Origin of the sequence: Pseudoalteromonas sp. MMG013 (genome assembly GCF_018100885.1) — a bacterium.
In the GTDB taxonomy this organism is placed as follows: Bacteria; Pseudomonadota; Gammaproteobacteria; order Enterobacterales; family Alteromonadaceae; genus Pseudoalteromonas; species Pseudoalteromonas aurantia.
The window spans coordinates 173014-230684 of sequence record NZ_JAGJEE010000006.1 but is presented as its reverse complement, the minus strand read 5'-3'; the positions used below and the strand labels follow the sequence as shown (position 1 = coordinate 230684).

At 40.3% G+C, this 57671-nt stretch carries 52 protein-coding genes and 5 tRNA genes (2 of these 57 only partly in view); 18 read left to right on the top strand and 39 right to left on the bottom strand.

All coding sequences use genetic code 11. From position 1 onward, the window contains the following. Nucleotides 1–547, bottom strand: partial view of a 23S rRNA (uracil(1939)-C(5))-methyltransferase RlmD gene (gene rlmD / locus J8L98_RS08940; RefSeq protein WP_210996130.1) — the 5' end (the start) only. The gene continues 767 nt to the left of window position 1, outside the view; only the first 547 of its 1314 coding nucleotides appear in the window; the start codon lies at nt 545–547; the stop codon falls past the left edge of the window. Between the two features lie 82 nt (nt 548–629). On the opposite strand from rlmD, the gene barA reads away from it, so the two are divergent. Together barA and J8L98_RS08930 are read left to right on the top strand one after the other, a co-directional pair. Beyond that, on the top strand, nt 630–3404 hold the full coding sequence (barA, locus tag J8L98_RS08935; RefSeq protein ID WP_210996129.1) for a two-component sensor histidine kinase BarA: 2775 nt from the start codon (nt 630–632) through the stop codon (nt 3402–3404). Between the two features lie 168 nt (nt 3405–3572). After that, nucleotides 3573–4409, top strand: a complete 837-nt coding sequence (locus J8L98_RS08930) for a mechanosensitive ion channel domain-containing protein (RefSeq protein WP_210996128.1) — start codon at nt 3573–3575, stop codon at nt 4407–4409. 374 nt (nt 4410–4783) lie between these two features. Here the strand turns inward: J8L98_RS08930 and J8L98_RS08925 are convergent, their stop codons facing one another. The 12 genes from J8L98_RS08925 to J8L98_RS08870 form a co-directional block, all read right to left on the bottom strand. Further along, nucleotides 4784–5332 carry a YkvA family protein gene (locus tag J8L98_RS08925; protein WP_192506779.1) on the bottom strand — a complete coding sequence of 183 codons (549 nt, stop codon included), beginning with the start codon at nt 5330–5332 and terminating at the stop codon, nt 4784–4786. A 173-nt stretch (nt 5333–5505) separates the two neighbouring features. Beyond that, nucleotides 5506–7416 carry a SurA N-terminal domain-containing protein gene (locus J8L98_RS08920; protein ID WP_210996127.1) on the bottom strand — a complete coding sequence of 637 codons (1911 nt, stop codon included), beginning with the start codon at nt 7414–7416 and terminating at the stop codon, nt 5506–5508. Between the two features lie 167 nt (nt 7417–7583). After that, entirely contained in the window at nt 7584–7856 is a 273-nt protein-coding gene (gene hupB, locus J8L98_RS08915; protein WP_010371157.1) for a nucleoid-associated protein HU-beta, read from the bottom strand. 212 nt (nt 7857–8068) lie between these two features. Beyond that, nucleotides 8069–10426, bottom strand: a complete 2358-nt coding sequence (gene lon / locus J8L98_RS08910) for an endopeptidase La (protein WP_192506777.1) — start codon at nt 10424–10426, stop codon at nt 8069–8071. A 121-nt stretch (nt 10427–10547) separates the two neighbouring features. Next, nucleotides 10548–11837 carry an ATP-dependent protease ATP-binding subunit ClpX gene (clpX, locus tag J8L98_RS08905; RefSeq protein ID WP_192506776.1) on the bottom strand — a complete coding sequence of 430 codons (1290 nt, stop codon included), beginning with the start codon at nt 11835–11837 and terminating at the stop codon, nt 10548–10550. A 121-nt stretch (nt 11838–11958) separates the two neighbouring features. Beyond that, nucleotides 11959–12576 (bottom strand): ATP-dependent Clp endopeptidase proteolytic subunit ClpP, encoded by a 618-nt coding sequence (clpP, locus tag J8L98_RS08900; protein ID WP_192506775.1) that lies wholly within the window; start codon nt 12574–12576, stop codon nt 11959–11961. 152 nt (nt 12577–12728) lie between these two features. After that, nucleotides 12729–14033: a trigger factor gene (tig, locus tag J8L98_RS08895; protein ID WP_192506774.1), complete on the bottom strand. Its 1305-nt coding sequence runs from the start codon at nt 14031–14033 to the stop codon at nt 12729–12731. Nucleotides 14034–14306: 273 nt separating this feature from the next. Then, nucleotides 14307–14383, bottom strand: a tRNA-Pro gene (locus tag J8L98_RS08890). A 30-nt stretch (nt 14384–14413) separates the two neighbouring features. Next, nucleotides 14414–14490 (bottom strand) — tRNA-Pro (locus J8L98_RS08885). Nucleotides 14491–14511: 21 nt separating this feature from the next. Next, nucleotides 14512–14587: transfer RNA gene (locus J8L98_RS08880), tRNA-His, on the bottom strand. Between the two features lie 29 nt (nt 14588–14616). After that, nucleotides 14617–14693 (bottom strand) — tRNA-Arg (locus J8L98_RS08875). Nucleotides 14694–14745: 52 nt separating this feature from the next. Further along, a tRNA-Pro gene (locus tag J8L98_RS08870) sits at nt 14746–14822 on the bottom strand. Nucleotides 14823–15164: 342 nt separating this feature from the next. On the opposite strand from J8L98_RS08870, the gene folD reads away from it, so the two are divergent. Continuing rightward, nucleotides 15165–16019: a bifunctional methylenetetrahydrofolate dehydrogenase/methenyltetrahydrofolate cyclohydrolase FolD gene (gene folD, locus J8L98_RS08865; RefSeq protein WP_192506773.1), complete on the top strand. Its 855-nt coding sequence runs from the start codon at nt 15165–15167 to the stop codon at nt 16017–16019. Between the two features lie 166 nt (nt 16020–16185). Here the strand turns inward: folD and J8L98_RS08860 are convergent, their stop codons facing one another. The 3 genes from J8L98_RS08860 to prmB all read right to left on the bottom strand — a co-directional run bounded on the left by J8L98_RS08860 (nt 16186) and on the right by prmB (nt 18787). Next, the gene (locus J8L98_RS08860) at nt 16186–16626 is read right to left on the bottom strand and encodes a hypothetical protein (protein ID WP_210996126.1); all 441 of its coding nucleotides are present in this window, start codon (nt 16624–16626) and stop codon (nt 16186–16188) included. Between the two features lie 71 nt (nt 16627–16697). After that, nucleotides 16698–17798, bottom strand: a complete 1101-nt coding sequence (gene aroC, locus J8L98_RS08855) for a chorismate synthase (RefSeq protein WP_210996125.1) — start codon at nt 17796–17798, stop codon at nt 16698–16700. 53 nt (nt 17799–17851) lie between these two features. Next, nucleotides 17852–18787, bottom strand: coding sequence for a 50S ribosomal protein L3 N(5)-glutamine methyltransferase (prmB, locus tag J8L98_RS08850; protein WP_192506770.1), 936 nt, complete (start codon nt 18785–18787; stop codon nt 17852–17854). 94 nt (nt 18788–18881) lie between these two features. On the opposite strand from prmB, the gene smrB reads away from it, so the two are divergent. The 3 genes from smrB to J8L98_RS08835 all read left to right on the top strand — a co-directional run bounded on the left by smrB (nt 18882) and on the right by J8L98_RS08835 (nt 20792). Next, on the top strand, nt 18882–19433 hold the full coding sequence (gene smrB, locus J8L98_RS08845) for an endonuclease SmrB (RefSeq protein WP_210996124.1): 552 nt from the start codon (nt 18882–18884) through the stop codon (nt 19431–19433). Between the two features lie 123 nt (nt 19434–19556). Continuing rightward, nucleotides 19557–20357 (top strand): response regulator, encoded by an 801-nt coding sequence (locus tag J8L98_RS08840; RefSeq protein WP_192506768.1) that lies wholly within the window; start codon nt 19557–19559, stop codon nt 20355–20357. A 183-nt stretch (nt 20358–20540) separates the two neighbouring features. Next, on the top strand, nt 20541–20792 hold the full coding sequence (locus J8L98_RS08835; protein ID WP_210996123.1) for a hypothetical protein: 252 nt from the start codon (nt 20541–20543) through the stop codon (nt 20790–20792). Nucleotides 20793–20983: 191 nt separating this feature from the next. On the opposite strand, the gene J8L98_RS08830 is transcribed toward J8L98_RS08835, so the two are convergent. Beyond that, a complete protein-coding gene (locus tag J8L98_RS08830; protein ID WP_010362234.1) occupies nt 20984–21589 on the bottom strand; it encodes a peroxiredoxin C in 606 nt (201 codons plus the stop codon). A gap of 267 nt (nt 21590–21856) precedes the next feature. Further along, nucleotides 21857–22570: a fatty acid metabolism transcriptional regulator FadR gene (fadR, locus tag J8L98_RS08825; RefSeq protein WP_192506766.1), complete on the bottom strand. Its 714-nt coding sequence runs from the start codon at nt 22568–22570 to the stop codon at nt 21857–21859. Between the two features lie 181 nt (nt 22571–22751). Between fadR and dsbB the strand changes: the two genes are divergently transcribed. Further along, nucleotides 22752–23273 (top strand): disulfide bond formation protein DsbB, encoded by a 522-nt coding sequence (gene dsbB / locus J8L98_RS08820; protein ID WP_210996122.1) that lies wholly within the window; start codon nt 22752–22754, stop codon nt 23271–23273. Beyond that, complete coding sequence (locus J8L98_RS08815) at nt 23273–23587, top strand: DUF6170 family protein (protein WP_210996121.1); 315 nt, start codon at nt 23273–23275, stop codon at nt 23585–23587. The genes dsbB and J8L98_RS08815 overlap by 1 nt, the downstream gene beginning before the upstream one ends. Before the next feature lie 23 nt (nt 23588–23610). Here J8L98_RS08815 and J8L98_RS08810 read toward each other — a convergent pair whose 3' ends face one another. Then, the gene (locus J8L98_RS08810) at nt 23611–23922 is read right to left on the bottom strand and encodes a ComEA family DNA-binding protein (protein WP_210996120.1); all 312 of its coding nucleotides are present in this window, start codon (nt 23920–23922) and stop codon (nt 23611–23613) included. Between the two features lie 279 nt (nt 23923–24201). Between J8L98_RS08810 and J8L98_RS08805 the strand changes: the two genes are divergently transcribed. Next, nucleotides 24202–24507, top strand: coding sequence for a YebG family protein (locus J8L98_RS08805; RefSeq protein ID WP_192506762.1), 306 nt, complete (start codon nt 24202–24204; stop codon nt 24505–24507). Nucleotides 24508–24550: 43 nt separating this feature from the next. On the opposite strand, the gene J8L98_RS08800 is transcribed toward J8L98_RS08805, so the two are convergent. The 4 genes from J8L98_RS08800 to J8L98_RS08785 all read right to left on the bottom strand — a co-directional run bounded on the left by J8L98_RS08800 (nt 24551) and on the right by J8L98_RS08785 (nt 28699). Next, complete coding sequence (locus J8L98_RS08800) at nt 24551–25741, bottom strand: amino acid aminotransferase (RefSeq protein WP_210996119.1); 1191 nt, start codon at nt 25739–25741, stop codon at nt 24551–24553. Nucleotides 25742–25870: 129 nt separating this feature from the next. Next, the gene (locus J8L98_RS08795) at nt 25871–26533 is read right to left on the bottom strand and encodes a GAF domain-containing protein (RefSeq protein WP_210996118.1); all 663 of its coding nucleotides are present in this window, start codon (nt 26531–26533) and stop codon (nt 25871–25873) included. Between the two features lie 190 nt (nt 26534–26723). Beyond that, the gene (locus J8L98_RS08790) at nt 26724–28370 is read right to left on the bottom strand and encodes a fused response regulator/phosphatase (protein ID WP_210996117.1); all 1647 of its coding nucleotides are present in this window, start codon (nt 28368–28370) and stop codon (nt 26724–26726) included. Nucleotides 28371–28393: 23 nt separating this feature from the next. Next, nucleotides 28394–28699 (bottom strand): STAS domain-containing protein, encoded by a 306-nt coding sequence (locus tag J8L98_RS08785; RefSeq protein WP_192506758.1) that lies wholly within the window; start codon nt 28697–28699, stop codon nt 28394–28396. Between the two features lie 214 nt (nt 28700–28913). Between J8L98_RS08785 and J8L98_RS08780 the strand changes: the two genes are divergently transcribed. Further along, on the top strand, nt 28914–29243 hold the full coding sequence (locus J8L98_RS08780) for a stress response translation initiation inhibitor YciH (RefSeq protein WP_210996116.1): 330 nt from the start codon (nt 28914–28916) through the stop codon (nt 29241–29243). On the opposite strand, the gene J8L98_RS08775 is transcribed toward J8L98_RS08780, so the two are convergent. Then, nucleotides 29240–32224, bottom strand: coding sequence for an EAL domain-containing protein (locus J8L98_RS08775; RefSeq protein ID WP_210996115.1), 2985 nt, complete (start codon nt 32222–32224; stop codon nt 29240–29242). The two genes, J8L98_RS08780 and J8L98_RS08775, sit on opposite strands and share 4 nt — an antisense overlap. A 345-nt stretch (nt 32225–32569) precedes the next feature. Here J8L98_RS08775 and J8L98_RS08770 point away from each other — a divergent pair, with 345 nt between their 5' ends. Next, nucleotides 32570–33724, top strand: coding sequence for a chorismate mutase (locus J8L98_RS08770; RefSeq protein ID WP_210996114.1), 1155 nt, complete (start codon nt 32570–32572; stop codon nt 33722–33724). A 49-nt stretch (nt 33725–33773) separates the two neighbouring features. On the opposite strand, the gene tyrA is transcribed toward J8L98_RS08770, so the two are convergent. The 6 genes from tyrA to ffh all read right to left on the bottom strand — a co-directional run bounded on the left by tyrA (nt 33774) and on the right by ffh (nt 38658). After that, nucleotides 33774–34907 (bottom strand): bifunctional chorismate mutase/prephenate dehydrogenase, encoded by a 1134-nt coding sequence (tyrA, locus tag J8L98_RS08765; RefSeq protein ID WP_210996113.1) that lies wholly within the window; start codon nt 34905–34907, stop codon nt 33774–33776. Nucleotides 34908–35072: 165 nt separating this feature from the next. Further along, nucleotides 35073–35432, bottom strand: coding sequence for a 50S ribosomal protein L19 (gene rplS, locus J8L98_RS08760; protein ID WP_010362248.1), 360 nt, complete (start codon nt 35430–35432; stop codon nt 35073–35075). 33 nt (nt 35433–35465) lie between these two features. After that, nucleotides 35466–36233, bottom strand: a complete 768-nt coding sequence (trmD, locus tag J8L98_RS08755; RefSeq protein ID WP_192506753.1) for a tRNA (guanosine(37)-N1)-methyltransferase TrmD — start codon at nt 36231–36233, stop codon at nt 35466–35468. After that, nucleotides 36234–36767, bottom strand: coding sequence for a ribosome maturation factor RimM (rimM, locus tag J8L98_RS08750; RefSeq protein ID WP_192506752.1), 534 nt, complete (start codon nt 36765–36767; stop codon nt 36234–36236). Between the two features lie 17 nt (nt 36768–36784). Continuing rightward, entirely contained in the window at nt 36785–37033 is a 249-nt protein-coding gene (gene rpsP, locus J8L98_RS08745) for a 30S ribosomal protein S16 (protein ID WP_138589647.1), read from the bottom strand. A gap of 245 nt (nt 37034–37278) precedes the next feature. After that, on the bottom strand, nt 37279–38658 hold the full coding sequence (gene ffh / locus J8L98_RS08740) for a signal recognition particle protein (protein ID WP_210996112.1): 1380 nt from the start codon (nt 38656–38658) through the stop codon (nt 37279–37281). Nucleotides 38659–38823: 165 nt separating this feature from the next. Between ffh and ccsA the strand changes: the two genes are divergently transcribed. Together ccsA and J8L98_RS08730 are read left to right on the top strand one after the other, a co-directional pair. Continuing rightward, on the top strand, nt 38824–39630 hold the full coding sequence (ccsA, locus tag J8L98_RS08735) for a cytochrome c biogenesis protein CcsA (protein WP_210996111.1): 807 nt from the start codon (nt 38824–38826) through the stop codon (nt 39628–39630). A gap of 61 nt (nt 39631–39691) precedes the next feature. After that, a complete protein-coding gene (locus J8L98_RS08730; protein ID WP_210996110.1) occupies nt 39692–40966 on the top strand; it encodes a CNNM domain-containing protein in 1275 nt (424 codons plus the stop codon). Between the two features lie 66 nt (nt 40967–41032). Here the strand turns inward: J8L98_RS08730 and J8L98_RS08725 are convergent, their stop codons facing one another. Further along, complete coding sequence (locus J8L98_RS08725) at nt 41033–41641, bottom strand: transglycosylase SLT domain-containing protein (protein WP_192506748.1); 609 nt, start codon at nt 41639–41641, stop codon at nt 41033–41035. Between the two features lie 962 nt (nt 41642–42603). Between J8L98_RS08725 and J8L98_RS08715 the strand changes: the two genes are divergently transcribed. Beyond that, complete coding sequence (locus J8L98_RS08715) at nt 42604–42972, top strand: hypothetical protein (RefSeq protein ID WP_210996109.1); 369 nt, start codon at nt 42604–42606, stop codon at nt 42970–42972. A 178-nt stretch (nt 42973–43150) separates the two neighbouring features. Here the strand turns inward: J8L98_RS08715 and gshA are convergent, their stop codons facing one another. Beyond that, on the bottom strand, nt 43151–44728 hold the full coding sequence (gene gshA / locus J8L98_RS08710) for a glutamate--cysteine ligase (protein WP_210996108.1): 1578 nt from the start codon (nt 44726–44728) through the stop codon (nt 43151–43153). A 60-nt stretch (nt 44729–44788) separates the two neighbouring features. Next, nucleotides 44789–45730 (bottom strand): NADP-dependent oxidoreductase, encoded by a 942-nt coding sequence (locus J8L98_RS08705; RefSeq protein WP_210996107.1) that lies wholly within the window; start codon nt 45728–45730, stop codon nt 44789–44791. A gap of 79 nt (nt 45731–45809) precedes the next feature. Between J8L98_RS08705 and J8L98_RS08700 the strand changes: the two genes are divergently transcribed. Beyond that, nucleotides 45810–47357 carry a PAS domain-containing methyl-accepting chemotaxis protein gene (locus J8L98_RS08700; protein WP_192506738.1) on the top strand — a complete coding sequence of 516 codons (1548 nt, stop codon included), beginning with the start codon at nt 45810–45812 and terminating at the stop codon, nt 47355–47357. 86 nt (nt 47358–47443) lie between these two features. Here the strand turns inward: J8L98_RS08700 and clpB are convergent, their stop codons facing one another. The 3 genes from clpB to rluD form a co-directional block, all read right to left on the bottom strand. After that, nucleotides 47444–50017 carry an ATP-dependent chaperone ClpB gene (gene clpB / locus J8L98_RS08695; RefSeq protein ID WP_210996106.1) on the bottom strand — a complete coding sequence of 858 codons (2574 nt, stop codon included), beginning with the start codon at nt 50015–50017 and terminating at the stop codon, nt 47444–47446. An 89-nt stretch (nt 50018–50106) separates the two neighbouring features. Further along, a complete protein-coding gene (gene pgeF / locus J8L98_RS08690) occupies nt 50107–50832 on the bottom strand; it encodes a peptidoglycan editing factor PgeF (protein ID WP_210996105.1) in 726 nt (241 codons plus the stop codon). An 8-nt stretch (nt 50833–50840) separates the two neighbouring features. Then, nucleotides 50841–51818 carry a 23S rRNA pseudouridine(1911/1915/1917) synthase RluD gene (gene rluD, locus J8L98_RS08685; protein ID WP_192506735.1) on the bottom strand — a complete coding sequence of 326 codons (978 nt, stop codon included), beginning with the start codon at nt 51816–51818 and terminating at the stop codon, nt 50841–50843. Nucleotides 51819–51941: 123 nt separating this feature from the next. Here rluD and J8L98_RS08680 point away from each other — a divergent pair, with 123 nt between their 5' ends. Then, nucleotides 51942–52700, top strand: coding sequence for an outer membrane protein assembly factor BamD (locus J8L98_RS08680; protein ID WP_210996104.1), 759 nt, complete (start codon nt 51942–51944; stop codon nt 52698–52700). A 64-nt stretch (nt 52701–52764) separates the two neighbouring features. On the opposite strand, the gene glnB is transcribed toward J8L98_RS08680, so the two are convergent. Then, nucleotides 52765–53103 (bottom strand): nitrogen regulatory protein P-II, encoded by a 339-nt coding sequence (gene glnB, locus J8L98_RS08675; RefSeq protein ID WP_010362263.1) that lies wholly within the window; start codon nt 53101–53103, stop codon nt 52765–52767. 146 nt (nt 53104–53249) lie between these two features. Between glnB and J8L98_RS08670 the strand changes: the two genes are divergently transcribed. Together J8L98_RS08670 and J8L98_RS08665 are read left to right on the top strand one after the other, a co-directional pair. After that, a complete protein-coding gene (locus J8L98_RS08670; RefSeq protein ID WP_210996103.1) occupies nt 53250–53786 on the top strand; it encodes a GspH/FimT family pseudopilin in 537 nt (178 codons plus the stop codon). A gap of 100 nt (nt 53787–53886) precedes the next feature. Next, nucleotides 53887–54414, top strand: a complete 528-nt coding sequence (locus tag J8L98_RS08665) for a GspH/FimT family pseudopilin (RefSeq protein ID WP_210996151.1) — start codon at nt 53887–53889, stop codon at nt 54412–54414. Nucleotides 54415–54419: 5 nt separating this feature from the next. On the opposite strand, the gene J8L98_RS08660 is transcribed toward J8L98_RS08665, so the two are convergent. Next, nucleotides 54420–54842: a type IV pilin protein gene (locus J8L98_RS08660; protein WP_210996102.1), complete on the bottom strand. Its 423-nt coding sequence runs from the start codon at nt 54840–54842 to the stop codon at nt 54420–54422. After that, on the bottom strand, nt 54829–57671 hold the 3' portion of the coding sequence (locus J8L98_RS08655; RefSeq protein ID WP_210996101.1) for a PilC/PilY family type IV pilus protein. 232 nt of this gene lie beyond the right edge of the window; only the last 2843 of its 3075 coding nucleotides appear in the window; its start codon lies off the right edge, out of view — the gene reads right to left on this strand; its stop codon occupies nt 54829–54831. Before J8L98_RS08655 ends, J8L98_RS08660 begins: the two co-directional genes overlap by 14 nt.

Below are 57671 nucleotides of genomic sequence, written 5' to 3'. Positions count from 1 at the left end.
AGTCTTCAAAGATATTATCAAAATGGCCGGTTAGAACCTGACAGTTTTTTACTTCAACGATTTTTTTACTCTTAAAACCACGAAAGCCTAATTTCAGAAGCTTATTCCCTTTATCATAGAAACACGCAATACGTGCGCTGCGTCTGTAATACTTAGGTTTACTTTCAATCGCGGGTTGCCAACATTCTACATCATACTGTGCAAATTTTTGAAAAAGCTTATCAACCGCTTGTTGTTTATGAAAAAGCTGTGAAGAAAGTGCCAAGTGTTGTGTCTGACATCCTCCACATATGTCATTATCGCGGCAGAACGGCGTGACACGTTCATTGCTCGGCTCAATTACTTGGAGTGTTTTAGCTTCAATTAATTTAGACTTATCCTGCAAAACTTGCGCTTTTACTCGTTCATTTACCAAGGCTCCCTCGACAAAACACACTTTGCCTTTATGATTAGCAACACCACGACCTTGGTGGTCTAGCGAATGTATTTTTACTTCAATAGCTTGCTTATCTACTGTCCGCTTTTTTGGACGAAAAATCTGTGCCATAACATTGCCCCTTAAACATTGCTTATCAGCGCTGAAATCGATAACCTAAAGTCAAAATAATTACTGTGACTAACTGCCTCAGATGACCAAATTTAGCCTGCGTGATAGCATTCTTATTCTGACTTTAATTCCCACGGTACTGATCGGCTTAATCTTAGGAGGCTATTTTACCGTAAATCGCTATGTTGAGCTTGAACAAATTCTCAATCAACAAGGTAGCAGTATTTCAGAACCTCTCGCGATTGCGACAGAGCACAGTATTGTTTCTCAAGATCGCATAAACTTACATCGCGTTTTAAGCACGGCACATAACAAACATGCGCCTTTAGTTAAAAGTATCTCCGTATTCGATCAAGACAATCAATTGTTGCTGACGAGCAATTTTCATGAAAAATTTAATAAATTGTATTATTTAGGGGACGCAAGTCAGCTACATCAAACGGAAATGGTAAAACTCGCTGATACCTTCGTCTTTTACACACCTATAAAACACTATGCCAAGCACACTAATGATTGGGGCGAAGCTCACCCTGACACGCTTGCTATTTTGGCAGTAGAGATCAGTCAAGACCAAGCATTAATCTCTCAGCAACATGCTCTTATTTTAAGCAGTAGCATTATACTCATTGCTATCTTGCTCAGTGCATTACTGTCATTACGAGTCAGCCGAATGTTCACTATGCCACTTTCAAGGTTACTGTTAGCAACGGATAAACTTGTTGAAGGTAAACGTGATATCGGTATACAAGGTCACATGCAAGGTGAATTTGAACTACTTAGACAAGGCTTGAACACAATAAATAATAAAATGACAGGTCAACGTGACGAAATGCAAAAACACATTGATCAGGCCACCAGTGATTATCGTGAAACATTAGAACAATATGAAACACAAAATATCCAGTTAAATATTGCCAAGAAAGAGGCTCAAGATGCCAACCGCGTAAAATCTGACTTTTTAGCAAAAATGAGCCATGAGTTGCGCACGCCTCTCAACGGTGTCATCGGTTTTACCCGACAGTTATATAAAACTCCCCTTAATAAACACCAAAAAGACTACTTAGATACCATTGAATTATCTGCAAATAGTCTACTGACTATTATCAGTGATATCTTAGACTTCTCAAAACTCGAAGCGGGTGCTATGGATTTGGAAAACATTCAATTTCAGCTACGTGATGCTGTCAATGAAGTGATGACCCTACTTGCGCCGAGTGCACATGATAAACAACTAGAGTTATCTATTTCGATAAATAGACAAGTACCCGATAACTTGGTAGGTGATCCAACTAGATTAAAACAAATCCTAATTAATTTGATCAGTAATGCCATCAAGTTTACCGAGCAAGGTTCCGTGAAGGTCGATATTAGTCATCGGTTGCTTAACGAAACGCACGCATCTCTTTTAGTGTCGGTCAGTGATACCGGTGTGGGCATTGCGATGGATAAACAAGATGCCTTATTTACTCCATTTGGGCAAGCTGACTCTAGTATCACTCGAAAGTTTGGCGGAACGGGCTTAGGGCTTATCATAACCAAACACATCGTTGAAGCGATGAAAGGTAGGATCACGCTCAACTCAGCATCTGGAAGCGGCACATGCTTTACATTCAACTCTGTTTTTGAATTACCCAATCGCCTCTATAACGACGATTTACCTTGCGGTTCACTCCATAATAAGAGGGTGCTGTACTTTGAACCACAAGAACATACCCATTATTCTGTTGTAGCACAACTTCATGAATGGGAAATGCAAGTTACTGCCTGCCAAACTGAAGATGAATTTTTAGCAGCTCTGACACAGGATTTTAATTTTGATGTTTGTCTCATTGGCAACATGGCAAGCGTTGAGCATATGCAAACCGTAAAGGGCTATATTAGTAAAGCCCGAGAATCTGCCGATTACCTATACCTCATGCTCAATACTATATCGCATAATATGCGTGAATCCCTTATCGGCAGTGGCGCCGATGCTTGCTTGAGTAAACCACTCAATCACAGAAAACTATGCGAAATTCTCGCCGCCCCCTATCGCCTTGATCATCCTAGTATTGGGATTGAAGAAAACCGAGAGCAGATACTGCCCTTGAAAGCGCTTATCGCGGATGATAATGATGCCAACTTAAAGCTGCTTTCTACCTTACTCTCTGAGCAAATTGAAGCCATCGATACGGCGCACAATGGCTCTCAAGCCGTTAGCCTATGTAAAATGCATAAATACGATTTAGTTTTTATGGATATACAAATGCCGATAATGGACGGTATCACTGCGTGTAAAACGATTAAGGAAGCATCACTCAATGAAGAAACCCCCATTATTGCAGTAACTGCCCATGCCCTCCCAGGTGAAAAAAACCAACTATTAAAAGACGGGTTCAGTGGCTATCTGACCAAACCTATTGATGAAGATATGCTTAAACAAACCATTTGTGACTATGGCCAAACGACACCATCGTCTGTACCCAGAAACAAGTCTCAACTCACAGTAAGTCGCCCTCCTTTTATCAGTGAATTGCTGGATTGGCCGTTGGCATTGCAACATGCGGGAGGAAAACCGGATTTGGCAATTGAAATGTTAAATATGCTACTAAACAGTATTACTGAAACAAAAACAAATATTCACCAAGCACAAGAGCAAAACGATAGTGAACAGCTATTAAGTGTGATTCATAAATTCCACGGAGCATGCTGTTATACAGGTGTACCTAAACTTAAAAAATTAGCAGAAGCTTTAGAAACAGGTTTGAAAAAGCAAGTAGCAGTTAGTGACATTGAGCCTGAGCTTTTTGAACTACTAGATGAATTGGATAACTTAGAACGCGACTCACAAATTGCCACCAATACCTCCGACATGTAACGCGCACTAACTTTACATTATTTAAGTCTATAGTGCTGATAAGAAACTTATCAGCACTAAGTGTCTGCTCCTCTTCAAAGCATTCTTCCATAACAACAACGAACAAAAATTAATAACTCAGCTACAATTATTAGTGCTTTCTAACTATAAACACAAAGAGAAACCTATATGATGGACTTTTCCCAAATAGATGTCGAACACCTTCTAAACACCGTTATTGAAATGGCAATTTTGTATGCCCCAAAAATCATGTTAGCAATATTAACACTCATTATTGGCCTCTGGGTCATCTCGCTGATTGGCAAAGGCGTTGACTTCTTGCTACAAAAGAAAGAATTTAACGTATCTTTACGTAAATGGTTATGCAGTATGGCTACAGTACTCTTAAAAGCCTGCTTGTTCATTTCTGTTATCTCTATGATCGGCGTACAAACAACCTCTTTCATTGCTATTTTAGGTGCTGCGGGGTTAGCAATAGGCTTAGCCTTACAAGGTAGTTTGTCTAATTTTGCAGGAGGTGTGCTCATTCTAATTTTCAAGCCTTTTCAAGTCGGTGACTATATCGTGGCTCAAGGGGAAGAAGGCGTTGTTGAGGCTATCGATGTATTTTGTACATTTTTAACCACATTAGATAACCGTCGTGTAATTTTGCCTAACGGCCCTTTAGCAAGTGAGAAAATTAAAAACATCACCCATGAGTCAATTAGACGTGTTGACCTCAGTGTTGGCATAAGTTACTCAGCATCGGTTGATGATGCAGAGAAAGCTCTCACAAATATGGCGTTAGAAAATAATTCAGTACTCAAAACCCCAGAGCCTTTTGTCGGTGTCACAGGGTATGGAGACAGTTCTATTGATTTAACCCTAAGAGTATGGTGCAAAACAGAGGACTATTGGGATGTATATTTTGATATTAATCGAGCGATAAAACCAGCATTAGATCAAGCTGACATTGCGATTCCATTTCCACAAAGAGATGTGCATATTATTGATAAGTCATCTTAGAAAGCGACCATTGTTTGTAGCCGTTGGTGCTCACTAGCGGCTTTACAAGCTATAATTGAAACTGACTTAAACCAGAAAAACTCTCACCTTTTTAAGTCAATTACTTCGAATACTCTCCACTGATGTGTCATACAAGGTTGGCTTTTCACCTCACTCATCAATATTTGACCCTATTAATATGAAATCCGTACGCTAATAAACAAGAGACTTACTGAGTAATTTATATGAAGAAGGTAATTTGAGCGCACATAACACTGCAAAGACTATTTGCATAGGGTTAGCTCAGCCAACCTCGGGAGCGACTGTTAGCAGTGATCCACGATCAATAAATGTAGCCTGGTCGTTAGAACTCGACCAAACTACATGTGATAAACTTACATAATGCGAGATAATAATCGCGGCTTTGCAGATTTCCGGTTGCGTCGCATCGTCGCACGCAGTTGCGAGCGAGTACCTTCAAGCCAGCTTTCTCTATCTACTTTTGCTTCGTCGCCTCGACGCGCTTCTTCTGTTGCCCTAAAGCTACAAAATTCTCTGTAAGCTCTGAGATCCAGCGATAAATCTTGTAACACTAATTCAATCATTATTGCGTCATCAATATAACCTAAACCTGGAATGTGATCTGGCACTACGTCTTCAGGTTCACTGAAATATGCCAAAGATAGAATAATGGCTTTCTTCTCTTCTTCTGGTACTTGCCATTCAACGTCTTGCACTGCATCAATCAACAATGCCAGTGATGTCATTCGAGTTCGAACAAATTCTGGTAACTCAGCTTGCTCCATTTCTAATATGAGTTTTCTGGCTTTACTAATTATTTCTTCTTCATTGGTATGATTGCTCTTAGCAATAACATTTTGCATCATTGTTTTAAAATGCGCTAAGTCTGCATCTGATAATTCGAAATTAATTTCTATTGGCATAATATTCCCCAGAGTCCTTTATCTTCTATAATATTTAACAACATATGACGTTACTTAAACTATGCCATTAAACAATACAATATGAAATCATAGCAAAGCATTATCTCCTCCTAGTAGTCATAAAAAAGGGCATCAAATCGATGCCCTTTTTAAAATAGTTGACCCTAGCCCAGTTAATTTTGCTCTGATACCTGAATTTGTGGACGTGTCACATCCGCTTTAGCTTCAAGTGCGTTAACAAACGCTAAGTAATTTTTGTTAATCTGAGTATTTGTGATGCTTTGCTTCTGTTGTTCATCAATTTCCACTGAAAGCTCAACCTCGTTAACCTTTTTCAATTGTACTAAAGCCGCATCGCCATTATTCAAGGCAACAACAGCCATTTCAACCTTTTCATCCGCCGGATGAGGAAGTTTAAATACCTCTGTCACAATGGCGGGTGCAACCGAGTAAGTTTGACGTGCTAAGGCGGTTTCTGAGTTCAATTCAACGCCTTCTTCCGTAGCAATATCAGATAATAGCTTACCGCCTTGCAATGCACTGAATAAAGTTTTAGCTCGCTCATTGATCAGCTCTGATGCTTTTTCGTTAACAAGCGTTGTTTCGATTTCCGCTTTAACCCCATCAAACGGTTTTGTTGCAGCAGCGGCATAATCTAACACTCGAACAACAATAATATGCTCTGCACCAATTTCCAAGACTTCCGAGTTCACTCGATCTTCTAGTAGCTCTGGAGTAAATAGCGTACGTGTTACTGCTGGTGTATTTAATGGTGCTGGTAGTACTGAGCGATTAATCAACGCCGTTGATTTAAGCTCAACACCCGCAGCCAACGCCGCATCTTCAAGTGAGTCAGACATTTCAAACGCCAACTCAGCAATTTCAGTTTGCTTTTGATAAAATGCATCAACTTTTGCGTTCTTTTCTAACTCAGCTCGTAAGTCTGCCTTAACGTCATCGAACGGTTGAATTTCTTCACGCTCAATATCCGTCAATTGAATAATATGATAACCAAATTCTGATGTTACAACTTCTGAGATATCACCAACATTTTCTAGTGCAAATGCTGCAGTTTCAAACTCAGGATCCATCATATCACGTTCGATCCAATCCAAATCACCGCCTAACTCTGCGCTGACAATGTCATCTGACTGCTTACTTGCTAATTCAGAAAACTCTGTGCCTGAGCGTAACTGTGACAACAAGTCTTGTGCTTTAGTATTGGCCGTCGCATCATTTTCACTATTATCGATTAATATATGTGAAACACGACGTTTTTCGGGCTCTAAGTATTGTGTTTTACTTTCTTCATAATACGCAAGCACATCTGCATCAGTAATGGCCGTTTCAGGCTCAACATTATCGGCCTTAAGCTCTAAATATTGTACTGAAACTTGTTCTGCTGATTGATATTTATCTTGATTTAACTCGTAGTAATTCGATACTGCATCTTCATCAATTGATACTTGGTCTTTAACTTTGTCTTTACTTAAGACAATATAATCAAGTGCGCGCGTTTGTTGCTGTAGAGCAACCGTACTTTTTAGCTCATTTGATAAAACAAACTCAGTACCTGCAACTGCCGAAACCAATTGAGAGCGAGTCATTTCTTCCCGTAAATATTCACGAAAAGTATCTGGTTGGAAGTTCATTTGACGTATTACTTGTAAATAGCGCTCATTACTAAACTCACCACCCAATTGGAAGTAAGGCATTTCAACAATGGCTTGCTTCACTTGTTCATCACTCACTCGTAGGCCAAGCTCAATGGCGAGTTGATTTTGTAATTCTTGTTGAACCAGTCTATCAACTACCCCTTTACGAATTTGTGCCATATAAGTCGGATCTGACGAAATTTGTGCAAAGTATTCTCCAAACTGCTGCTCTAATCGAGCCCGTTCATTTTGGTATGCCCTTGCAAAATCTGTTTGACTAATTTTTATTCCATTGACTTCTGCAACAGGTTGCTCTGTGGTTTGACCTAGGTAACCACCGATCCCTGCTAGAGCAAAAGACAAGATTACTGCACCAAGAATAATTTTGGCTACTGGGCCTTGAGAGCCCTCTCTGATCTTTTCAAGCATTTGTTCTTTCTCTTATCTAAGCCAAAGCACATACGCGCTTTAGAAGTTTCTTGCTAATGTAAAAAAAGCGTATCTTATCAGATACGCTTTTTTTCTTGAAGCAACACACGGCTTTGAAATGCAAATAGTGTGAAACAGTGTAAAACCGCGCTAAAAATCCAGGTGGATTAGTTTACTGCATCTTTTAACGCTTTACCCGCTTTGAAAGAAGGGATATTAGCCGCTGCAATTTGAATCGTCTCACCAGTTTGCGGATTACGACCAGAGCGTGCTGCACGTTCACGCACGGAAAAAGTACCAAAACCAACCAGTGCTACAGAATCACCATCTTTTAACGCACCAGTTACAGATTCAATGAACGAATCTAGCGCACGACCTGCGGCCGCTTTAGAAATATCAGCATCAGCTGCGATTTGATCGATTAATTGAGATTTATTCACAATATCATCCTCTTACATTGTTATTATCAAAAGCGAGAGCTTGTTTTGATAACTACCACTTTTATTATTCATACTAGAGACATCACAGCGACTCTCTAATGCGTAATCTTGCTCAAGCCTAGGCTACATAAGGGCTAGGCTTGAACCAGTGCCTAAGTTAACATACCTTTTAGATTTGAAAACCCTTTTGCAGCACTTTTTTCGATTTTTTCTTATTTTTTTGAGTTTTCAACAGAAAAACTCTCAACTGGGTTAGCTAACGCAAGTGACAATACATCATCAATCCAAGTTACTGGGTGGATTTCTAAGCCTTCTCTCACATTCTCTGGAATTTCTTTTAAGTCACGCTCATTAATCTTTGGAATAATAACCGTCTTAATTCCCCCCCGATGTGCTGCAAGTAACTTCTCTTTCAAGCCTCCGATCGGCAGTACTTCTCCACGTAAGGTAATTTCACCGGTCATGGCCACATCTGAGCGCACAGGGTTACCCGTTAAGCTAGAGACCAAAGAAGTTACCATTGCAATGCCTGCACTTGGCCCATCTTTTGGTGTAGCGCCTTCAGGTACGTGCACATGTACATCCCGTTTTTCATGAAAATCTGCATTTATCCGTAACTTGTCAGCCCTATTACGTACAACCGTCATCGCGGCCTGAATAGACTCTTGCATCACATCACCCAAAGAGCCAGTAAATGTCAATTTACCTTTACCTGGAACTGCCGCACATTCTATTGTAAGTAAATCACCACCTACCTCAGTCCATGCTAAACCAGTTACCTGACCGATACGATCACCATCTTCAGCTTTGCCATAATCAAAACGTTGTACACCTAGAAATGACTCTAAGTTATCTTGGTTGATGATTACTTTTTGCGTGTCTTTATTGAGTAAAATCTCTTTCACGGCTTTGCGGCACAGTTTAGAAATTTCACGCTCCAGATTACGTACACCTGCTTCACGAGTGTAATAGCGGATAATTCCAATAATAGCACTATCTTCTATTTCAACTTCGTTCGCTTTTAAACCGTTACGTTTAACTTGCTTTGGAATTAAATGCTGAATGGAGATATTCAGTTTTTCATCTTCTGTATACCCTGATAGCCTTATTACTTCCATTCTGTCTAATAATGGCCCTGGAATGTTAAAACTGTTTGACGTAGCGACAAACATAACATCAGATAAATCGTAATCGACTTCTAAGTAGTGATCAGCAAAATTACTATTTTGTTCAGGGTCTAAAACTTCTAACAATGCAGATGCCGGATCTCCACGCATATCTGATGACATTTTATCAATCTCATCAAGTAAAAACAGCGGATTCTTAACCCCTACTTTGCTCATGCTTTGAATCAGCTTACCTGGCATAGAACCAATATATGTTCTTCTATGGCCTCGAATTTCAGCTTCATCTCTAACACCACCTAGAGCCATTCTCACATACTTACGTCCCGTAGAACGCGCAATAGACTGTCCTAAACTGGTTTTACCGACGCCTGGAGGACCAACCAAACACAATATTGGACCTTTAAGTTTATTAATTCGCTGCTGAACGGCAAGATACTCAATAATACGTTCTTTGACTTTTTCTAAGCCATAATGGTCAGCATCCAGAATTTTTTGCGCACCCGCTAAATCTTTTTTCACTTTGGAACGCTTTTTCCACGGCACATTGATCATCGTATCAATATATGAACGTACTACCGTTGCTTCAGCCGACATTGGCGACATCATTTTCAACTTATTAAGTTCAGATGTGGCTTTTTCTTCTGCTTCAGCAGGCATTTGCGCTTCACTGATACGTTTTTTCAGTGCTTCAAATTCATCCGGTACATCATCCAGTTCGCCCAGCTCTTTTTGAATGGCTTTCATTTGCTCGTTCAAATAGTACTCGCGTTGTGACTTTTCCATTTGCTTTTTGACACGAGAGCGAATTTTCTTTTCAACTTGCAATAAATCTATTTCGCCTTCCATCAAGGCCATTAAATACTCTAATCGCCCAGTGACACTGTCTAACTCTAATACTTTTTGTTTTTCAGGCACCTTAATTGGCATGTGCGCAGCCATTGTATCCGCTAAGCGAGCAGCTTCGTCAATACCTGATACAGATGTCAGTACTTCGGGTGGTATTTTTTTATTGAGTTTTACATACCCTTCAAATTGACTCACTGCGCTGCGAATAAAGATATCTTGTTCTTGTTCATCTATATCTTGAGACTCAACAAACTGTGCTTCAGCCAGAAAATATTCATCAGAAATTATAAACTTATCAATCTTCGCGCGCTGCGTACCTTCAACAAGTACTTTTACGGTACCATCCGGTAACTTAAGTAGTTGCAGTACGGTGGCAATCGTACCTACATCATAAATTTCGTCTGTACTTGGATCATCAACAGACGCATCTTTTTGCGCGACTAAAAATATTTGTTTATCATTTTCCATTGCCGCTTCTAAGCATTTTATCGACTTTTCTCGGCCAACAAACAATGGGATCACCATATGTGGATATACAACGACATCTCGTAGCGCCAACACAGGGATTTCGACTCGATCCGTTCTCTCAAGCGTCATTTGATTCTCTTCGCAATTCGTTATTTTAATAATATAGATAGCTATATGGGGATAGTTACCATAAAGTTCAATATGTTGATAAAAAAAGGAGCCATAGGCTCCTTTTTATTCAACAGTGGTATTACTCTGAGACAGCTTTGTCTTGACCACTATTTTCGTAAATCAAAATTGGATCCGATTCACCCTTTATCACTGTTTCATCAACAACAACTTTGCTTACATTATCAACGGAAGGTAATTCATACATTGTATTTAGCAAGACGCCTTCAACAATAGAACGTAAACCTCGAGCACCAGTCTTACGCTCCATTGCTTTGTGGGCAATTGCTTTAAGCGCATCTTCTCGGAACTCTAACTCTACATCTTCCATTTGGAACAACGTAGCAAACTGCTTAGTCAATGCATTTTTAGGCTCATTCAATATTTGAATTAAAGCATCTTCATCAAGCTCTGTCAGTGTCGCAACAACAGGAAGACGACCAATAAATTCAGGAATTAGACCGTACTTTACCAAGTCCTCTGGTTCAACATCTTTAAATGTTTCACTCAGAGAGCGCGAAGAGTCTGCTGATTTAACTTCTGCACCAAAACCGATACCCGCATTTTTATGGCTGCGCTGCTCAATAACCTTATCTAAGCCAGCGAAAGCACCACCGCAGATAAATAGAATTTTAGACGTATCAACCTGCAGAAATTCCTGCTGCGGATGTTTTCGACCACCTTGCGGTGGAACTGAAGCTACGGTTCCTTCTATTAATTTAAGCAATGCTTGCTGAACACCTTCACCAGAAACATCTCTTGTAATAGATGGATTATCTGATTTTCTCGATATTTTATCGATTTCATCAATATAGACAATGCCGCGCTGCGCTTTTTCTACATCATAATCACATTTCTGTAAAAGCTTTTGAATGATGTTTTCAACATCTTCACCAACATAGCCCGCTTCGGTCAATGTTGTTGCATCAGCCATTGTGAATGGCACGTCAAGCAATCGAGCGAGTGTTTCAGCTAGTAACGTCTTACCACTTCCCGTTGGACCTATTAAAAGAATATTACTTTTACTCAGCTCAACATCAGATTTATTGTTAAGCCCCTGGTTCTTTAATCTCTTGTAATGGTTATATACAGCAACAGACAATACTTTTTTAGCATGCTCTTGCCCAATAACATAATCATCCAAATGATTTCGGATCTCTTTGGGAACTGGTAATTTGTCTGCTGCGTCATGTTTAGGCGCAATATCTTTTATTTCTTCGCGAATAATGTCGTTACACAGATCAACGCATTCGTCACAAATATAAACAGAAGGCCCCGCAATTAACTTACGAACTTCATGTTGGCTCTTACCGCAAAATGAGCAATATAAGAGTTTGTTACTTTTGTCGCCGTCTGTTGGAGTGTCGGACATTCAGCTACCTCATTTTCTCTTCGTTATCCTATTAGATAACCATCTACAATGACTTCACTATACCAAATATTTTCCAACTTGGCATAGTTAGGCGTGCGATAACATCGCACTCCCTACTTCTTTATTTAATTTCTCGGCGAGTATGGACTGCATCTATAAGCCCATAATCTAACGCTTCATGCGCACTCATAAAGTTATCACGATCTGTATCACCCGCTAATACTTCATAAGGTTGGCCTGTATGCTCCGCCATTAATCTGTTTAATTTTTCTTTAATAGACAGAATTTCTTTAGCATGAATTTCAAAATCAGAAGCTTGACCTTGAAAGCCACCTAATGGTTGGTGGATCATAACGCGAGAATTAGGCAAGCAGTAACGTTTACCTTTGGCACCACCAGACAGTAAAAATGCCCCCATACTCGCAGCTTGACCAACACAGACAGTGCTTACGTCAGGCTTGATAAAATTCATCGTGTCATAAATTGACATTCCTGCGGTCACTGAACCGCCGGGTGAATTAATATACAGGAAAATATCTTTGTCTGGACTTTCTGATTCCAAGAATAATAGCTGGGCCACAATCAAATTAGCCATTTGATCTTCGACTTGTCCTGTCAGGAAAATAATCCGTTCTTTTAACAATCGCGAAAAAATATCAAAAGAGCGCTCACCTTTAGCTGTTTGCTCAACAACCATTGGTACTAATGCACTGAAAGGATCGATCATACCGTCGTTCATATTTTTCATTCCTTATGCGCAGCGATAATTTGGATAGTGCTGCGAATTAGTTAATCTTGGTAGCCTAAAACGAAAAAGGCTCGGACATACTGCTATCTTGCAGAACGTCACGAGCCATTAAATCGTTAGCTTAGCGTTAAGTCAATGACTTATTACGCACCTTGCTGAGGATTCATGATGTCATCAAACGCTTTTTCAACGTCAGTAACAGAAGCAGCAGCTAAAATAGACTCAACTGCTTGCTCTTCCATTGCTACGTTACGCATTTGCTGCATCATTTGATCGTTACCTTTATAATAGGCAACAACTTCTGTTGGATCTTCGTATGCAGAAGCAACCGTTGCAATTAACTCTTCAACTTTTGCATCATCTACTTGGATCTCATTCGCTTTAATAACTTCACCTAGTAATAGGCCAGTTTTAACGCGTGTTACAGCTTGCTCGTGGAACAATTCAGCAGGTAACTCAGGCATATTTTGTGCGTTACCACCAAAACGTTGTGCCGCTTGCTGACGCAGTGCATCAATTTCTTGATCAACAAGTGCTTTAGGAACGTCTGTTTCGTTATGCTCAAGTAACCCTTTGATCGCTTGATCTTTCACATTTGCTTTTACAGCTTGAGAAAGTTCACGAGACATGTTTTTCTTAACTTCTTCTTTAAGTGCATCAACACCCCCTTCAGCAACACCAAACTTCACTGAAAATTCATCATTAAGCTCTGGAAGCTCTTGAACTTCAACTTTCTTAATAGTGATAGTGAACTGTGCAGGCTTACCTTTCAGGTTTTCTGCATGGTACTCTTCAGGGAACGTTACATCAGCGATAACTTCTTCACCGGCTTTTTTACCAATGATGTTGTCTTCGAAACCAGGGATCATACGACCTTGCCCTAGTTCTAGTGGGAAATCATCTGCTTTTCCACCTTCAAACACTTCACCATCTACAGTGCCAACAAAATCAACCGTTACACGGTCATTCTCACCCGCAGCAGCATCACTTTCAGCCCAATCTGCGTGTTGCTTACGAAGCGTTTCTAGCATATTAGCTAAATCTGCATCAGTAACATCAACAACTGGCTTTTCTACAGTAATTTTATCTAAGTCTTTAATTGCTACTTCTGGGTATACTTCAAAAGTTGCATCAAACTCTAAATCTTTACCTGCTTCTAACGCTTTAGGTGCAAATGTTGGTGCACCTGCAGGATTGATTTTTTCAGCTACGATAGCATCGATATAATTACGTTGCATGATATCACCAGCTACTTCTTGACGCACAGCGGCACCAAAACGTTTAGTGATCACTGACACTGGCACTTTACCAGGACGGAAACCGTCGATACGCTGAGTTTTTGACAGTTGTTGTAAGCGTTTTTTAACTTCAGTCTCAACGTTCTCTGCAGGAACGGTGATAGTCAGACGGCGCTCAAGGCCTTGAGTCGTCTCAACAGAAACTTGCATGATTTACCTCAATCTTCAATTTTGGGCGACAACGCGCCTTCCTTACAAACAAGTAATGCACCATGTCAAATTTGAGCTCTTTACGAAACTTCACTAAAGAACTAATTACATGAGCTATTCTTGCTGCCTGCCCTTACTGGGCGCTATGTTTAATAATAGACGCGGCATTATAACCTATAAAACTTGATAGTCGAGTAATGAAAAGAAATTAATAGGGAATAAAGATTCAAGTGGTTAAAATATGATTAATTATGGAATTTATAGTGGGAGAGATGGTCGGCGATGCAGGATTTGAACCTGCGACCCCTTGGACCCAAACCAAGTGCGCTACCAAACTGCGCTAATCGCCGACAAAATATATTATAGATAATCTAGAAAAGTGGTCGGCGATGCAGGATTTGAACCTGCGACCCCTTGGACCCAAACCAAGTGCGCTACCAAACTGCGCTAATCGCCGACTTAATATTTTCAATGTAGATGGGGCGACTGATGGGGCTCGAACCCACGACAACCGGAATCACAATCCAGGGCTCTACCAACTGAGCTACAGCCGCCACTACATAGAGTCTTACAAATTTTAAAATGGCGCACCCGGAAGGATTCGAACCTTCGACCAACGCCTTAGAAGGGCGTTGCTCTATCCAGCTGAGCTACGGGCGCATCGTCAGAACTTCGTTCTTCCTTACTTTAACTTCATAAAATGAAAGTAAAGTGGTCGGCGATGCAGGATTTGAACCTGCGACCCCTTGGACCCAAACCAAGTGCGCTACCAAACTGCGCTAATCGCCGTTACCATTTTTGTTGTTTCGGAGTCTCCTCGTTGACAACGGGGTGCATAATAGTGATTTGACCGTGGTAGGTCAAACACTTTTTAAAAAAAACATTCCAACTGCTTACTTTTACCCCAAAAAGTATATTTTTTAGATCAGTTTGCTGAAATTTATACAGTTTTCGTGCTATTAGCTCTAACTACGGCATATTTAACTCGCTTTGTTTTGATTGTTCCTTGGCCCAGTCATGGTTTTTGTGAGAAAATAGCGCCAATGCTTCACTAATGTGTAGTGGCAATTATAGAGCAACCCCTTTACGCTCTTTATCGTTCAAGTTTTTAACTCCTAATAAAGGTCAACCATGACGGCAAACATCATTGATGGTAAGGCTATAGCCAAACAAGTTCGTAGCACCGTAGCGAAACGTGTAGAACAAAGAATAGAGCAAGGCCTTCGGGCACCAGGACTTGCTGTTGTTCTAGTAGGACAAGATCCAGCGAGTCAAGTGTATGTTGGCTCTAAACGTAAAGCCTGTGACGAAGTCGGCTTTGTGTCTAAATCTTTCGATCTCCCTGGCGATACCAGCGAAGCACAACTATTAGAGCTTGTCGATTCATTGAACAATGACCCCGAAGTAGATGGGATATTAGTTCAACTTCCTTTACCAGAAAATCTAGATGCCGAAAAAGTACTAGAACGTATTCACCCCCATAAAGATGTTGATGGATTCCATCCATATAATATAGGTCGATTAGCACAGCGTATGCCAGCTCTACGCCCTTGCACACCAAAAGGTATTATTACATTACTTGAATCTACAGGTGTTCATTATAGGGGAATGCATGCGGTTGTAGTTGGCGCATCAAACATCGTAGGCCGACCAATGTCATTAGAGTTGTTATTGGCCGGTTGCACTACCACCGTTTGTCATAAATTTACGCAAGATTTAGAAGCTCACGTGCGTCGTGCAGACTTACTTGTCGTTGCTGTAGGTAAACCTGAATTTATTCCTGGGGATTGGATTAAAGAAGGGGCAATGGTTATTGATGTAGGTATCAACCGATTAGAATCGGGTAAACTCGTTGGCGATGTGCAGTATGACATTGCAGAACAACAAGCTAGCTTTATTACACCAGTTCCAGGTGGCGTTGGACCCATGACGGTTGCAAGTTTGATTGAGAATACACTTGAAGCATGTGAAAAGTACCATAGCTAACACTGCTTAATGTGCCTCGTACATATTTGATAAAGCCGCAATAAAACAGCGGCTTTTTTATTATAGAAGGCGTATCCAGAAGTTACTTTATTTGCATAATTCTTAACGTAGTTAAAGTACTATTAAGTCAAGTAGCAAGATCGGTATTTTAATAGAGTTAATATAATTAACGCGCAGAGTCATTATCTTTTTTCTTTGAGTACTGTTGTTTTGACTCTAAACCATCTTCTTCCTTAGCCCCTTTTTGATATTCCTGTGCTATCTCTTTTTCAATCAATTCTCTTTGTTGTTGGTACTCTTTCTGTGAAATACTGCCGCTGGCAAGCAACTTATCAAGTTCATCAAGCTTTGAACGCAGCTCATCAATCTTTTCTTTACTCACACCCATACGCCCTAATAATAGCGCCTCTTTCATCTGTCCTAAAAATGATTCATCTTTTGTGTATACAGATACATTTTTATTTTGAAATGACTTCGTCGTTTCTGAAGGCGTATAAGATGCCATCTCTTTGGCAAACTCTTGCCGCTCCAGTTCATGCATTTTTTCGCGCTGTGGGGCTGGTTTAACTTGGAGGCTTGATTCTGTGGTACTTCTGAATAATAACATGCTGATCTCCTTATTTACCTATAAAGAAACCAGCAAGTAACACGCCACAATCACACTGGCGCTATAAGTTCTCAGTCTACTTGGCCTTTAATTGGACCATGGGCCAAATTAACACTCGGGTTTTGTCCTCGCTGACGTAATAGGTGATCCATTAAAGTAATGGCCATCATTGCTTCAGCAATGGGTATAGCCCGAATGCCAACGCAAGGATCATGTCTACCTTTAGTAATGATTTCGACAGCTTCGTTAGATATATTAATACTTTGACCAGGTATCGTAATACTAGACGTAGGCTTTAAAGCAATTGACGCGACAATATCTTGCCCAGTGGAAATACCAGCAAGCACACCTCCAGCATGATTACTTGCAAAACCATCAGGGGTTAGTTCATCACGGTGCTCAGAGCCTTTTTGGGTAATGCAATCAAAACCATCACCAATCTCAACACCTTTAACAGCATTAATACTCATCAATGAGTGCGCCAACTCAGCATCTAATCGGTCAAAAACAGGCTCGCCCAACCCAACAGGCACATTTTTAGCAACCACAGTAACTTTCGCACCTATCGAGTCCCCTTGTTTTTTAAGGTCACGCATATATTCATCTAATGCGTCGAGTTTACTTGAGTCAGGAAAGAAAAATGGGTTTTGTTCCACTTGTGACCAATCAAACTGCTCAGCACTGATAGGCCCTAATTGAGATAAACACGCATTAATTTCGATGCCATGAACCTGCTTCAAATACTTTTTAGCAATGCCGCCAGCAGCTACCCTAATCGCAGTTTCCCGTGCTGAGGAACGACCACCACCTCTATAATCACGATGACCATACTTATGCCAATATGTGTAATCGCCATGACCAGGTCGAAATGTTTCAGCAATTTTGCCATAATCTTTCGAACGCTGATCAGTGTTTTCAATTAACAAACCAATACTGGTCCCTGTTGTTTTTCCTTCGAAAACGCCAGACAAAATCTTTATTTCATCCCCTTCCCTACGTTGTGTTGTGTAGCGACTTTGCCCTGGTTTACGCCTATCTAAATCAAGTTGCATGTCCGCTTCACAAAGCTCTAGCCCCGCGGGAACACCATCCACGACACCACCCAAAGCAAGGCCATGGCTTTCGCCAAACGTACTCACTTTGAATAATTGTCCTATACTATTACCTGCCATTACCCTTCCTCATTCCAATGACAACGACGAGTGCTTGTAACTCAATACGCACACTAGTTATTAAAGTACTCGACTAACTGCTGTTTCGAGATCATAAATACTCCAAGGCCACCGCGCTCAAATTCGAGCCATGTAAATGGCGCTTCAGGGTATAAAGCATCCATATGTACCATAGAATTACCCACCTCGACAAATAATAAGCCATCATCTGTTAAGTGTTCTGCGGCTTCCAATAATATGGTGCGAGTTACATCTAAGCCATCGTCACCAGAAGACAGGCCCAGCTCTGGTTCATGATGAAACTCATCTGGTAAATCTTCCATATCTTCTGCATCGACATAGGGCGGATTAGCCACAATTAAGTCATACTTTTGATTTGGTACGCCGCTAAATACATCAGACTGAATACCATAAACTCTGTCATGGAGCATATGTTCACAAATATTAATATCTGCAACCTCTAGTGCATCATAAGATATATCGACTGCATCCACTTGCGCATTCTCAAACTTATTCGCCAATGCTATGGCGATACATGCTGACCCAGTGCACATATCCAAAATCCGTGTCACTGGCTGCGACTCGGGTAACCAAGGTGCAAAACGCGCGTCAATCAATTCTGCAAATGGTGAGCGTGGAATAAGTACCCGCTCATCAACATAAAAGGGTAAGCCCGCAAACCAAGCTTGGTTTGTCAAATATGGAACAGGAGTGCGATCATCTATACGCGCAAATATATAGCTCATTAAACGTACTTTTTCAGTTCGCGTTAATTTAGCTTGCATTAGCTCTGTTGGCGCATCTAAAGGAAGGTTTAAGATTGGTAATACTAGGCTAACAGCCTCATCCCAAGCATTGTCAGTACCATGGCCAAAGAATAAGCCATGGCTTACAAATTGGCTCGTCGTCCAGCGTAACCAATCTTGAATTGTCAACAATTCATTATATGCTTCTTCAGCAATCTTTTCAGTGATCTGCAACTCACTCATAACCATATCTCAATATAACTGTATTTTATACGCGCTATTGTAACGGTTTTTCAGCTAGGTTTTTACGCTTTTTTTATTTAGAATGCGCTAAAAGATGATGTTAGATATAAATCCCATGACTGATGAAGATGATTTTAGTTTGTTCCGAAACTCAATTACCGGTGCACGAGAGTTTAAACAAGATACGGTGCGCTTTAAAAAAACCGTGAAGCCGCAAACTGGTGAATTACTTAGCGAGCAAACAAAACAACACCAATCTGAATTTTATTTTTCAGATGAATATATTCCAGATATAGATACTCATGGTACGGTTAACTACGTTCGACCCGGTGCGGATAAGTACTTAGCTAAGCAATTGCGCCGAGGAGACTTTGCGCCTGAACTAATGCTTGACTTGCACGGTTTAAATAAAGATCGCGCCAAAGATGAGCTAGCTGCGTTAATTCATGCTTGCAAAAAACAACATTATTACTGTGCTTGCATCGTCCACGGTATTGGTGAACGAGTATTAAAACATAAAGTCCCGCAATACCTTGTGCAACACCCTGATGTACTTGCAATACATCAAGCGCCTTTAGAATATGGTGGTAAAGGTGCCGTGCTTATTTTGGTCGACTTACCGCAATCTGATGAGTTTCGACGTTAGAAATAAAGAATTATCTGTAAAATGACTGTAAATTTTCTAGCTGGGGTATTACTAATACGTTATATTGTATTCTTATTGATGTAGTACTTACTTAGAATGAAGTAAGCGATATATAGGGTCACAATGAACGAATTACTCAGTGCTGATTTAGCCATTTTACTTATAGAACCTTCTGCCACACAAAGAAAAATCATTGCAAAAGAACTGCAAGAAGAAGGTATCTCAAATATTGATTTCGCCGACTCACTGGCTAGTGCCAAAGAAATGCTGACAACGAGTATTCCTGACCTTGTCATATCTAGTATGTACTTTAGTGATGGTACAGCACAAGAATTACAAGCGTATATCAATACAGAGCTCAGCGAACACGGTATACCATTTATGTTAGTTTCAAGTGAGACGCGTAAAGCTGAACTTGAGGTATTCAAGCAATCAGGTGTCATTGCCATTTTACCCAAACCATTTAACAAAGTGCACTTAGGCCGCGCTATTAACGCTACGTTAGACATTTTAGCGCCACAAGAACTTGAGCTCGACTTATACGATGTACATGATTTGCGTATTTTAATTGTTGATGACTCAAGACTTGCGCGTAATCATATTCGCAGAGTCTTAACTAATCTTGGTGCACAGCGATTCTGGGAAGCCGAAGATGGCGCACATGCATTAGAAGTGCTGCAGTCAAACATGTTTGACTTAATTGTCACTGATTACAATATGCCGTCTGTAAATGGCCAAGAGTTAACTGAAACTATCCGCAACAGTGATGAACACGCGCATATCCCTGTTTTAATGGTGACCTCCGAGGCAAATGATACGCACTTAGCGAACATTGCACAGTCTGGTGTCAACGCCCTGTGCGACAAACCATTTGAACCTGATACAGTGAAAAAACTGATTTATCAGCTACTTGATCAAGATTAACCAATATATCGTCAATTTAACCATTTGACTGGTTTTTTTCACAAACCAGTCAATCTAACTCTTTATTGGAAAAACAAAAAACACTTAATAATCAATGAAATAAAAATAAGCATCAGTATGGCACAACCTTTGTAATAGTTACTACGTCTAACTAATTAATCATACATATAAAGGAACAAGGCTATGAATACTTTCACTAAACTAACTGCTGCTGCACTATTTCTTAGTACGAGTATATCTGCTCAAGCTAACTCAATTACACTCGATTTATACAGCGAAGTTTCGGAGCAAATCACCAGTATTATTTCAACTCAAATAGAAGAAGCGAAATCTGCTACTTTGCGTTCTGTGACAGACGCATTAAATTCTGAATTAAAAAAGCAAAACAACAACTTAAATACAGCACAAATTAACAAGGAAGAAGACAATGACTAATCAAGTACTTTTTGTCAGCTTACTTGCATTGCCAGTTGTGAGCTTATTTTTAGGATATTTAGGGTTTGAATTATTAAAACTTATAAACCAGCGATTGTCTGCAGTAATATAAAAATGAGTCAATGTATATAAGGTACGGGTATGTTATATAAAAAAACCCGCCAAGCGGCGGGTTATCAAACTAGAGCAAATTATAGCGCGCTTTCGTTTTCAGATAAGAACTTAGCAACACCTTCTGGACTCGCATCCATACCAGCTTTACCTTCAGTCCAACCAGCTGGACATACTTCACCGTGCTCACTATGGAATGCTAATGCATCAACCATACGCAGCATTTCATCAATGTTACGACCTAGTGGAAGGTCATTAACGACTTGGTGACGTACGCTACCTGTTTCATCGATAAGGAATGAACCACGAAATGCTACACCCGCTTCTGGGTGCTCAACATCATACGCTTGACAAATTTCATGTTTAACATCTGCAACTAGTGCATATTTAACTGGACCAATACCACCTTCGTTTACTGGTGTATTACGCCATGCATTGTGTGAAAACTGTGAATCAATAGAAACACCAATTACTTCAACACCACGTTTCTGGAACTCTTCAAAACGCTTATCAAATGCAATTAGCTCTGAAGGGCATACGAAAGTGAAATCTAGTGGGTAAAAGAAAATAACCGCTTTTTTACCTTTAATAGTCTCATGCAAATTATAGCTATCTACAATCTCACCGTTACCTAATACTGCTGCTGCTGTAAAGTCTGGTGCCTGACGGCCTACTAATACACCCATTGTATTCTCCAAATAGTTAGGTTTATATTCAATCTCATCGTACAACTTAGCACGACATCATTAATACTTAATGACTTCTATATTGAGGCTACAAAAAATAATACAACCCCAATAAAAAATTTGCATAAGTGTATGCGTCTGAGGAAGAAATTGATAATCGATTTTAACGATGAGAGTAATCTGTTTTTTGGATGGTATAGTTAGGCGAAAACGTTTTGTAATTGAGTACAAAAAAGCCTCGCTATGCGAGGCTTTTCTAATTGACTTTTAGTCCATAATATTCGCTGGCATTTCGCCTCGCAGTTGCGACCATATTTCACCACTTTGGTGACCATACTTACGCATCAATGATATCGCACCGTCATGATCTTTATGCTGTGCCAAAACAGTTAAATCTTTATAAAACTGCCTTGCTAATTCACGTGTACGTGGATCTGAAAAGTAATGCCCACCAATTTTTGAGTATAAGCCTTTAAACCCATTAAGAACTAACACGTAAATTCGATTATTTCCTGCAGCAGCCAACTGATGATGGACACGATAATCATATTCAGCAAATGCATCTGCTGTATCTTCTAGTTCATCACTTTTTGATAAAATCTCAACAACTTGCTCTGGATTCACTTTTATTGCAGCTCGAGTGTAGATCGCGCTAATATTTGTACGAGCTGATAACAGTTGATCAGTTAGTTCAGGCATTTTATCTTCATCAAGTCGCGCTAACGTCTCAAGAATATTCAAACCTGAAGTTTCCCAGAAATTATTTACTCGAGTAGGCTTGCCATGCTGAATAGTTAACCAACCGTCTCGAGCCAAACGCTGGAGTACCTCACGCAACGTGGTTCTAGTAACACCAATTAATTCTGATAATTCACGCTCAGCAGGCAAGATAGAACCCGGTGGAAATTCACCGTTCCAAATTGATTCGACAATATATTCCTCAGCAAATCCTGCTGGGCTTTTGGCTTTGAAAATTCTCATCTAACACCACTTCGTTAAATATGCGACTGCATCATTTCGTTAAGCCACTGATTGTACCAGATGATTGACAACTAACAAGCAAAGATCTCTATACCAGCCTATTGATATGCGTTTTATCTAACATATAGTTGCAGTACACTCCAGTGATGGCACATAATACGCAAAAATAATAGGAATGATTATGAATTGGATAACTTCACTGTCTCACTCTCGACCCGCATGGGTACTGCTGGCTGTCAGTGCATTTGTATTTGAAGCCATAGCGTTATTTTTTCAATATCAGATGGAACTAGCTCCCTGTATTATGTGTATCTACCAGCGTACAGCAATGCTTGGATTATTATTTGCTGGGTTGGTTGGCGCAATAAATCCAAGTAATACAATTTTTAAGATTGTCGGGTTTTCAGGTTGGGGCCTGGCCAGTATTTGGGGCTGGCTAATTGCAAGAGAACACACCAATATGCAAACAACCACTGACCCATTCGCATTTACATGTGATATTGTGCCAAACTTTCCAGAGTTTTTACCATTACATGAATGGCTTCCTTCATTTTTTGCTGCAACCGGTGATTGCGGCAATATTGATTGGCAATTTATGAATATGAGCATGCCTAATTGGATGGAAGTAATTTTTGCGTTTTACAGTGTTTGCTTTATCACGGCCTTTGCTGCATATTTATTTTGTTCAAAAAGGCAATCATAATGTTCGTTTGGAAACTCAGTCAAATAGTAAGTTTAGCAACTTTCAAAACTCGAGAAAGACAACAAATATTAGCATTAGCTATCGATGCGCTACCCCCAATGCAAAAAGTGCTACTTCGCATCGCCAAACTCTGTGTGCTAGTGCCTTTCTTTGTTAGTTTCGCATATATTGAGGGTTGGAAATTGATCCCTCTTTTGCTCATTGCAGGCCTCTTATACCCACTCCTAACCTCTCCTATTGAAATATGCTTTGCCAAACCTCACCTCGTGCACGCTATTCGTAATTTCCAAGAAAATAAGACAACACAAGCCTAACTGGCTTGTGTTGTTACCCTCAGCTAAAAACTCACCTTCCCTTCAAGTTTCAACAATATGCCTTGGCCAATCCCCTTAACTTCCCCCAATGATGCTAAATCAAGGAAATTACCATGCTGACTGCGATAGTTAATGATTGCTTGCGCTTTTTTTTCACCAATCCCTGGTAATACTGCGAGCTCCTGCCAATGTGCAAAGTTAATATTAACTAATTCAAACTTATTGTTACTTGTTGACCGTGTCTCTTCTAATGGCAGTGGCTGCTCATTTTCAACGGCGTGATTGAAAGTGCTGAATAATATTGATGTGACTAACAAGATATTTCTTATATGCATATTTCCCTCCTGGAAATGGTCATACTATGTAACTGAGAACAATGTTCTCACATGTAAACATCCTAAAATCTATTAGGCACTTTAAATAAAGTTCTCAGACTAAACTTTGTCAAATATAAATCGTACTAAAAATAACTAACCAACTGTTTATAATCTATTTTTATAATAGGGTACTTTAATTTTTCAACATATTATTCGATTAAGAACTATGATAATCTTCTTGCAAGTTACAATTCAAACGATTACTGTATAAAAAAACAGTGTTACGCAGGAGTGATCATGGCTGTTGTTATTAAGTATGTTGTAGAAAGAAACGGAGTCGAGCGCATGACCTTTACCAGTAAAAAAGAGGCTGATGCATACGATAAAATGCTAGATGTTGCTGAATCCCTTGAGCAGATGCTAGCGAAAGTAGACGTCCCTCTCAGTGAGCAACAAGTTGAATCGTTAGCGCTAGAAATCGCGAAACGAAAAGATGAATTTCTATCTGTACTAAAAGGTGTGAAGCCTGAGACACCAAAAAAAGCCAAAAAGCCAGAGACAGATGCGGATGATGAAAAAGTAGCAAATATTAATCAAGCATAAAAAAACCGCTCATAGAGCGGTTTTTTTATGCTTGATGTCAAAATCACTTTAGCACATCAGCAATCGCGTTCGAGAAGTAATCTATATTTGTCTGGCTTACACCTGCAACATTAACTCGGCTCGAGCCCACAATATAAATCGCATATTCTTTTTGCAAACGATCAATTTGCTCTTTATTAATACCCAAAAATGAAAACATACCATTTTGTTGATCTATGAATGAGAAATCTTGCGCAACGCCTTTCTCTGCTAAGCTACTTTTAATTAAAGTTCGTAAACCATTAATACGACTACGCATTTCATCTAGTTCATCATGCCAAAGTTGTGTCAGTTCAGAGCTACTCAAAATTGTATTAACAATATCTGCACCGTGTGCTGGTGGCATTGAATAAATACTTCGAACCACACTCAATAGTACCGAGTTTGATACATCTGCAGTTGCACTATCATTTGAAATAAGTGAACATGCACCAATACGCTCTCGATACAAACCAAAGTTCTTTGAACATGAAGAACAAATCAACATTTCTTCAACTGTATCAGCTAATAAACGTAACCCTTTCGCGTCTTCATCTAAGCTGCTACCAAAGCCTTGATAAGCAATATCAACTAAAGGTGTAAAACCAACATCTTTTGCAAGTTCTGCAACAACCTTCCACTGTGCTTCGTTTAAATCCATGCCACTTGGGTTATGACAACATGCATGTAATAAAACAACATCACCTTTAGGCACCTGCTTCAGTGTATTGATCATCTCATCAAACAGTAACCCCTTATTTTCATAATCATAATAAGGGTATTCTTTCACCGTTAACCCAGCAGCTTCAAACAAGCTGATGTGATTGGCCCATGTTGGTGTCGTTACCCATACGGTTGCATTGGTATTACAACGTTTAATAAACTCCGCTGCTACGCGCAGTGCTCCCGTTCCGCCTGGAGTTTGTGCTGTGCGTACTCTATTAGCAAGCAAAGCACGGTGTTCACCAAGCAATAGTGATTCCATTTTTTGGCAAAAATCTAAATTTCCAGCAAGTCCAATATATGATTTTGTTGTTTCGTTTTCTAATCGAAATGCTTCTGCTTTTTTTACCGCTTTTAATACAGGAGTATTACCTTGCTCGTCTTTATATACACCTACACCCAAGTCAATTTTATTTGGGTTTGTATCTTGCTTGTATGCAGCCATAAGACCAAGGATCGGATCTGTCGGTAATGGTTTCAATGTTGAGAACATGGGTTATCTCTTTTATTAGTGTAATATCAGCATATAGCTAATTGGCGTAATAGCTTATATGCACTGAATAAACGGGGATTAAAACTGTGTTTATAGTAACATAAATTAGCTATAACACGAGTCTTCACATCACGGTAAATATTGAGGAATTCTAATGCAAACAGCGATTAGTAAAGCTAAAGTTTCTGCTGTAAAAAAATCATTCCGAAATGCTTCAGCATCAATGATCCCAATGCATTGCATTTTCTCATTATAAAGTGGTAAACAACTTTCAGATTGTACTTTTGGATCACATGTATAATATTCTCCACCAGTTGCAATATAGTCCTGAACGTTATTAATCACCCGACCATGGCCAGACATAGCAACTTGGACATTATTACTCGTTTGAGAAAATAACGTATTTATTGGAAATAAAGGTCGACTTGGCGCACCAATATATGCCAATTTTAGGAGTTGAAGTCCCTCTTCTGTCTTCGTATTTTGATAAACCCCGAACCAATCTACATGTGTTCTTTGCTTGATAAATTGAACAATTGTCTGTAATTGGCTTAAACTTATACTACTTTTCTCTGAGTATTCTATGTATTGACTAAGTTCAAAAGGTTCATCTTGTAAATGTCCAAACAGACTACATGCTCCCCCTTCTCCTAATTCGGGGATCCTGAATGACCAAATTGCGCCGTGTGTATTATCCGACTCAGCAAGATAATTATCCAGTTCTACTAATGCTTGCTCCACTTGCAGTACATCCACATTTAAATTTGCGCGATCAAGGTATTTAGAAATCATTTAGCCATCCATACATCTAAAGGTATAAATGGAGATTATCATGAAACGACCTATTTGCAAATAATTGCTGTACCAAATTAGTAATTAGCGTACTAAAAATATTGGGGACGTTTAAAAGTAACTCACTCAGCGAGTATTAAAAAGAGGTCAAATTAAGGGGAAAATAGCTACTCCTTTAAGCAGGTGTAATTTATTGCAATGAATACACCATTTCAACCTCATTTCCTGCGTGGTTATACCTTACACTTTGTGCTATTTCATTCAATAAGCTCAGCCCTCGGCCATGCTCTCTATGTAACTCTGTATCATTACTTTCTTGATTGCGAAAACCATTACCAGAATCACATATAGAAAAGAATAAGCTGAGGGAGTCAGGACAATAACGGGCTGAAATTATAATTAATGCATCCGTAAGACAAACTAGTGCTTGCTCACGTAATTGATAAAATTCGAAAAAACCTTCATCTTGATTTTTAATCTCAGAGTCTAAACCCAGTACGCCATGATCTAATGAATTGTTATAAGCTTCAGAAAGTAATAAAAAAATGTTTGATCTATGCTCATTAATTCCTTCGAGCTGACTTAAAACATCAACTAACTCTAGAATAGGATCGCTGTCCTTCATTTGACCTGCATTTAAACTCATCGAAATGCTAAAAGGCAACTTAGAGTAAGTCGTTGACTCAGTACGAAGTGCTTCACTTGCAATGCAGTTAATGATCGCAATACTCAAATCATCTTGTTGCTCACCATGCTCAGAAAATGTATGCACTTTTTCGATAATATCCGCAGTTGTTACCATAGGTACGCTTAATAACGCACTTTTTAGTAACTCTTCTCCAAACATATCGCCTTGCTTACTTTCTGTTTCAATGATGCCATCTGTAGCCATAACCAGTCGCTGATCTGGCTTAACTTCTAAGTGAATTAAGTGTCTCTCAAACTCCTCTTCATCCAAAATACCCAACGCCATATGTTGCGCTTCTAAAGTTCGAATTACTACCCCTTCTTGATCAATCAAATATAAGTCAGGTAACCCCCCAATCCAAGCTGAAATACTCTTACCTGATTCACTCAGTTCAACAATTGCTGCGGCACAAAACATATGGCCAGGTAACAATGTATACAAGACATTATTCAGCTCAAATGCAATATCATTTACAGCCATGCCTTTATTCACCATGGTGTAAAAAACACGAGAGGCGGGTAATGCACCAACAGCGGCCGCAAGTCCATGCCCAGTAAAATCACCTAATAAGCAATAAAACCCACCCATTGGGCTGCGTGCCATCAAAAACATATCCCCGTTAAACATTGAAGCCGGTGAAAGGTGATAATCACAATGATGGGGAAACTTTACTTGTTGAGACAACGCATTACTAAAGATGTGTTCTACAATCTCATGTTCACGTTCGGTTTGATTATAATGATACTCAAGCTGTTTCTTTTGCAAGTGAGCTTCTTGGCTCAATTTACGAGTTCTAGCATGTGCCTTAATTTTTGCCGACAGTATAATTCGGTCAAATGGTTTATGAATAAAGTCATCACCACCCACAGCCAAACATTTTTCAAAGCTCGCATGGTCTTCAAGCGCAGTAATAAAAATCACTGGTAAATAAACATCACCAGCCAATTGTTTTATTTTTGGAGCCGCTTCAAAGCCATCCATAACCGGCATCATTACATCCAACAGCACGATATCTATGTCCGTACTTTGTAATACTTCTAGTGCCTGACATCCATCATTCGCTACTTCTACATGATAGCTTTGTTGCTCAAGCATCGCTTTAAGCAGAGTACAATTAAGCGGCTGGTCATCAACAACGAGAATTCGCACAGACTTAAGCCTTACATTATGAATTAATCAATATCAAACTTCTTATCAAACCGAGATATTTGTAATATTTTTTTAAGCTGGGGTCTACAATTACTTATGTGAATACTGCCTATAGAATCACCCAATGTTTTTTTCATATTAAGTAACATACCTAGCGCAGAACTATCCATATAATCGGTTTCACGCAGGTCTATAACTACTTTTTCTGTTTGTTCGCCCACTTCAGCATAGGCCTGTCGAAATGACTGAACTAAATTAAAATCGAACTTTCCCCTGATCTGGATGGTCAATGTTTTTCCATCCGATGAAGCATTCTTGCTCAAACTCATCTTAAGCTCCTAATATGGTTTGAATTTGTTATCCGTGCACTGACTTAAATATAACGCTTATACATTTTTTCGCCAAAAATAAACGTCATCAAATGTAATTTATTTTTTTATTTGCGTTTCTCTTACTCCTAAGCATAAAAATAAGCTTGGTATCAGCAAATAATATATCTAAAATGCAAAGATAGGCATAACATACAATAGGGTTTAGGTAAAAATGTCAGAAAATCGCTTAGTATATTCAACCGACATTGGTCGAATTACAGTAGATGAACCTCAAGTTGATTCACCAGCAAAAATATTTAAAGATGGTGCTATACGAATTGAACGGCAGACCAAAGGCCGTAAAGGTAAAGGCGTCATGCTGGTTGTTGGTGTTGACCCTCAAGTCCATGATTTAAAGAAATTGGCTAAGACCTTAAAAAGTAAAATGGGACAAGGTGGTGCGCTAAAAGAAAACATCATTGAAGTCCAAGGCGATGACAGGAACAAACTCAAACTTATTCTTGAGTCTCTTAAGTTTAAAGTAAAAATAGCCGGTGGTTAAATACCGGCTTTATCTTGTAGTTGAGATCTAAATATCTCTATTTCATGTTCTGGTAATGGAGGACTGTAATAATATCCCTGAACAATAAAGCAATTATTACGTTTTAAGAATGCAACTTGTTCTTTAGTCTCTACCCCTTCAGCGACGACCTGCAACTTAAGTTTTTGCGCCATCGCAATAATAGCCGCCGTAATTTCCATGTCATTAGAGTCATCCGGAATATCTTTAACAAACGATCTATCCACCTTTAAGCTATCGACTGGGAATCGTTTCAAATAACTCAAAGAAGAGTAGCCTGTTCCAAAATCATCAATTGACAACCCAATACCCAGATCTTTCATCTGATGTAACTGTGCAATTGCCGCTTCTACATCTCCCATTAACATACTTTCGGTTAATTCCACATGTAATAGGCTTGGTGGCATTTGTGTTCGTTCTAAAACATCGGATATTTCTGCTATTAAGTGCGCATCTTTAAATTGCCTTGCTGAGAGGTTGATTGACATATTTCCCGAGCGCCCTTGACGCTGCAATCGCATTGAGAACATACAGGCTTCTTCCAACACCCATGCACCCAACTCCACAATAAGCCCTGTAGCTTCAGCAATTGGAATAAATTTCGTCGGGGGGATCATGCCTTTATCAGGATGTTTCCAACGGATCAACGCTTCATAACCAACAATTTTCAGTGTCTTGCAATCAACTTGAGGCTGATAATATAGTGAAAACTGTTTTGATTTAATAGCTTGCCTAAGTTCATTTTCAATATACAGTCGTTCATTCGCTGCAGCGTCCAGTTCCTGAGAATAAAAGTGGAAGGTATTTCGTCCTTTGGCTTTTGCTTCATACATCGCTAAATCAGCATGCTTAAGCAATTGCTCCTCTTCTTGACTGTCAAAAGGCGCCATTGTTATACCAATACTGGCACTAACAATCACTTCATTATTACCGAGTTTAATTGGCTGATTTAAAGTACGCTGAATAATATGTGCCACTTCCATTGCATTTTCACGTTTCTCGATACCACTTAGTAGCACAGCAAACTCATCGCCACCAAGTCGTGCAATAGTATCTTCTGATCTTAACCGCAGTTTTAACCGTTCAGCAACTTCAACCAATAACCGATCACCGGCATCATGACCTAACGTATCGTTAATTCGCTTAAACTCATCAAGGTCAAAATAAAACAAAGCAAATGCATAGTGACCGCGCTCAGCCAGTGCCATTGATTTTCGGAGCTGCATTCTAAAGAAGGTTCTGTTAGCAAGCCCTGTCAATGTATCAAAGTATGCGAGCTCTTCCATTTTTCTCTGACTTTCTTTTACAAAAGAAATATCTTGCGCAGATGCCACATAACTAGAGATTTGCCCTCCATCTTCTCTGATTGGAGAAATACTTAGACTCACCCAAATAGGCTTAGGTCCTGCCCCTTCAAGCATGGTATCACCACGCCAGTAATTACGACTGCGCAGGTCAATATCGATATCATCAACCAATATTGCCATATCTTTTGAGATTATATTCAGTAATGACTTTCCTAAAAAGTGACCTTCTTCAAAGCCTGTCATTTCCAACATCTTGGGATTTACATATTCCACTTGAAAATGTTCATTCGTAATAACCACGGCAGTACCAGAAAATGAAACCGCCTTTGACAATCTATTTGCGGCTTTTTCTGCTATTTCTTTTTCCGTAATACGTTGATTCAGGCCACTAACTAACTTTTTTATCTCTGTGCTCATATCATTAAAAGACGCATTTAACTGACCAATCTCATCTTTACTACTGGGCATTGACGGCATATCCCATTGGCCTCGACCAAAGCCCACAACCGCATTAACTAACACATTGATGCGACCCAATACTAATTGATATAACACTTGATGCAGTAACAGTGCGACAAATAATGCATACAGCAAAAATAAGCCAAAAAATTTAACTTTCAATTCTTCCAGCGCCGATAACGCAGAATCCCTTTTTTTATATACGCCTATATACCAATCCAATTGCTTTAATTGTTTAATATTAATAATATGATCTTCATTCTCATGAATAAATTCATCTTGAAACTCAGGCAGCTTAACCAACAAGGCTGACTCAATCACATTGCTTAAAGCTGGAATTGACAATGCTTCTTCATTAGTCAATTTAGCGCCTTGGTTTTGTTTGCCAAAGTTTGGCGCTGCAATAATCTTGCCTTGTTGGTCAAAGATTATAAATCCTTGCCTCGTATCTGGGGCTGGTAAATGCGACAACAGAGTATCTAACTCAAGATCTGTTCCCGTAAAACCTAAATAGCGATCATTGTGATAAAGAGGGACCAGAATACTGATAACCCATTTATTCCAAACATCGTCAAAATGAACCCGAGACCAAATCGCTTCCCTAGTAGGGTTTAACTCTTCTCTCAACAGAGGCAATGTATGCGTGCTAAATAACGCTTGTTTTGGTTTGCTATTTAATAAAATATTGGGAGGCGCTATACGGACAAAATTTCGCTGTGTTACTAAATAAAAATTGAAAAAATCTTGTAATAATGGTGGTGCAATGATGTTCCACAATGATTCTGACTGGGAAAACAAGGACTTGTCTTTTGTGCTTAACTCACTTGACGATAAATACGCCGCAGATAACCCATTTTTTGCAGTGCTTCTAAATGCACCTTCAAGATCAACAACATTCAACTTTGCTGGTGTTAATGTTAAATTTTCCCCTGTGAATAGCTGCTTGGCTACAACTGCATTTGCTTGTTCCGCCAAACTGGTTTTTAATTCAAGATACTGGCTAAATTGAGTAACCGCCTGACCACTAACTCGCTTTAACTCTGCGTATTCTTCATAAATTAACTGTCTCTCTTCTGATTTCAGCATGAGTGCCGCTGCGAAGATCCCCGCAACCAAACACACCGCCGAAATCAACATCGACAGTTTAACACTTAAGGAGTTGGCTCCAAATCTCGAAGGGGGCCTACGATTGACCACGGTTAAACCCTTATCATAATTGTAATTTTTCTATAAAGATTCGAATTAATATAACAGATCCTTGTTGCTTAAGTCACGCGTGTATCACCCCCCACTGAAACAATTATGTGCCATAAATCTAATTACACAAAATAATAACTTGTCGAACTAATTTAAAGTGTGGTAATAATGTATGTAATTTAAGTTATTCGATTGTTCGAAAAAGACTATGAAAATCATAATTACGCACATTACATATTTCTTTTTTAGCTTCTTTAGGTGAAGAGGCTGAACTGTTTGTGAGTAAATCAAATAGCTAAGCCTCCCAACTGGGAGGTTTTTTTTTGCCATTGGGAATGAGGACCTATGACTGAAAACACATTAAATGCACTTCGTCACGACATCAATGAAATAGATGCGGACTTAATGGTGCTGCTAGCAAAACGCCGTCGTATTAGCCACAGTGTATTAGAATACAAAATTGCGAACAGCAAACCTATTCGAGATGAGGAACGAGAGCAAGCACTGTTAGAAAAACTAATTAGCTATGGTAAATCACTGGGGTTAGACGCCTTTTATGTCAACAGTGTTTTTCAAACCATCCTTGAAGACTCTGTTTTAAACCAGCAGGCTTTATTGCAAAAAAGCCTAAACCCAGAAGTGCTTGGCGATACACACCGAGTCGCATATTTAGGCGGCCAAGGGTCTTATAGTCAATTAGCCTGTCACAAATACTTTAGCCGTCGGCCGGGTAAAATTGTAGAAATGGGTTGCTCTACGTTCGATAAAATAACGGAGCAAGTTGAACAAGGTAAAGCTGACTATGGCTTACTTCCAATTGAAAATACCAGTTCAGGGAGTATAAATGAAGTTTTCGATTTACTTCAACATGCGCAAGTCTCCATTGTTGGTGAAGTTACGCAAACCGTTGAACACTGCTTGTTAAGTAACCCTGGAACAGAATTAAAAGATATTACTAAAATCTTTGCACATCACCAGCCATTTGCACAATGCAGTCGCTTCCTGCAAGGTTTAGGTGAGCTACAACAAGAAACTTGTGACTCAACTTCCAGTGCAATACAAAGCGCGTTAGAAACGCCAAACAGTGCGGCAATTGCCTCAGCTCAAGCCGGTAAAAATGTTGGCCTCGAAGTTGTAAAAACGGCCTTAGCCAATCAGGCTGAAAACCACAGTCGTTTCATTGTTGTAGCTCGTCAAGCACTGCAGGTTTCAACACAGCTCCCAACAAAAATCAGCTTAATAATGGCAACAAAACAGCAAGTTGGTTCATTGGCTGACGCATTAATGATTTTTAAGCTTCACAATATTAATATGGTCAAACTAGAATCCAGGCCGGTTCCTGGTAATCCGTGGGAAGAAGTCTTTTATGTGGACTTGCTTGCAAATACTGCTGAGCCTAAAGTGCAAAAAGCACTAGAACAACTCAAAGAGTGTACTCAATTTATTCGTATTTTAGGGTGCTATCAAAGTGAATCTTTACAAGCTGTAGACGTCCTTTAATTTTATCGGTTAAAAATAGCGGACAATCCGCTATTTTTAACTCGATTTGTCAATCTAGTACTTTTGAATCGTTGGCTTTATTTAATAGGCCACGACTTTGCGATAAAAACTGAGTTACACAACTAGAAAAGTACTGTTTGGCGTCGGCAAATGCATCTATCAGCGCCGCTTTATCACCTTTTTTCAACATATCCAACGTTCCGGAAAAAGTGTCTTGATAACTCGCTAATAGCCCTTCTACATCGTTGTATTGGGCGAGCATTATATCTGAGTAAAGCTCAGGAGATTGAGCGAATAACCGCCCAACCATCATGAGTTCAAGTTGATATATTGGGGAAGAACAGCTTCTTAGCTCTTCCAACGTATGACACTGTTTTGCTAAAAACCGACCATAAACAAACGTTGTTAAGTGACGCATAACTTGGATTATTTGCATTGCTTGATCATGTTTCTTTGCATCAATATTGACCAACTGACAACCCCAAACACCCAATTGCTTTAAAAACCCAGCATAGGCTTCTGGCACTCGACCATCACATACAACAACGGTCTGTTTTACCCAATGAGAAATATCAGGGCCAAACATTGGATGCAGCCCAACAACGGGACCGTTATGTTTGTTCATCAAACACTTCAAAGGGGCTTGTTTAATAGAGGTTATATCAGCTAATACGCAATCATCAGCTAATGCAGGTAATCCAGCTACGACTTCTTCAAGCGCGTTAATCGGAACACTAATTAATACCAGTTTAGCCCCTTCAAGCACTTCTGATATGTTGTCTTGCTGAGGTCTATCTAGAATGCGGACCTCATAGCCAGAACGGCGAAACTGTTTCGCAAATAGTTGGCCCATAGCGCCTTCACCACCGACAATAACAATGGGTGATAGGTCAGGTGCAGCACATGCAAGCTTACTCTGTTGATTCTCATACGCTTCGCGCATCATTCGCCTGAGTATATCTTCGATTAAGTCAGGATTAACACCACTTTCTTGTGCTTGCTGTCGCCTTGCAGAGATCAATTCTGCTTCTCGTTCAGGTGCATGTAAAGATGCACCTGTCTGTTGTTTAACAATGCCGACTTGCTCTGTCAATGCGCGACGCTTCGCTAATAATGCCACTAATTCAGTATCACAGGCATCAATGCCTTCTCTCAATGTATGTAAATCAATTCCATTATCCATAGGTGTAAACTTAAAATTACAGTGTAAAATATATAATACAGACAGTCTATCAGGAACAAAGTCATGAGAAAAGACATAAAATAAGCCGTCATAAAAATATAACGCACAAAACAAAACAGGCCACTCAAAGAGTGGCCTGTTTTTTCAGCGTGATAAACGCGCGTATTAATTAAGTTTTTCTTTAATACGTGCTGATTTACCTGAACGCTCACGTAGGTAGTAAAGCTTAGCACGACGAACTGCACCGCGACGCTTAACTGTAACGCTATCGATAAGAGGGCTGTGCGTTTGGAATACACGCTCAACACCTTCACCGTTCGAGATCTTACGAACAGTGAAAGCTGAATGTAGACCGCGATTACGCTTAGCGATTACAACACCTTCAAAAGCCTGTAGACGCTCTTTGTTACCTTCTTTTACACGTACCTGTACAACTACTGTATCACCAGCACCGAATACTGGTACGTCTTTTTTAAGCTGCTCTTCTTCAAGCGCTTTAATAATATTTTGGTTTACTTTTGCCATTATATTTCTCACATTCCTAGGTGTAACTGTCTTCTAGCCACAAGCTTCTTGGTACTCATGCTGAAATTCAGCGAGTAGTGCCGCTTGCTCCTCAGTCAGAGCTAGGTTACGCAACAAGTCTGGACGTCGTAGCCAGGTTCTTCCTAATGACTGCTTTAAGCGCCATTTCGCAATTGCCTGGTGGTTTCCACTGAGCAATACAGCAGGCACCTGTTTGTCGTCCAATGTTTCTGGCCGAGTATAGTGAGGGCAATCTAACAAGCCATCCGAAAAGGAGTCTTGCTCAGCTGACTGGTTGTGCCCTAATACACCAGGCACTAATCGCGCGACTGCGTCAATAAGTGTCATGGCGGGTAGTTCACCACCGCTGAGAATAAAATCACCAATAGACCATTCTTCATCTACAAGAGATTCAATGATCCGTTCATCTATACCTTCATACCGACCAGCTACTAAAATCAATTTTTCAGATGCCGCTAACTGAGCAGCACCTTGTTGATCTAGTTTTCGCCCTTGAGGGGACATATAAATTACTTTAGCGCCTTCTCCAGCCGCAGATTTTGCAGCTAAAATAGCCTGTTGTAATGGTTGAACCATCATCAACATACCAGGGCCGCCACCATAAGGTCTATCATCTACGGTTCTATGCTTATCTATTGCATAATCTCGTGGATTCCAACAGTTAAAATCGATTAAACCGTTTTTAACTGCACGTCCTGTAACGCCTTGTTGGGTTATCGCATCAAACATTTCTGGAAAAAGTGAAATCACTCCTACCCATAGTGGATTTTGCTGACTCATTTAAAAGCCTGGATCCCAATCAACAGTAATTTTTTTCTCTTCATGTTTGACTTCTTTAATAACTGAATCAGTTAGAAAAGGAATTAAACGCTCCGATTGACCAAATGCATCTTTTTTGTTTGCTTTCACAACCAAAACGTCATTTGAGCCTGTCTCCATCAAGTCATCAACGGTGCCTAAATCATAACCTTTATCAGTTACAACCGACATGCCAATGAGATCTCGCCAATAAAACTCCCCAGAAGGAAGTTCCGGCAATTGCGCTGAATCAACTGAAATTTCCGCATTGGTATACGCCATTGCTTCGTCTCGGTCGTTTACTTGCGCAAACTTGGCGATAAAGCCCTTGTTGTGACGACGCCAGTCGCTCACTTCAAGGGTTTGCCATTTACCTTGTTGCCCTATTAACCATGGGCTGAAATCGAAGATCCCTTGGGGATCATCAGTAAATGAATGTACCTTAAGCCAGCCCTTAATTCCGTAAGGAGCACCAAGCTTACCTACTACAATAATCGTGGTGTTTTCTTGACTCATGGTTACACTTACGCCTATTAAGCCGCTTTACGAGCGTCTTTAACTAACTTAGCTACGCGATCTGTTAGAGATGCGCCCTGACCAACCCAGTGTTCAACACGGGCTAAGTCTAAACGAACTTTCTCTTCTTGACCTTGAGCAATAGGGTTAAAGAAACCTACTTTCTCGATGAAACGACCGTCACGCGAGAAACGGCTATCCGCAACCACAATTTGATAGAAAGGACGCTTTTTAGCGCCACCACGTTGCAAACGAATAGTTACCATACCGTCCTCTGAATAGATTGACTGTTTTCATTAATAAGATTTACTTCCCACAATAGGAAGCTGGGGAATTGTACGAGTTTTTAGCCACAATGCAAGTAAGAAGTGCGGATAAATGACACTTAGGTAGATTAAATGCTGATCTGGGGGATAAAAAACAACCATAACATGGTGCTGCTTTTGTAATCAATAAAAAAGAGGCTGTTGCCTCTTTTTTATTTTCATCAAAGAAATAGCGATATTTTGCTCTAGAACTTAGGACCACCACCGCCCATCATTCCCGGCGGCATCATCCCTTTCATGTTGCGCATCATTTTCATCATGCCACCTTTACCCTTCATTTTTTTCATCATTTTTTGCATTTGGGTAAACTGCTTAAGCAATTTATTAATGTCTTGCACTTGCGTGCCTGAACCTGCAGCTATACGTTTTTTGCGTGAACCTTTAATAATATCTGGACGAGCTCGCTCTTTAGGCGTCATAGAGCTAATAATTGCCTCCATTTGTAAGAACGTTTTGTCCCCTACCTGCCCTTTAACAGCATCTGGTAAATTATTCATACCAGGCAGTTTCTCTAACATCGACATCATGCCGCCCATGTTTTTCATTTGCTTTAGCTGCTCTGCAAAGTCTTCCAGTGTAAAGCCATCGCCTTTAAATACTTTCTCAGCCACTTTTGCAGCTTTATCTTTATCAACTTTCATCTCGACTTCTTCGATAAGTGATAAAACATCACCCATCCCCAAAATACGAGATGCAATACGGTCAGGGTGGAACGGCTCTAGTGCATCCGTTTTCTCCCCTACTCCCATAAACTTAATAGGTTTACCCGTAATATGACGGATAGATAATGCAGCACCACCTCGGGCATCACCGTCGGTTTTTGTCAGAATAACACCTGTAAGCGGTAATGCCTCACCAAAGGCTTTCGCAGTATTTGCCGCATCTTGACCTGTCATCGCATCGACAACAAATAAAGTTTCTACTGGTGTAATTGCATTATGAAGGTCTTTAATTTCACCCATCATGTCGGTATCAACATGCAAACGACCTGCTGTATCAACTAACACAACATCTATAAACTTCTTCTTCGCATGGCTTATCGCATTGTTTGCAATATCTACTGGCTTTTGCGAAATATCACTGGGGAAAAACTCAACATCCACTTCAGTTGCCAATGTCTCTAGCTGTTTTATCGCTGCTGGACGATATACATCCGCACTCACCACTAATACTGATTTCTTTTTACGTTCTTTTAAGAATTTAGCAAGCTTAGCTACACTGGTTGTTTTACCCGCACCTTGCAAACCAGCCATCATTACGACCGCTGGAGGCTGAGCCGCTAAATTAAGCTCTTCATTTGCTTCACCCATCGCGCTTTCTAGTTCTTCACGCACAATTTTGATAAAGACTTGGCCTGGGCTTAAACTTTTTGTGACTTCAACACCCACCGCACGTTCTTTTACTTGTTTAACAAACTCTCTAACAACGGGCAGAGCAACATCGGCTTCAAGCAATGCCATACGCACTTCTCGTAGCGTATCTTTTATATTTTCTTCAGTAAGGCGGCCTCTGCCACTGATATTTTTTAACGTTTTACCTAAGCGTTCTTGGAGGTTTTCAAACATGTATAGGTTCCAATATATCGTAATTGCTGTGCATTATACTGATATGCACTTAACTAATACAGTATTCAAGTGCAGACAAAGATTCTTTTTAGAAACTCTATGCAAGCGGCTAGGCTTAAAATACAATAGCCTATCAAAGAAAATTAATTATTAGGCCTTAATCATATGTTGATTGTTAGCTTGTCTCTTATTGCCAGCGTTTTTTATGTGCTTGCCACTGGGCATGTGCTATCTCGCCTCTTTCATAAAGAAGGGCCTAGCCATAAATTGACAATCATACTCAGTACGCTCGCGATACTGACACATATGCTTGTTTTAGTGAATTCTGTGTTTACCATTGAAGGGCAAGATTTAAGCACCGTCAACGTCGCATTACTGACATGCTGGGTCATTGTTGTTAGTGTTACCACTGTGTCGCTTAAGTTCCCGGCAACCTTGTTACTGCCTGTTGTCTATGGGTTTGCTGCGCTTCTATTAACAGCCAGTTTGTTTATACCTCATCATATTGTTATGCAATCAATTAATGTCGATATTGGACTTGTCACACATATCTCTTTATCGTTATTAGCGTATTGTGTGCTTATTATTGCTACTTTATACGCCATTCAGTTCTTCTTTATTGATAAACGTTTAAAACAAAAAGACTTAGCTATCATGCATAGTCACCTGCCGCCTCTTATGCAGGTTGAACGTCAATTATATCAATTACTTACAGTTGGTACTGCGCTACTTACTTTGGCTTTATTGTCTGGTTTTATATTTCTTGAAGGGATGTTTGCAAAGGAATTTATACATAAAACCGTATTGTCACTGCTCTCATGGGCGATATTTACAGCCGTTACAATTGGTCATCACTATTTGGGTTGGCGCGGGAAACCCATCGTGTTCACTATTATCAGCGCTTCAGGGCTGGTTACTCTTGCCTATTTCGGCAGCAGATTCATTCAAGAAGTGATACTTGGTAAGTTTTAACTTGACTAACAATCCAAGCTAACGCTTAATACGCTTTCGTAAGAAAAAAAGGACTCCTCTGTTGGACGACATATCTACAAGCACCCTATTTATAATATTGGGTTTGCTTATTTTGATCTCGGGCTACTTTTCAAGCTCTGAAACAGGGATCATGTCAATTAACCGTATTCGGTTACGCCATCTCGAAAAACAAAATCACAAAGCAGCGAAACGTGTTAGTAAGTTACTACGTCGACCTGATAGGCTCATCGGCCTGATCCTTATCGGTAATAACCTTGTTAATATTGCGGCTGCGCAAGTTGCCACAATCATCGGTATTCGTCTGTATGGTGATATGGGTATAGCCATTGCCACATTTGTCTTAACACTCGTGGTGCTCATTTTCGCTGAAGTAACGCCAAAAACATTGGCCGCACTGTACCCAGAAAAGGTCGCTTTTCCCAGTTCAATAATTCTTAAGGGTTTACTTAAAGTTCTTTTCCCTTTTGTTATTGCGGTAAACTGGATAACTAATGGGATGTTACGTATTTTTGGCATCTCAAATCAGCAAATAGAAGCGCATAGTCTAAGTAAAGAAGAGCTTAAAACTGTGGTGAATGAGTCAAGTGCGTTGCTGCCTTCAAATCACCAAAATATGCTCACATCCATTCTTGACTTAGAGCAAGTTACCGTTGAGGATATAATGATCCCGCGTAATGAAATTAACGCAATAGACATAAATGACGATTGGAAAGACATCTCTAAGCAACTCACCAATGCACAACACACCCGTGTACTGCTTTATCGTGACCAAATCGACGATGCTGTTGGCTTTATTCACTCCAGAGATGCGCTGAGGCTACTTACTAAAGAGCAATTCGATAAGCCTTCATTGTTACGTGCCGTTAGAGAAATTTACTATATTCCTGAGAACACCTCATTAAATACGCAGTTACTAAAATTTCAACAAAGCAAAGAGCGAATTGGCTTAGTTGTTGATGAGTATGGTGATATTCAAGGGTTGGTCACACTAGAGGATATTCTTGAAGAAGTTGTTGGTGACTTTACAACCACGCAGACACGCGCGACAAGTGACGAAGTAGACGTACAAAGCGACGGTTCAGTACTGGTTGATGGTGCCGCTAATATTCGCGATATTAATAAAGAAATGACTTGGGAGTTGCCAACTGAAGGGCCAAAAACACTCAGCGGCTTAATTGTAGAATATTTAGAAGATATTCCGCAAACACAGCTCGGAATGCGCATTGCAGGCTACCCAATTGAAATTATTGAAATTAAAGAAAACATGATTAAGCAAGTCAAAGTATTTCCACAACAACGAACAGCAACAAAATAAGCATACAAAAATAAAGCACCAAACTATCAATTTGGTGCTTTAACATTACGTTTTTATAAGCTGTTTTTAAAAGAATAAACGCTCAAACCAGTTCTTATCTAAATCTGCTTCACAGCGTTTCAGTTGTGCGCCATAGCGACTCGCACGATGTTTCACTTTATTCGCCACTGCCATCAACCATTTTTTCTTACGATAAGTACCGCGCTTGTAGCCGCCCCAACCATCGTGATAATTTAAATATTGTGCGTAAGCATCCCACTTAGAAATACCATTTACTTTATGGGTTTTATAAACAAACCATGCCATAAAATCTATGGCATCTTCGAAATCATCTCGGTCTGCACCTGAATTACCTGACTCACGAATATAATCTGCCCAGGTCATTGTTTTAGCTTGCGAGTAACCATATGCAGAGCTCGCCCTGCCCGTTGGAATGATCCATAAAAAGTATTCCATTGGCGGAGCCGCATCATGTTTAAATGAGCTTTCCTGATACATCATTGCCATCAACACATGCTTTGGGGCTCCCCACTTTTCTTGTGCGTCTCTGGCATCATAATACCAATCTTCTTTTTCCTGAAAAATCTTACATAAATCATCAGGTTGCTTTGGTGGTGCCGTTGCGCACCCACCCAATATAAACAGCAAAGGTATAAATAATCGTTTTTTTGTCATCTTTTTTTAAACCTATTGAACTTTTGCGATTTTGGTGAGTCATAACTTATGAATGCAGTTATTTAGCATTGTTTCATCCCTGAATTTCAATTTACGCAGCTTCTATAGCTGCGTTTTTTTTGCCCCTACGTTTTTCTCCACCTTACTTCCAATATTAAACTCAGCATCATTTATCTACATAAAATACACTACATCAAACACAATCAATACCCTTTTCTCTAGTCAATAGTTCTGGGCCTATCAATTGATTGTACCTGAAAAAGCAGGCAAAATATTCTTGAAAAATACATCGTATTACATTAAAGGAATAGAGATGAAAAAAGCATAGTCTTATTTGCATTAGGTATCACCTCGCTTAATGCACTCGCCGTTGACACCAGCACTATATCGATTACTGACGCACCTTTTAGTGCTATTACAAATGACAACATTGACGACAGTCATGCAATACAATCAGCGATTAACTTTGCAATACAAAATAATAAGAGTGTATATATTCCTGCTGGTACATTTAATATTGAAAGCACCCTCGACTTCAGTGAGGTCGGTGGTTCACATCACGCTAGAATTAAAGTAACCGGTGAAAAACGAGATCTCTCAAAACGAGTGACCTCTTCTAATATCAGTTTAATCACAGGGGCTTAAAGTGTTGAATCACATAACCTTGTAGCAAACCAATTCGCAACCGCAAGGCGTCGCCATTGATATACCCTTAGTCTCATATCGCTCTCATTAAACACAACTTGATATCACGGGTTCTAATAAAGGGATCAACGGAAAATGAGTCATATGGAGTCGTTTTAAACGATTTATCTATCGGCAATACTTATTAAAGCAATGAACGATATTACGCGATTATAAATGCTGAAAACGGAGGTTCTATCACGACCAATGGCAGGACAGCCCACGGTTAGTGGCAACACAATGCGGTACTCAAAAACACCCAGTTAACAGACAAGTTAGTGGCGATTGGCCGCCTTGGTAACTACGACAACCAGTCAACACACTCTAATGGTATTATCATACAAACCGCATCTATTAGCTTGCCGGAAAATAGAACTTGGCAAGCACTGCAGGAGCGCATTGCTATATCTGGTAACGCTGCATACAGAGTGACTGTGCCAGATATCAGAGACGATTATGAACCAGTTTTGTCAGAATACACCCTTTATAATTTCGACGGCAATAACCGCTATGGCAAAGTCAGTCATTTTTCTAGCGTTCAGCGAGTTAAATACAAAGTTGAATCTAGAAAAGTATCCGCCAAGCTCAATTACTCTGGCGGTGGAGGTTTATCTCATGGTAAAACGATAGTAGAAAAAATACATTAAAGCTGATTTCACAATAATTGCCGATAATAAATACTAGGCTATGCGAAAAATAAATAAATTTATTTTAATTTGGAACTTTTTTGAAAGGGCTGAGTCATACCTTGTGAATGCAGAAGTTTAGCATTGTTTCATCCCTGATTTATATTTGCGTAGCCCTTTGAGCTACGCTTTTTTTTGCCTACGCTTTAGCAAAATAATCATCTAAAAAAGCGCTAAAAGACAACTGGTCATCGTTGCTGACTGCTTGCTCTTTTTCTTTAGATTTAGCGGCCTCATTGAGCAGTGTTTGTTCGTTATAAACACTATATGGCTGCTGCTTTGACGCTGCTTTATATGTGTGTGCAAGCGACAGCGCCATCACACCAGCATCCTGTTGTTCACTTTTCAATAGCCCAATTAATCTACCTGAATACGTAAGCGAACTATCTGTCACCCAAGCACTCAACTTTGCAATTGTATTAGAGTAATCTAACGTATCACACGCGCTGTCCATGTATTTTGCAACCGCCGCAAGATCCGTAAATATTTGCATCGCCCATTTAGTAATGTTCACTGTGTGCGATGCTTGCCTCAACGCTAAATCAGGGTTTCTACCTTGATTCACCACATTTTGTAAATTGACCTGCGTTAGTTGCTGTTCATCCCAATCCATTTCTGGTGATGCTTTCAATAAGCAATACGTCAAAAATACATCTAAAAATCGGATCTGCTCAATATCAATACCGGTATCAGCAAAAGGGTTAACATCAAGCGCTCTGATCTCAATGTACTCAATTCCGCCTTTTGCTAATGCTTGAGAAGGTGTTTCGCCACTTTTGCTGTTGCGCTTTGGCCTAACAGGTGAGTAAAATTCATTCTCTATTTGCAAAATATTTTTATTTAACTGTTTTGGGTTATCACTTTTGTAATCAGTTAACTCACCGTATAAGTCTGAGTGACAATGAATTGCGGAACGCAAACCTGCAATATACTCATCTAAATTGTTATACGTCACTTTCAATGATGACTGAGCACTGTTGGTATAACCCAGATCGCCAAGACGCAATGCCGTGCCATGTTCAAGATATAACGTACCGTTACCAATTTTTTCAAATGGTAAAACACTGTCATTACCTTGTAAGAAAGAACTACACAAAGAAGGTGATGCACCAAATAAATAGCTCACCAACCACATTTCTCGCTTAAAGTTGCGGATCAAACCAAGGTACTGTTCCGAAATAAATGCTTGTTTCGGCTGCTTGTCATCATGGAGCTCTTGTAAGCTTTGCCATAATGAGTCTGGAAACGACATATTAAAATGCACACCGGCAATGGCTTGCATCATGCTACCGTAGCGATTTTTTAACCCTTCGCGATACAGTGTTTTCATACGGCCAATATTAGAGTTGCCGAATTGCGCCAAGGCTATGTCATTTTCATCGTTAATAAAACACGGCATACTCATCGGCCACAACAGTTCATCGCCCATATGCTCTAAAGTGAACTTTTGCAAGTCGCGAAGTTGTGCCAACGTCTCTTCTGCATTTTCGCCAGCAGGTGTAATAAACTCGAGTAATGACTCAGAGAAATCTGTCGTAATACGATTATGCGTTAGCGGGTGACCCGCCCCCTCTGGATGCGAAGTTTGAGCTATTTTGCCACTTTCTTTAATTCTTAGCGCCTCGCGCTCAATGCCTCGTTTTATGCCTTTAATTGCATGCTTATGCTTAGGCTGAGATAAAGTGTCTAATCGTGTTTTAAGTTCTGTAGTAATCAAAAAAGTATCCTCAAGCCAATACGGGCAATGTCATCTCAATGGGGTCAATTGTGTAAATACTCAAGCGGTAATTATAATTTTTCCGCAATAGTTACCTTGCTCCATATAACTATGGGCCCCAGATATATCGTCTAAACAAAATGTTTTATCTTCATGAACTCGAATCTCTCCAGTTTGATATGCACTATATAGCGCTTTTAAGTCTGCTCTATTAGCGCTAACAACAAGACCACTTGCGTTAATACCAAGACTCTCTGCTTTAGTGCACATCACATCCTTTGACAAAGTAGGTACCGTTACAACTGAATTGCCCTTCTTTATATGCTCTAGTAATTGCAAACCACATTCGCCGCCGACTAAATCGAGCAAGGAACAGTTATGCTGCGCACTGTCATAAAACGTGTCGTAACTCATAACACGGACATCAAGCGCCTGTAATAACTGATGAGAAGCACGAGCGCTCAGCGCCACAACATCAAAGTCTAGCATTTTCGCAATTTGAATCGCTAAATGGCCTACCCCACCCGTTGACGCATTAATAAACAATGGCTTGTCTTTATGATGCATAAGTTTCTGTAATGCCTGCCACGCAGTCAAACCTGCCAAACATAGACCGGCAATCCGTGGGTTTTCTTGCGCACCAACAACAATTAACTCACTTTGATTGGCATGAACATGAGTCGAATAACACCCAGGCGAATGAGCAAACCCTGCCATAGCAATAATGTGCTGGCCAACCTGAACGTCAGAGACATTTTTACCAACGCTCTCAACCACACCAAATACATCATACCCTAAAGCCATGAACGCCTCAGGTGCTTTATTTTTAGCCACAAAGCCTAATCCCATTCGCGTTTTTACGTCAATTGGATTAACACTGCTGCTGATCACCTTAATTCGAACATCTTCCGCATCAAGATGTGATAGAGTCTGTGAAATATTGGTTAAAGCATCTGCGTTACCAAATTGGTATACGCCATAGGTTTGGGTTGTCTCATTCATTGTTATTCCTAACTTTTACCTATTGTTATAACTGGCTATAATCTAACATAATTTCTGTGTATTCCCTATGGAGAAAAACATGCGTCGAGGGCAATCAATCACGAATGAAGAGGTCACATTTGACGACTCTCAGCAACTCGTATCAACAACAGATTTAAGAGGCGTAACAACGTACGCAAATGAAGCTTTTTGCGCTATTTCTGGGTTTTCTGAGGATGAACTCGTAGGGAAAAATCACAACATAGTGCGCCACCCTGATATGCCCAAAGCAGCATTTAAAGAACTGTGGGAAAAACTCAAAGAGGGGCACTCATGGCGGGGAGTCGTAAAAAATCGTTGTAAAGATGGTCGCTATTATTGGGTCGATGCTTTTGTCACTCCGATTTTTGAACGAGGCCAATTGGTCGGCTACCAATCTGTGCGCGTCAAACCTTCTGAACAATTAAAGCAACGGGCACAACGCTTATACACGGCCATCAATGCGGGTAAACAGGTATGGCATTGGCGTGAAAACATCGGAGTACGACAAACTATCAGTATATTTGCGATTTTATCGAGCCTTATTTTGCTTACCTTACAAGCAGGGTGGCTTAGCGCAATCATTACCAGTGTATTACTCTTATCATTGCTCTTTATAAACTACGATGAGCTTATAGTTACACCCGCCCAATTGGCCAAACAGCGTGCTGAGTTTGATTCCGTCTCTCGGTATATTTACGATGGGCATGCCCCTTTTAGCATTGCAAAATACAACCAAGGTATGCTGCAGGCCAAGTTACGCACTGTGCTGGGTCGAATGCAAGATTCCACCATTACCTTTAAGGGTATTGCCACCAGCTTAGATGAAAAATCCAGTCATACCGAACAAGGAATAAAAGCACAAAGCCAACGGTTGAGCTCTATGGCCACCGCGATGTCTCAAATGAGTGTAACAATTGGCGAAATATCTCATAGCACCAGTGAAACTGCCACAAAGGTCGATACAACTCAAGCACATTGCAATGATATCAAAGCGACCATGACTGATAATGCCAGTATGGTTAGCTCTTTGGCCAACCAAGTTGATGAAGCAGCGCAAACAGCAACTACACTCGCAAATGAAGCTGATAAAATTGGCCAAGTCATGACCGAAATCGAAGGAATTGCTGAACAAACAAATTTACTCGCATTAAATGCAGCCATTGAAGCCGCACGCGCAGGCGAACATGGCCGAGGATTTGCTGTTGTCGCAGATGAAGTACGCGCACTTTCATCACGTACACAAAATGCTACCAGCCATATTTATAACTCGATTAAAGAAATCCAAGATACATTACACAACTGGTCAAAAGTCATGCAGTCGACCAAAGACCGAGCTGACAACTGTGTACAAGCGAGCCAAGCAAGCCAAGAAGCGCTGGAAACTATTTATAACCAAATAACTGACATTGCCAATTCTGCGCTCGAGATTTCCGCGGCGGCTGAGCAACAACAAGCTGTGAGTACTGACATTAATACCAATATTAATACCATCAGCAATCATGGTGAAGAGAATTTACAGTTAAGCTATAAAGTCGCTGAAGATGCCGCAAAGCTGGTCAATAGCGCAGAGAAGGTCAATGGTATGCTCCTCACATTTAAGGTATAAAGACATAACAACTTTCTACATCACAAGCGGCGTAATAACATTATATTATTACGCCACTCAACACGTTAGAGAAAACCTAGAGTTACTTATTTTAGAAAAACAATTTCTTCATCTTGAACATCAACCACAATACTATCGCCACTGACAAACTCACCAGATAACAACCTTTGTGCTAATGGATTTTCAATATACTGTTGAATAGCCCGTTTTAAAGGACGAGCGCCAAATACGGGATCGAAGCCACTTTGGGCAATTTTTTCCAAAGCATCTTTGGTCAAATCAAACTGGAAACCTTTTTCATGTAACCTTGCAGTCAGTTTAGTGAGCTGTATCGACGCTATTTTCTTTATGTGCTCTGTGATCAATGGATGAAACACCACCGTTTCGTCGATTCTATTAATAAATTCAGGTCTAAATTGCGTTGCTAGTTCATTCATGACCCGTTTTTTTAGACCTACATAATCATTGTTACTTGCTTGCTCCTGAACAATATCTGAGCCTAAATTTGAGGTCATGATGATCACGGTATTCTTAAAATCCACCGTACGACCTTGGCCGTCAGTCAATCGTCCATCGTCTAATACTTGCAGCAATATATTAAATACGTCTGGATGTGCTTTTTCAACTTCATCGAGCAATACAACTGAATATGGACGACGTCTTACCGCCTCAGTTAAATATCCGCCTTCTTCATACCCTACGTACCCAGGAGGCGCTCCGACGAGTCGTGCCACCGAGTGCTTCTCCATGAATTCTGACATATCTATTCGGACCATGGCATCTTCAGTATCGAACATAAAGTGTGCCAATGCTTTGGTCAGCTCCGTTTTACCAACGCCTGTTGGTCCTAAAAATAAAAATGAACCAATAGGTCGATTAGGATCGGCCAATCCAGCCCTAGAGCGACGAATCGCATTGGAGACCGCATGAACGGCTTCATCTTGACCAATTACTTTGTCGTGTAACTCATCTTCCATTGCGAGTAGTTTTTCTCGTTCACCTTGTAGCATTTTTGCCACGGGGATCCCTGTCCAACGCGATAATATTTCTGCGATTTCATCTTCACCGACTTGATTTTTAAGCAAGTTCATTTCTTGCATTTCCGCTTGTGATGCTAAGTCAAGTTTGCGTTCTAATTCGGGGATTCGGCCGTATTGCAATTCTGACATGCGCTGCAAGTCACTTGCCCGTCTGGCAACTTCTAAATCTAAGCGGCTTTGTTCCAACTCAGCCTTGATGACTTGTGTACCCTGCAATGATGCCTTTTCAGCATTCCAAACTTCATCTAATTCTCGATACTCCCCTTCCAATTCAGATATTAATGCTTGCATCTGCGAACGACGCTTTTGGCTCGCTTCATCTTTTTCTTTAGCCAATGCATTATCTTCGAGTTTGAGCTGAATGATCCGACGCTCCAACTTATCCAACTGTTCAGGCTTTGAGTCAATTTGTAGGCGTATAGAGCTCCCAGCCTCATCAATCAAATCAATTGCTTTATCTGGCAATTGGCGATCAGAAATATAACGATGTGACAAGTTGGCCGCTGCAACAATTGCTGGGTCGGTGATATCAACAGAATGATGTAACTCGTACCGCTCTTTTAACCCTCGCAATATTGCGATGGTGTCTTCCACATTTGGCTCACTGACAAATACTTTCTGAAAACGGCGCTCCAATGCGGCATCTTTTTCAATATATTGTCGATATTCATCAAGTGTGGTTGCTCCCACACAGTGCAGTTCTCCACGCGCCAAAGCGGGTTTTAGCATATTGCCTGCATCCATTGCGCCGTCTGTTTTTCCAGCGCCAACCATCGTATGTATTTCATCAATAAATAAAATAACTTGGCCTTCTTCCTTGGATAGCTCGTTTAGAACAGATTTCAAACGTTCTTCAAACTCACCTCGGTACTTTGCCCCAGCTACCAATGCTCCTAGGTCAAGCGAAAGAACACGTTTATTCTTCAATCCTTCAGGGACCTCGCCATTGATAATTCGTTGTGCCAGCCCTTCAACAATGGCTGTTTTACCGACCCCTGGCTCACCAATTAAAACGGGGTTATTTTTAGTTCTTCGTTGTAAAACCTGAATCGTACGACGAATCTCATCGTCTCTGCCGATGACGGGATCTAACTTCCCTTGCTCGGCACGCTCAGTTAAGTCAACAGTGTACTTTTCAAGCGCTTGACGTGTTTCTTCTGCATTTGGATTATCAACCTTTTGACCACCTCGAATGGCTTTTATCGCCGCCTCGATTTTAGGTTGAGTAATATTCAGTGCCTTGAAAATCTCGCCTAAGTCAGCTTTGTCTTCGCACGCTGAAAAAACAAATAGTTCGCTTGAAATATATTTATCTTTACGCTTTTGTGCGTACTTATCACATAAGTTGATCAAACCAATTAAATTATGTGATAACTGAACGTCTCCACCAATGCCTTCAACTTTAAATACTTTCTCAATGGCTTGAGATAACTTAGTATTCAGCTCATCAGCACTAATCCCAGCTTGCGCTAGCAGTGCGCGTACACTTGAGCCTGTTTGCTGCAACAAAGCATACATTAAATGCACTGGTTCAATAAATTGATGGTCTCGGCCCAAAGCTAATGATTGGGCATCAGAAAGTGCTGCTTGAAATTTACTGGTAAATCGGTCCAAACGCATAAGGTATATACCTATTTATAACTATAACTTGTTATTAAATGGGTATGATTTGTGAAATCTTCAAGTCAAAAAACTGAAAACTCTTTGGATTAATTGCGCCAGATCACACTGGCCATACGACCTGTTTGACCATCACGTCGATAAGAGAAAAAATGTTGAGGATCAGAAACAGTACATAGTTTATCAGTATACACCTTAATCACGCCTAATTCGGCTAACTGACGAGTCGCAATAGCGAATATATCGGCCAAATATTTACCCGTATTTTGTTCAACAAAGTCGCTACGATGTGCGCTATCTAAATCACAAAATTGCGTAACAACTTCAGGGCCAACCTCAAACGCATTAGGGCCGATTGCAGGACCCAACCAAGCAAAAATATCACTCGGTTTACAATGAAACTTCGCTAGCGTATTCGCCAATATACCAGCAGCCAAAGGTCGCCACCCGCCATGCACGGCAGCAACTTCTCCACCGCATTTGCTCGCTATTAATATGGGTAAACAATCAGCAGTCATAATAGCAAGCGGTTGCAACCGTATATTAGTATACAAAGCATCCGCTTGAGGCCATGGCATAATCGGCTTTTTTTCATTTACAACAAGTACACGATCGCCGTGTATTTGTTCAAGCCAAATGGCTCTAGCTGGCAAGTAATCGCTCAGGTTTTGATGATTTTTTATAACAGCATCGCGGTCATCACCCACATGATAACCTAAGTTAAAGCTTGAGAAAGGGCCCGTCGATGCACCATCACAACGTGTGGTTGATAATGCACCGACTTTATCTTGAACTGGCCAACTAGGGAGGATCACAACAAAAGCTACAGCGCCAAATCGGGGTTTTCTTTCGTATCAGCACGCAATGCTTCAGTGACTATTTGCATGTCATCAGGAATAGGCGCTTCCCATGTCATTATTTCACCAGTGATCGGATGCGCGATACTCAATTTAATCGCATGCAGTGCTTGGCGTTTGAAGTCTCTTAGTTGAGCAAATAACTCAGGTGTCGCATTACGTGGTGGGCGTGGTCGGCCACCGTAAAGTTGATCGCCAATGAGAGGGTGATTTAAATGCGCCATGTGAACACGAATTTGGTGAGTACGACCCGTTTCTAATCGTAAACGTAAACGCGTGTGCGCTCTAAACTTCTCAGCAACACGGTAATGCGTGATTGCAGGCTTGCCCATTTCATGAATAGCCATATGTGTACGCTTAGTTGCATGACGACCTATCGGCTTTTCAACCATGCCACCCGCGGTCATTGTGCCATTACATAAAGCTTCATATTCACGCGTAAAGTTTTCACGTGCCTGTAAGTTCTTTACCAAATGAGTTTGTGCTTGAATCGTTTTTGCTACCACCATCAAGCCTGTCGTATCTTTATCTAGACGATGCACAATACCTGCACGAGGCACATTAATAATATCAGGGTGATGATGCAGTAATGCATTTAATACAGTCCCATCAGGGTTGCCCGCGCCAGGATGCACAACTAAGCCCATCGATTTATTGATCACTAAAATATCATCGTCTTCATAAACAATATTTAACGGGATATCTTGTGCCTCATATTCACGAGGTGCTTCAATAAGCGTTTCAATAGCCACCACTTCACCACCTAGTAACTTTTCTCTAGGCGTATTAAATACTTCACCATCAACGGTGATTTTATCATCCAAAATCCACGTTTTTATTCTTGAACGTGAAAAATCGGGGAACAATTGCGCCAAAATTTGGTCTAGACGTTTACCACCTAGCTCAGTAGGGACTTCAGCTTGAAGAGAAATTTGCTCTGACATCTGTAACTTTACCTAAATTACCAGTGCAAGCTTTGCTCGACTGGGTTAGAATCGCATAATTGCATAGTTTACTCGGTTTTGCCCACTTGGCCTAGCCGAAGACAACAAAGGTAGTAAAATAAAATGATAATGAACTTAGGGAAGCGCGCCTTTGCTATCGTAGTAAGCGCCTCATTTTTAGGATTAGCGGCATGTTCGTCCGCACCAGAACAAGAAGATATCGAACGCGTACCAAATAAATCAGCGCAAGCATTATATGATGACGCAAAACAAACATTAGACTCCGGACTTTATGCTAGAGCCATTGAACTATTAAGTGCTATCAACTCTCGCTACCCATTTGGCCCTTATTCACGCCAAGTACAGATGGATTTAGTGTTTGCACATTATCAAACAGGCAATACAGAACAGGCGCTTGCCACTATCGACCGTTTTATTCGCTTAAACCCAAACCATAAAAACTTAGACTACATGTATTACATGCGTGGCTTGGTAAATATTAAAGCGGATAAAAATGCGTTTCAAGAATACTTTGGTGTTGACCGAGCTGACCGCGATGCAAGTCGCACTAGAGTTGCTTTTCAAGACTTATCTACACTCGTAAAAAGCTATCCGAGCAGCCCTTATATAACAGAAGCTAAGAAGCGTCTCGGTTGGTTGTTAAATAGAATGGCTCGATACGAAATAAAAGTGGCTGAATATTACTTTGAACGTGAAGCGTTCCTTGCGGCTGCTAACCGTGGAAAATATGTTGTTGAGCATTACTCTCAAAGTAGCTACCTCAATGAAGCCCTTATGATCATGGAAAAAAGTTATGACAAACTGGGATTACGTGATTTAAGTGAACATGCTAAGCAAACTAGAGCTCTAAACAAGCGTTAACTTCTTATTGAATAACAAAAAGCCGCAATATTAATGCGGCTTTTTAGTTTAGAACCAATCCCATTTAAATCGCTTCTTCGTCTTCTTCACCAGTACGAATACGTACAACGCGCTCAACATCAGTCACAAATATTTTTCCATCACCTATTTTACCTGTTTGCGCCGTCTTGAGAATAACATCAATAGCCCTATCGACATCTTCATCTGCTAATACAATATCGAGCTTAACTTTAGGCAGAAAATCAACCATGTATTCAGCACCTCGGTACAGCTCTGTATGGCCTTTTTGACGACCAAACCCTTTTACTTCACATACGGTCATACCGGTAATACTAATATCTGATAATGCTTCTCTTACATCATCTAATTTAAATGGCTTTATTATTGCTTCTATTTTCTTCATGATTCTTTAGTTTTCCATTGGCAGTGTGTCGATTTTAGTCAATCCTAAAACCGTTAGCAAACAAAGAGATTGGATCTCAACAAAAAACAACGTCATAATGAGTAAAACTAAAGTATGAACCTCGCTCTTTAGCCTTGGAGTATACAATGAGAAATATACGTGGCTTCACCTTAATCGAATTATTAATCGCAATTGCTATCTTAGGCATACTCGCCGCTCTCGCCTTATCTGGTAGCAACAACTTAGCACAAAACAATCGTTCAGAAGCATTTTTGCTCGACTTAAAAAGAACTATCTCATTTGCCAGAGCAAAGGCAACAACCAGTGATGAAATTGTCATTGCCTGCCCTGTCAACCCTTCGAAGCTGGCGACCCGTAGTAACATGTCGTGTGAGAATAACTGGTCGAATAACAATGTCATCGTGTTTATTGACGCCGATAATAGCGGTGCTTATGACAACAATGATACTTTATTGCGTGCTATGGATTTATTACCTAACGGTGATAAATTAACATTTAATGGCTCACGCAGAATTCGCTTTGATAGTAGTGGCAGAGTAACATCTTCCACTGGTAGATTTATTTATTGCCCATCAGGTGGTGACGAAAAGAGCAAAGAACTCACATTGGCTGTATCGGGTAATGCTTTTTATAAAGGCGATGTCACACAAAGCTGTCCATAACAAAATAAAAGAGTAACGATACATATCGTAAACATGGGTTGAATTGACGAATTCTCATTTTTGACTAGAGTTACTAAATAAGCGATATGGAGATCCACGGATGGATACCTCAACTATACAAAAAAATGGTGCGTTTACGTTAATAGAAACTCTGATAGCAGTGGCTATTATGAGTATTTTATTCCTACTTTCTTTAGCCAGTTACTCAGAGATATTATCGAGCCACCTACCCGAGCAGCACTTGCGTCTGGTGAAAAAAACACTAACACTAGCAAGAAGTCAGGCCATGATCTTAGACAAAAATATCACGATATGCCCACTCATTAAAAATAAGTGTCACCCTAATCGCTGGCATGAGCCGCTGACTGTTTTTATAGACAATCAAGTATTACGGACATTTGGTCCAAATGATAAACGACTGATTCTTATTGATGGCATCACTTTGGCACACACCCTGACATACCCGCGACGAGCCATTATTTTTAAACCGAACGGCAGTATAAAAGGGTTTACTAATGGCACTTTTGTATATTGCACTGAAAATAAATCAGGTAAACCCGTTGGACTTGAACTAACGCTAAGCTTAGCAGGTCGCTCTAGATTAAGAGCGACCAATAAGTGTAAGTGACTGGTTTACCGCTCCCAGCACTCATCTGCGTTTTTTGCCAAGCCTGTATACCCTTTCAACCCTAGTTCATTAATTGTTAACGTTGTACACATGGTGTCTGAGCTCACAGGACCTCCTTGGGCGGTCGCAGTGATAACGAATGTACTATTATTCACCGTAGCGGCAATCGAAAAATAACCGTTCTCGCTTGTTGCCGAGACCCCGATGTCCTCTAAGTCTGTTGTATACTGCCGGTTATCTACAAAAAATTGCTCTTGCTTATTTGCCGCATCCAATAAGATCACCATAGCATCGGCACGTGCTGCTCTTTTTGCATAACGTTCATAGTTTGGGATACCAATCGCCACCAAAATACCAATTATTGCGATAACCATCATTACTTCTATCAAGGTAAAACCGTGTTGCCATTTTGCATTATTTCTCATCATGTTCTTCCCTTTTATAAATATATAATTGCTGTGTTTGCAAACCAAAATTTAAAGGCGCCGCTGTTAACACCACTTCTCCATCTATTGTAACCGGCACACCATCCCCTTTCACTTCTGGCGTAATAAATGGCACACCCGATGTAGGTCCATAGCTTTCACTATCGTCACTTGAAGCAATGGCTGGCCCTATCATTCTCACTACGGCTCTGCAATAGTTTGAATCTGAGCTTGAAACCCCTGTCGGTTTTTCACAGGTAAAGTAAGGCTGAGGTGCCTCGGGTACGTCAGTTTGCGTATCAAAACTCAAACTATTATAGACCTTAGTACCGTAATGAAGGTGAAACGCATAAAGTTTGCCAGCCCCCGCTTCTACTTCACACTTTGTGGCTGTAGTAGGTGGAGTAAATGATGTAAAGTAAGCAACCCCTCCCGCGACAGATGCTTCTGACAATGACTTTTCAGATGCGCTCAAGCGGTACTTCCAGCCATGAAATGTGCCTAGCGTCCCTTCTAAATCAGTAAACCTTTCATAATTACTTAATCGCTTAGAAAAAGGGTCGTTTGTAACGTTCAATAAGTCTTTTACTTTAATCGTTTCAGGAATATCATCTCCCTCAAATGACTTAGTCACCGAGTTTTCATCCCTTATCATGAATAAGAAATCAACCGTGCCGGTCGACGAAGGACGAGTACGGTTACCTGATCCAACTAGTATGGCTTCGTAAGGTGTGTCTTTTCGTGTTTTTAAATCACCATTGCTGGTTTCCGTAACTGATACCTTACTAAAATAAGTTCTTGCCACTATGGGGGCATGGTAAAAACGCCTATCCGTTGCCACTGAGTTACCGGCCAATTGAGCCAATCTAAAGTGTGTCCACGGCTTATCTGAGTCCGTTGGATCAGCACCGGGCATATCAATTCGCCATACCCCACCTCCGGTATCGGCCATATACAACCGGTCGTCAAAACCATCGTAGTTCGAGTCCAACGCGGCCACTCCACCTACGATACTATGACGACCTTTAAAACCATTATCACGTGTTAACGCCCAAACTAGCTCCCCAGTTTCAGCCTTAACAATAAAAACTCCCTCCCCAATGGAGTCATTACTTTTGGAAACATTGTCTTTATTGGTATCATACCCTGCGGTAAATATAACCACAGGATCATCACCTTGATTTTCTATGTGAGTTACTAAGGGCTTAGCCCACGTTTGACCGAGCTTTGCAAAGTCACCGCTCCCTCCTGTAATAGGCCCTCCCCACATCATTTTAGGTGAATCAGGGTTAGTAATATCTAAAGCATAATATTGATTACCACCACGGCGCATACCAAAAAACAACCAAACTTTATCACCAGATGATACGATATTATCGCCATCTCGATCATCGTGATAAATTGTCGAGTATCCATCAACGCCATATAACTTGGTGTCTTCTTGGCTATTTTTTTGTGCTTTAAGTACGGGTAGTAAACTTTCCGGAATGAAGGCCCAGCTTTCGGTCATCGTATTGCCTTCATCTTTAAACATATGTAAAAAGCCGGCGTTCGTGCCAATTATTAACCGTGTGTCTGGGTTTCCTCCTGTACTATAAGTGATAGACACCACTTTAGAATGCAGCGGGTCGCCAAAAATCGTTTCCCGACGTTCAACATCATTACGATCTTTATCTTCATCATCAACGTCTATACCTCTTGCCCACTGCATAATACTAGGCAACTCCGTTGAAGATGCATTCATTTTATCTGCATATATATCAATATCATTGCCATACTGGCGAAGTGCTTCAGCATATGTAAAGTCATGTAATGCTGCATCACCAAAGTCAGAGTAAATTTTACGGGTGTTTTGTTGGCTCAATTGGTAATTTACACCCCCCTTATCAACCGCATTGCCATCTTTTGAACCAGGTTCAGACCAGAATGTTGTGGCATTTTTATCTATTTTCCCATCAATATCGATTGCAGCTTTTCCAGCCATATCAACTAACAATTTATTGTCCTGTACTTTGAGCTTTTTCAGATTGCCTTTCCATCGTGTATGAGTTTCTGGTAAAAACATGGTGTAATACAAAGAGTCGCTGCTTTTTGTTTGATTACCTGTATTGGCCGCGATAGGTAAAGCAAAACTGTCGGCCTCTTGACGAATGCTGTTCGTTACCGACTCGAATGCCGCTGATAACTGAGATGAGGTATTGGCTTGTAAATATTGCCCACCACCGAGCTCTGCTGTTTTCTCAAGAATGTTTTTCCCTGAGCTACTCATGCCATTACCAAAGCCGATAGTATAAACTCGCCCAGTATGGGTTTTAGTACCCGAGCTCGAATACAAATCAACCGGAGTCGAACTATCACCATGAATAGACTTTGCTAATGCTGCCATATAATTATTGTTGTAAACAGGTGTACTTGTGCCAAATGTATTAACATGTAAATTATTAATATTACCATTTTGCTGACTATCATTTGATGGGTCGCCATCCGTCATTAGAATAAGGTTGACCGAATTATCACAGCGCTCAGGGTCACTTGCATTTTGATGGAATGGCGAGATGTATGAATTACCAGTTTCAATACTGGTGTCTCTTCCCCTGATATTTGAAGCATAAAAACGCGTGCCACCTGTCAGGTATAAATATGCCTCCCATAACGTTTCACTTAAAGGCGTTGCACCATTGGCAACCAAACTCCCAATTTGCGATTTTATAGTTGACTGATTAGCACCTATGCGTGCTAAAACATATCCACCACTACTGCCATTAAAGCGCATCAAACCAAACTCTATATCTGTATTGTTGTTCACTAACTCAGTAATGGCACTTTTAGCCA

Coding starts and splice junctions, on each gene's coding strand:
- folD (WP_192506773.1), top strand. CDS start 15,165: ATGACGGCAAACATCATTGATGGTAAGGCTATAGCCAAACAAGTTCGT.
- lon (WP_192506777.1), bottom strand. CDS start 10,426: ATGACGCTTGAGAGAACGGATCGAGTCGAAATCCCTGTGTTGGCGCTA.
- J8L98_RS08930 (WP_210996128.1), top strand. CDS start 3,573: ATGATGGACTTTTCCCAAATAGATGTCGAACACCTTCTAAACACCGTT.
- clpX (WP_192506776.1), bottom strand. CDS start 11,837: ATGTCCGACACTCCAACAGACGGCGACAAAAGTAACAAACTCTTATAT.
- J8L98_RS08815 (WP_210996121.1), top strand. CDS start 23,273: ATGTTCGTTTGGAAACTCAGTCAAATAGTAAGTTTAGCAACTTTCAAA.
- trmD (WP_192506753.1), bottom strand. CDS start 36,233: ATGAGTCAGCAAAATCCACTATGGGTAGGAGTGATTTCACTTTTTCCA.
- J8L98_RS08830 (WP_010362234.1), bottom strand. CDS start 21,589: ATGGGTGTATTAGTAGGCCGTCAGGCACCAGACTTTACAGCAGCAGCA.
- J8L98_RS08835 (WP_210996123.1), top strand. CDS start 20,541: ATGAATACTTTCACTAAACTAACTGCTGCTGCACTATTTCTTAGTACG.
- fadR (WP_192506766.1), bottom strand. CDS start 22,570: ATGAGAATTTTCAAAGCCAAAAGCCCAGCAGGATTTGCTGAGGAATAT.
- J8L98_RS08785 (WP_192506758.1), bottom strand. CDS start 28,699: ATGAGTTTGAGCAAGAATGCTTCATCGGATGGAAAAACATTGACCATC.
- J8L98_RS08805 (WP_192506762.1), top strand. CDS start 24,202: ATGGCTGTTGTTATTAAGTATGTTGTAGAAAGAAACGGAGTCGAGCGC.
- J8L98_RS08810 (WP_210996120.1), bottom strand. CDS start 23,922: ATGCATATAAGAAATATCTTGTTAGTCACATCAATATTATTCAGCACT.
- ffh (WP_210996112.1), bottom strand. CDS start 38,658: ATGTTTGAAAACCTCCAAGAACGCTTAGGTAAAACGTTAAAAAATATC.
- J8L98_RS08800 (WP_210996119.1), bottom strand. CDS start 25,741: ATGTTCTCAACATTGAAACCATTACCGACAGATCCGATCCTTGGTCTT.
- J8L98_RS08795 (WP_210996118.1), bottom strand. CDS start 26,533: ATGATTTCTAAATACCTTGATCGCGCAAATTTAAATGTGGATGTACTG.
- J8L98_RS08780 (WP_210996116.1), top strand. CDS start 28,914: ATGTCAGAAAATCGCTTAGTATATTCAACCGACATTGGTCGAATTACA.
- clpP (WP_192506775.1), bottom strand. CDS start 12,576: ATGAACGACGGTATGATCGATCCTTTCAGTGCATTAGTACCAATGGTT.
- rplS (WP_010362248.1), bottom strand. CDS start 35,432: ATGGCAAAAGTAAACCAAAATATTATTAAAGCGCTTGAAGAAGAGCAG.
- J8L98_RS08700 (WP_192506738.1), top strand. CDS start 45,810: ATGCGTCGAGGGCAATCAATCACGAATGAAGAGGTCACATTTGACGAC.
- J8L98_RS08665 (WP_210996151.1), top strand. CDS start 53,887: ATGGATACCTCAACTATACAAAAAAATGGTGCGTTTACGTTAATAGAA.
- J8L98_RS08920 (WP_210996127.1), bottom strand. CDS start 7,416: ATGCTTGAAAAGATCAGAGAGGGCTCTCAAGGCCCAGTAGCCAAAATT.
- glnB (WP_010362263.1), bottom strand. CDS start 53,103: ATGAAGAAAATAGAAGCAATAATAAAGCCATTTAAATTAGATGATGTA.
- smrB (WP_210996124.1), top strand. CDS start 18,882: ATGATGTTAGATATAAATCCCATGACTGATGAAGATGATTTTAGTTTG.
- J8L98_RS08860 (WP_210996126.1), bottom strand. CDS start 16,626: ATGTTATTATTCAGAAGTACCACAGAATCAAGCCTCCAAGTTAAACCA.
- clpB (WP_210996106.1), bottom strand. CDS start 50,017: ATGCGTTTGGACCGATTTACCAGTAAATTTCAAGCAGCACTTTCTGAT.
- J8L98_RS08725 (WP_192506748.1), bottom strand. CDS start 41,641: ATGACAAAAAAACGATTATTTATACCTTTGCTGTTTATATTGGGTGGG.
- J8L98_RS08770 (WP_210996114.1), top strand. CDS start 32,570: ATGACTGAAAACACATTAAATGCACTTCGTCACGACATCAATGAAATA.
- ccsA (WP_210996111.1), top strand. CDS start 38,824: ATGTTGATTGTTAGCTTGTCTCTTATTGCCAGCGTTTTTTATGTGCTT.
- barA (WP_210996129.1), top strand. CDS start 630: ATGACCAAATTTAGCCTGCGTGATAGCATTCTTATTCTGACTTTAATT.
- J8L98_RS08840 (WP_192506768.1), top strand. CDS start 19,557: ATGAACGAATTACTCAGTGCTGATTTAGCCATTTTACTTATAGAACCT.
- J8L98_RS08660 (WP_210996102.1), bottom strand. CDS start 54,842: ATGATGAGAAATAATGCAAAATGGCAACACGGTTTTACCTTGATAGAA.
- tyrA (WP_210996113.1), bottom strand. CDS start 34,907: ATGGATAATGGAATTGATTTACATACATTGAGAGAAGGCATTGATGCC.
- J8L98_RS08680 (WP_210996104.1), top strand. CDS start 51,942: ATGATAATGAACTTAGGGAAGCGCGCCTTTGCTATCGTAGTAAGCGCC.
- prmB (WP_192506770.1), bottom strand. CDS start 18,787: ATGAGTGAGTTGCAGATCACTGAAAAGATTGCTGAAGAAGCATATAAT.
- aroC (WP_210996125.1), bottom strand. CDS start 17,798: ATGGCAGGTAATAGTATAGGACAATTATTCAAAGTGAGTACGTTTGGC.
- rimM (WP_192506752.1), bottom strand. CDS start 36,767: ATGAGTCAAGAAAACACCACGATTATTGTAGTAGGTAAGCTTGGTGCT.
- J8L98_RS08670 (WP_210996103.1), top strand. CDS start 53,250: ATGAGAAATATACGTGGCTTCACCTTAATCGAATTATTAATCGCAATT.
- rpsP (WP_138589647.1), bottom strand. CDS start 37,033: ATGGTAACTATTCGTTTGCAACGTGGTGGCGCTAAAAAGCGTCCTTTC.
- tig (WP_192506774.1), bottom strand. CDS start 14,033: ATGCAAGTTTCTGTTGAGACGACTCAAGGCCTTGAGCGCCGTCTGACT.
- J8L98_RS08705 (WP_210996107.1), bottom strand. CDS start 45,730: ATGAATGAGACAACCCAAACCTATGGCGTATACCAATTTGGTAACGCA.
- J8L98_RS08925 (WP_192506779.1), bottom strand. CDS start 5,332: ATGCCAATAGAAATTAATTTCGAATTATCAGATGCAGACTTAGCGCAT.
- rluD (WP_192506735.1), bottom strand. CDS start 51,818: ATGTCAGAGCAAATTTCTCTTCAAGCTGAAGTCCCTACTGAGCTAGGT.
- dsbB (WP_210996122.1), top strand. CDS start 22,752: ATGAATTGGATAACTTCACTGTCTCACTCTCGACCCGCATGGGTACTG.